This window comes from Streptomyces sp. Edi2, assembly GCF_040253635.1.
In the GTDB taxonomy this organism is placed as follows: domain Bacteria; phylum Actinomycetota; class Actinomycetes; order Streptomycetales; family Streptomycetaceae; genus Streptomyces.
Map to the genome: position 1 here is coordinate 9,049,094 of NZ_JBEJGX010000003.1, position 56,226 is coordinate 9,105,319.

The 56,226-nt window shown below is 69.0% G+C and carries 51 protein-coding genes and 2 pseudogenes (2 of these 53 only partly in view); 24 read left to right on the forward strand and 29 right to left on the reverse strand.

Going from position 1 to position 56,226, the window contains the following annotated elements; genetic code table 11:
* Positions 1–377: the final stretch of a glutamate racemase gene (locus ABR737_RS43165; protein ID WP_350257142.1), read on the forward strand. 445 nt of this gene lie to the left of the window's left edge; only the last 377 of its 822 coding nucleotides appear in the window; its start codon lies beyond the left edge, outside the window; its stop codon occupies positions 375–377.
* Positions 378–622: 245 nt separating this feature from the next.
* Here the strand turns inward: ABR737_RS43165 and ABR737_RS43170 are convergent, their stop codons facing one another.
* Positions 623–1,195 carry a TetR/AcrR family transcriptional regulator gene (locus ABR737_RS43170; protein WP_350256610.1) on the reverse strand — a complete coding sequence of 191 codons (573 nt, stop codon included), beginning with the start codon at positions 1,193–1,195 and terminating at the stop codon, positions 623–625.
* A gap of 135 nt (positions 1,196–1,330) precedes the next feature.
* On the opposite strand from ABR737_RS43170, the gene ABR737_RS43175 reads away from it, so the two are divergent.
* Together ABR737_RS43175 and ABR737_RS43180 are read left to right on the forward strand one after the other, a co-directional pair.
* Positions 1,331–1,615: an antibiotic biosynthesis monooxygenase gene (locus ABR737_RS43175; protein WP_350256611.1), complete on the forward strand. Its 285-nt coding sequence runs from the start codon at positions 1,331–1,333 to the stop codon at positions 1,613–1,615.
* A 252-nt stretch (positions 1,616–1,867) separates the two neighbouring features.
* The gene (locus tag ABR737_RS43180) at positions 1,868–2,986 is read left to right on the forward strand and encodes a M20 family metallopeptidase (protein ID WP_350256612.1); all 1,119 of its coding nucleotides are present in this window, start codon (positions 1,868–1,870) and stop codon (positions 2,984–2,986) included.
* A gap of 85 nt (positions 2,987–3,071) precedes the next feature.
* Here the strand turns inward: ABR737_RS43180 and ABR737_RS43185 are convergent, their stop codons facing one another.
* Positions 3,072–3,887, reverse strand: a complete 816-nt coding sequence (locus ABR737_RS43185; protein ID WP_350257143.1) for a maleylpyruvate isomerase family mycothiol-dependent enzyme — start codon at positions 3,885–3,887, stop codon at positions 3,072–3,074.
* A 450-nt stretch (positions 3,888–4,337) separates the two neighbouring features.
* Between ABR737_RS43185 and ABR737_RS43190 the strand changes: the two genes are divergently transcribed.
* Complete coding sequence (locus ABR737_RS43190) at positions 4,338–4,922, forward strand: short chain dehydrogenase (RefSeq protein ID WP_350257144.1); 585 nt, start codon at positions 4,338–4,340, stop codon at positions 4,920–4,922.
* Between the two features lie 116 nt (positions 4,923–5,038).
* Here ABR737_RS43190 and ABR737_RS43195 read toward each other — a convergent pair whose 3' ends face one another.
* Positions 5,039–6,106: an RICIN domain-containing protein gene (locus ABR737_RS43195; RefSeq protein ID WP_350256613.1), complete on the reverse strand. Its 1,068-nt coding sequence runs from the start codon at positions 6,104–6,106 to the stop codon at positions 5,039–5,041.
* A gap of 225 nt (positions 6,107–6,331) precedes the next feature.
* Between ABR737_RS43195 and ABR737_RS43200 the strand changes: the two genes are divergently transcribed.
* Together ABR737_RS43200 and ABR737_RS43205 are read left to right on the forward strand one after the other, a co-directional pair.
* Entirely contained in the window at positions 6,332–6,703 is a 372-nt protein-coding gene (locus tag ABR737_RS43200; protein ID WP_350256614.1) for a hypothetical protein, read from the forward strand.
* A 122-nt stretch (positions 6,704–6,825) separates the two neighbouring features.
* The gene (locus ABR737_RS43205) at positions 6,826–10,098 is read left to right on the forward strand and encodes an AfsR/SARP family transcriptional regulator (RefSeq protein ID WP_350256615.1); all 3,273 of its coding nucleotides are present in this window, start codon (positions 6,826–6,828) and stop codon (positions 10,096–10,098) included.
* On the opposite strand, the gene ABR737_RS43210 is transcribed toward ABR737_RS43205, so the two are convergent.
* The 3 genes from ABR737_RS43210 to def all read right to left on the reverse strand — a co-directional run bounded on the left by ABR737_RS43210 (position 10,019) and on the right by def (position 12,600).
* Positions 10,019–10,810 carry an ABC transporter permease gene (locus ABR737_RS43210; protein ID WP_350256616.1) on the reverse strand — a complete coding sequence of 264 codons (792 nt, stop codon included), beginning with the start codon at positions 10,808–10,810 and terminating at the stop codon, positions 10,019–10,021. The genes ABR737_RS43205 and ABR737_RS43210 overlap by 80 nt on opposite strands.
* Positions 10,807–11,778, reverse strand: a complete 972-nt coding sequence (locus ABR737_RS43215) for an ATP-binding cassette domain-containing protein (RefSeq protein ID WP_350256617.1) — start codon at positions 11,776–11,778, stop codon at positions 10,807–10,809. Before ABR737_RS43215 ends, ABR737_RS43210 begins: the two co-directional genes overlap by 4 nt.
* Before the next feature lie 159 nt (positions 11,779–11,937).
* Positions 11,938–12,600, reverse strand: coding sequence for a peptide deformylase (gene def / locus ABR737_RS43220; protein ID WP_350256618.1), 663 nt, complete (start codon positions 12,598–12,600; stop codon positions 11,938–11,940).
* A 110-nt stretch (positions 12,601–12,710) separates the two neighbouring features.
* Between def and ABR737_RS43225 the strand changes: the two genes are divergently transcribed.
* Positions 12,711–13,286 carry an ArsR/SmtB family transcription factor gene (locus ABR737_RS43225; protein WP_350256619.1) on the forward strand — a complete coding sequence of 192 codons (576 nt, stop codon included), beginning with the start codon at positions 12,711–12,713 and terminating at the stop codon, positions 13,284–13,286.
* Positions 13,287–13,377: 91 nt separating this feature from the next.
* Here the strand turns inward: ABR737_RS43225 and ABR737_RS43230 are convergent, their stop codons facing one another.
* The 3 genes from ABR737_RS43230 to dnaE all read right to left on the reverse strand — a co-directional run bounded on the left by ABR737_RS43230 (position 13,378) and on the right by dnaE (position 18,400).
* Complete coding sequence (locus tag ABR737_RS43230; RefSeq protein ID WP_350256620.1) at positions 13,378–13,989, reverse strand: GNAT family N-acetyltransferase; 612 nt, start codon at positions 13,987–13,989, stop codon at positions 13,378–13,380.
* A complete protein-coding gene (locus tag ABR737_RS43235; protein ID WP_350256621.1) occupies positions 13,990–14,388 on the reverse strand; it encodes a nuclear transport factor 2 family protein in 399 nt (132 codons plus the stop codon).
* 379 nt (positions 14,389–14,767) lie between these two features.
* Positions 14,768–18,400 (reverse strand): DNA polymerase III subunit alpha, encoded by a 3,633-nt coding sequence (gene dnaE, locus ABR737_RS43240; protein WP_350256622.1) that lies wholly within the window; start codon positions 18,398–18,400, stop codon positions 14,768–14,770.
* Positions 18,401–18,785: 385 nt separating this feature from the next.
* On the opposite strand from dnaE, the gene ABR737_RS43245 reads away from it, so the two are divergent.
* From ABR737_RS43245 to ABR737_RS43255, 3 genes are all read left to right on the forward strand, one after another.
* Positions 18,786–19,733 (forward strand): LysR family transcriptional regulator, encoded by a 948-nt coding sequence (locus ABR737_RS43245; RefSeq protein ID WP_350256623.1) that lies wholly within the window; start codon positions 18,786–18,788, stop codon positions 19,731–19,733.
* Positions 19,734–20,516: 783 nt separating this feature from the next.
* Positions 20,517–21,245, forward strand: coding sequence for a class I SAM-dependent methyltransferase (locus ABR737_RS43250; protein ID WP_350256624.1), 729 nt, complete (start codon positions 20,517–20,519; stop codon positions 21,243–21,245).
* Positions 21,242–21,772: a DedA family protein gene (locus ABR737_RS43255; protein WP_350256625.1), complete on the forward strand. Its 531-nt coding sequence runs from the start codon at positions 21,242–21,244 to the stop codon at positions 21,770–21,772. Before ABR737_RS43250 ends, ABR737_RS43255 begins: the two co-directional genes overlap by 4 nt.
* Before the next feature lie 135 nt (positions 21,773–21,907).
* Here the strand turns inward: ABR737_RS43255 and ABR737_RS43260 are convergent, their stop codons facing one another.
* Entirely contained in the window at positions 21,908–22,384 is a 477-nt protein-coding gene (locus ABR737_RS43260; RefSeq protein ID WP_350257145.1) for a hypothetical protein, read from the reverse strand.
* Positions 22,385–22,579: 195 nt separating this feature from the next.
* Positions 22,580–23,536 (reverse strand): phosphotransferase family protein, encoded by a 957-nt coding sequence (locus tag ABR737_RS43265; protein ID WP_350256626.1) that lies wholly within the window; start codon positions 23,534–23,536, stop codon positions 22,580–22,582.
* A gap of 141 nt (positions 23,537–23,677) precedes the next feature.
* Between ABR737_RS43265 and ABR737_RS43270 the strand changes: the two are divergent.
* Positions 23,678–23,858 (forward strand): annotated as a pseudogene (locus ABR737_RS43270) (IS21-like element helper ATPase IstB); the annotation flags it as partial.
* 35 nt (positions 23,859–23,893) lie between these two features.
* Here ABR737_RS43270 and ABR737_RS43275 read toward each other — a convergent pair.
* Positions 23,894–24,433 carry a 2'-5' RNA ligase family protein gene (locus ABR737_RS43275; RefSeq protein WP_350256627.1) on the reverse strand — a complete coding sequence of 180 codons (540 nt, stop codon included), beginning with the start codon at positions 24,431–24,433 and terminating at the stop codon, positions 23,894–23,896.
* A gap of 274 nt (positions 24,434–24,707) precedes the next feature.
* On the opposite strand from ABR737_RS43275, the gene ABR737_RS43280 reads away from it, so the two are divergent.
* Together ABR737_RS43280 and ABR737_RS43285 are read left to right on the forward strand one after the other, a co-directional pair.
* Positions 24,708–25,565 (forward strand): NmrA/HSCARG family protein, encoded by an 858-nt coding sequence (locus tag ABR737_RS43280; RefSeq protein ID WP_350256628.1) that lies wholly within the window; start codon positions 24,708–24,710, stop codon positions 25,563–25,565.
* 185 nt (positions 25,566–25,750) lie between these two features.
* Positions 25,751–26,041, forward strand: coding sequence for a hypothetical protein (locus ABR737_RS43285; RefSeq protein ID WP_350256629.1), 291 nt, complete (start codon positions 25,751–25,753; stop codon positions 26,039–26,041).
* A 944-nt stretch (positions 26,042–26,985) separates the two neighbouring features.
* On the opposite strand, the gene ABR737_RS43290 is transcribed toward ABR737_RS43285, so the two are convergent.
* Positions 26,986–29,163: a SpoIIE family protein phosphatase gene (locus tag ABR737_RS43290; protein ID WP_350256630.1), complete on the reverse strand. Its 2,178-nt coding sequence runs from the start codon at positions 29,161–29,163 to the stop codon at positions 26,986–26,988.
* A 461-nt stretch (positions 29,164–29,624) separates the two neighbouring features.
* Between ABR737_RS43290 and ABR737_RS43295 the strand changes: the two genes are divergently transcribed.
* On the forward strand, positions 29,625–30,161 hold the full coding sequence (locus ABR737_RS43295; protein WP_350257146.1) for a hypothetical protein: 537 nt from the start codon (positions 29,625–29,627) through the stop codon (positions 30,159–30,161).
* A 709-nt stretch (positions 30,162–30,870) separates the two neighbouring features.
* Here ABR737_RS43295 and ABR737_RS43300 read toward each other — a convergent pair.
* The 3 genes from ABR737_RS43300 to ABR737_RS43310 form a co-directional block, all read right to left on the reverse strand.
* On the reverse strand, positions 30,871–31,089 hold the full coding sequence (locus ABR737_RS43300; protein ID WP_350256631.1) for an EF-hand domain-containing protein: 219 nt from the start codon (positions 31,087–31,089) through the stop codon (positions 30,871–30,873).
* Positions 31,090–31,352: 263 nt separating this feature from the next.
* On the reverse strand, positions 31,353–32,222 hold the full coding sequence (locus ABR737_RS43305; protein ID WP_350256632.1) for an LLM class F420-dependent oxidoreductase: 870 nt from the start codon (positions 32,220–32,222) through the stop codon (positions 31,353–31,355).
* A 159-nt stretch (positions 32,223–32,381) separates the two neighbouring features.
* Positions 32,382–32,756, reverse strand: coding sequence for a hypothetical protein (locus ABR737_RS43310; protein ID WP_350256633.1), 375 nt, complete (start codon positions 32,754–32,756; stop codon positions 32,382–32,384).
* Positions 32,757–33,154: 398 nt separating this feature from the next.
* On the opposite strand from ABR737_RS43310, the gene ABR737_RS43315 reads away from it, so the two are divergent.
* On the forward strand, positions 33,155–33,694 hold the full coding sequence (locus tag ABR737_RS43315) for a GNAT family N-acetyltransferase (protein WP_350256634.1): 540 nt from the start codon (positions 33,155–33,157) through the stop codon (positions 33,692–33,694).
* A 68-nt stretch (positions 33,695–33,762) separates the two neighbouring features.
* Here ABR737_RS43315 and ABR737_RS43320 read toward each other — a convergent pair whose 3' ends face one another.
* Positions 33,763–34,995, reverse strand: a complete 1,233-nt coding sequence (locus ABR737_RS43320; RefSeq protein ID WP_350257147.1) for an ATP-binding protein — start codon at positions 34,993–34,995, stop codon at positions 33,763–33,765.
* Between the two features lie 120 nt (positions 34,996–35,115).
* On the opposite strand from ABR737_RS43320, the pseudogene ABR737_RS44050 reads away from it, so the two are divergent.
* A pseudogene (locus ABR737_RS44050) lies at positions 35,116–35,342 on the forward strand (IS5 family transposase); the annotation flags it as partial.
* Between the two features lie 24 nt (positions 35,343–35,366).
* On the opposite strand, the gene ABR737_RS43325 reads toward ABR737_RS44050, so the two are convergent.
* Positions 35,367–36,107 (reverse strand): nitroreductase, encoded by a 741-nt coding sequence (locus ABR737_RS43325; RefSeq protein ID WP_350256635.1) that lies wholly within the window; start codon positions 36,105–36,107, stop codon positions 35,367–35,369.
* A 103-nt stretch (positions 36,108–36,210) separates the two neighbouring features.
* On the opposite strand from ABR737_RS43325, the gene ABR737_RS43330 reads away from it, so the two are divergent.
* Positions 36,211–36,804, forward strand: a complete 594-nt coding sequence (locus ABR737_RS43330) for a TetR/AcrR family transcriptional regulator (RefSeq protein ID WP_350256636.1) — start codon at positions 36,211–36,213, stop codon at positions 36,802–36,804.
* 492 nt (positions 36,805–37,296) lie between these two features.
* Here the strand turns inward: ABR737_RS43330 and ABR737_RS43335 are convergent, their stop codons facing one another.
* On the reverse strand, positions 37,297–38,262 hold the full coding sequence (locus ABR737_RS43335; protein ID WP_350256637.1) for an Lrp/AsnC family transcriptional regulator: 966 nt from the start codon (positions 38,260–38,262) through the stop codon (positions 37,297–37,299).
* A gap of 115 nt (positions 38,263–38,377) precedes the next feature.
* Between ABR737_RS43335 and ABR737_RS43340 the strand changes: the two genes are divergently transcribed.
* Positions 38,378–39,814 (forward strand): FAD-dependent monooxygenase, encoded by a 1,437-nt coding sequence (locus tag ABR737_RS43340; RefSeq protein WP_350256638.1) that lies wholly within the window; start codon positions 38,378–38,380, stop codon positions 39,812–39,814.
* A gap of 317 nt (positions 39,815–40,131) precedes the next feature.
* On the opposite strand, the gene ABR737_RS43345 is transcribed toward ABR737_RS43340, so the two are convergent.
* Positions 40,132–40,485, reverse strand: coding sequence for an alpha/beta fold hydrolase (locus tag ABR737_RS43345; RefSeq protein ID WP_350256639.1), 354 nt, complete (start codon positions 40,483–40,485; stop codon positions 40,132–40,134).
* Positions 40,486–41,080: 595 nt separating this feature from the next.
* Here ABR737_RS43345 and ABR737_RS43350 point away from each other — a divergent pair.
* The 3 genes from ABR737_RS43350 (at position 41,081) to ABR737_RS43360 (ending at position 43,208) form a co-directional block, all read left to right on the forward strand.
* Positions 41,081–41,248 (forward strand): hypothetical protein, encoded by a 168-nt coding sequence (locus ABR737_RS43350; protein ID WP_350256640.1) that lies wholly within the window; start codon positions 41,081–41,083, stop codon positions 41,246–41,248.
* 677 nt (positions 41,249–41,925) lie between these two features.
* Entirely contained in the window at positions 41,926–42,288 is a 363-nt protein-coding gene (locus ABR737_RS43355; RefSeq protein WP_350256641.1) for a nuclear transport factor 2 family protein, read from the forward strand.
* Positions 42,285–43,208, forward strand: a complete 924-nt coding sequence (locus tag ABR737_RS43360) for a proline iminopeptidase-family hydrolase (RefSeq protein WP_350256642.1) — start codon at positions 42,285–42,287, stop codon at positions 43,206–43,208. The genes ABR737_RS43355 and ABR737_RS43360 overlap by 4 nt, the downstream gene beginning before the upstream one ends.
* Before the next feature lie 175 nt (positions 43,209–43,383).
* On the opposite strand, the gene ABR737_RS43365 is transcribed toward ABR737_RS43360, so the two are convergent.
* The 3 genes from ABR737_RS43365 to ABR737_RS43375 all read right to left on the reverse strand — a co-directional run bounded on the left by ABR737_RS43365 (position 43,384) and on the right by ABR737_RS43375 (position 46,038).
* The gene (locus ABR737_RS43365) at positions 43,384–44,478 is read right to left on the reverse strand and encodes a winged helix DNA-binding domain-containing protein (protein ID WP_350256643.1); all 1,095 of its coding nucleotides are present in this window, start codon (positions 44,476–44,478) and stop codon (positions 43,384–43,386) included.
* Positions 44,479–44,485: 7 nt separating this feature from the next.
* Positions 44,486–45,517 (reverse strand): aldo/keto reductase, encoded by a 1,032-nt coding sequence (locus tag ABR737_RS43370; protein WP_350256644.1) that lies wholly within the window; start codon positions 45,515–45,517, stop codon positions 44,486–44,488.
* A 98-nt stretch (positions 45,518–45,615) separates the two neighbouring features.
* Positions 45,616–46,038, reverse strand: a complete 423-nt coding sequence (locus ABR737_RS43375) for a VOC family protein (RefSeq protein WP_350256645.1) — start codon at positions 46,036–46,038, stop codon at positions 45,616–45,618.
* A gap of 153 nt (positions 46,039–46,191) precedes the next feature.
* On the opposite strand from ABR737_RS43375, the gene ABR737_RS43380 reads away from it, so the two are divergent.
* Positions 46,192–47,220 (forward strand): helix-turn-helix transcriptional regulator, encoded by a 1,029-nt coding sequence (locus ABR737_RS43380; protein WP_350256646.1) that lies wholly within the window; start codon positions 46,192–46,194, stop codon positions 47,218–47,220.
* 852 nt (positions 47,221–48,072) lie between these two features.
* On the opposite strand, the gene ABR737_RS43385 is transcribed toward ABR737_RS43380, so the two are convergent.
* The 3 genes from ABR737_RS43385 to ABR737_RS43395 all read right to left on the reverse strand — a co-directional run bounded on the left by ABR737_RS43385 (position 48,073) and on the right by ABR737_RS43395 (position 51,755).
* Positions 48,073–48,729 (reverse strand): TetR/AcrR family transcriptional regulator, encoded by a 657-nt coding sequence (locus ABR737_RS43385; RefSeq protein WP_350256647.1) that lies wholly within the window; start codon positions 48,727–48,729, stop codon positions 48,073–48,075.
* A 268-nt stretch (positions 48,730–48,997) separates the two neighbouring features.
* On the reverse strand, positions 48,998–50,020 hold the full coding sequence (locus ABR737_RS43390) for a thioesterase domain-containing protein (protein ID WP_350256648.1): 1,023 nt from the start codon (positions 50,018–50,020) through the stop codon (positions 48,998–49,000).
* Positions 49,989–51,755, reverse strand: coding sequence for an amino acid adenylation domain-containing protein (locus ABR737_RS43395; protein WP_350257148.1), 1,767 nt, complete (start codon positions 51,753–51,755; stop codon positions 49,989–49,991). The genes ABR737_RS43390 and ABR737_RS43395 overlap by 32 nt, the downstream gene beginning before the upstream one ends.
* Here ABR737_RS43395 and ABR737_RS43400 point away from each other — a divergent pair.
* On the forward strand, positions 51,660–52,439 hold the full coding sequence (locus ABR737_RS43400) for an MFS transporter (RefSeq protein WP_350257172.1): 780 nt from the start codon (positions 51,660–51,662) through the stop codon (positions 52,437–52,439). The two genes, ABR737_RS43395 and ABR737_RS43400, sit on opposite strands and share 96 nt — an antisense overlap.
* 126 nt (positions 52,440–52,565) lie before the next feature.
* The gene (locus tag ABR737_RS43405; protein WP_350256649.1) at positions 52,566–53,420 is read left to right on the forward strand and encodes a M20/M25/M40 family metallo-hydrolase; all 855 of its coding nucleotides are present in this window, start codon (positions 52,566–52,568) and stop codon (positions 53,418–53,420) included.
* 135 nt (positions 53,421–53,555) lie between these two features.
* On the opposite strand, the gene ABR737_RS43410 is transcribed toward ABR737_RS43405, so the two are convergent.
* The 3 genes from ABR737_RS43410 to ABR737_RS43420 form a co-directional block, all read right to left on the reverse strand.
* On the reverse strand, positions 53,556–54,059 hold the full coding sequence (locus tag ABR737_RS43410) for an MFS transporter (protein WP_350257149.1): 504 nt from the start codon (positions 54,057–54,059) through the stop codon (positions 53,556–53,558).
* 1,220 nt (positions 54,060–55,279) lie between these two features.
* On the reverse strand, positions 55,280–55,978 hold the full coding sequence (locus tag ABR737_RS44055; RefSeq protein ID WP_502964463.1) for an NsdA family TPR-like regulatory protein: 699 nt from the start codon (positions 55,976–55,978) through the stop codon (positions 55,280–55,282).
* Positions 55,893–56,226, reverse strand: partial view of a HEPN/Toprim-associated domain-containing protein gene (locus ABR737_RS43420; RefSeq protein ID WP_350256651.1) — the 3' portion only. The gene runs 998 nt beyond the window's last position; only the last 334 of its 1,332 coding nucleotides appear in the window; its start codon lies off the right edge, out of view; the stop codon is at positions 55,893–55,895. The genes ABR737_RS44055 and ABR737_RS43420 overlap by 86 nt, the downstream gene beginning before the upstream one ends.

The window sequence follows — 56,226 nt, forward strand, 5'->3', positions numbered from 1 at the left end:
GCGCGGACGAAGCGGCCATCGCACGTGCGGTCGCCGCCGCCGCGGAGCGCACGCCGGACGAGGCAAAGGCCATAGTCCTGGGCTGCACCCACTACGAGCTCATCGCCGAACGCATCCGCGCGGCCGTGCAGCGCCCCGGGCGGCCACCGCTCGCTCTGTACGGTACGGCCGACGCGGTCGCCGCCCAGGCGCTGCGCCGGATCGGCCAACAGCCCGCCACCGGGAATGCCGGAGAGGGCACCTTGACCGTGATTCTGAGCGGGCGGGAGGAGGAACTTCCGCCAGCGGCATGGGCGTACGGCGAAGGCCGGCTGCTGCAGGCCGGTCGCTGCGGTCGAGACCGGCGGCCGCTCTTGTCGGCCGGAGACCGTCTGTGAGCAGCGATGCCCGCAGTGATACTCGGCATTCCCGTACCGACGATCCGAGGCACTGCACCGCACTGCACTACACCGCGCTGCCCCGCACCGCAGCCGGGACGGGGTCCGGCCCGCTCGGCCGGCTCCCCAGTCTCTCGGCCGGCTCCTCGGTCTCATTGCCGTCGCCTTGCTGACTCCGCCGAGGAGGGAGGTTCCGCGCCCCCGAGCGGCGCGGCGGGCGCGCCAGCGGCGGGCGCGGACGTCCCTCAGGCCCGGCGATCGTGCGGGCGTTTGAGTACGAGGTCGGCGGCGTCAGAGAGGACGTCGGCGCGGGTCCGGTTGCCGTGGTGGGAGGCGAGGAAGTGGTTGCCGACCGCCAGGCAGAAGGCGAGGAGGCTGCGGGCCTCGGCCTCCTCCGGGTCCGAGCAGATGCCGGCGAACAGCTCACGCGCGTAGTCCATGCGCCGGTTGTCGACACGGCGCAGGCGCTCGGCGACCGCTTCGTCGCGCCGCGCCCAGTCGCGGATGGCGAGGTCGATCGGCAGCAGACGGTCGCTGGAGAAGGCGAGCCGTCCCGCGTGTTGGATTTTCGCCCGTGCATCACCGCCTTCGCGCTCGACGCGGTCGCGTACCTCGTCGACGCTCTCGCGTTCCCACGTGTCGAGCATTGCTTCCAACAGCGCATCGCGATGGGCGAAGTGCCCGTAGAACCCACCCTTGGTGACGCCGAGCGCCCGGGCAAGGCTCTCGATCCGGACGGCGTCCGGGCCGCCGGCGGCCAGCGCCGACAGGCCCTGTTCGATCCAGCTGTTGCGTGGTGTGCGGGTGACGGCAGGCATGTCCTCAGTATCGCGTGTGGTGTTGACAGCGTTTCGCGGTGGCCTACTCTTGAAGCATACGGCACCGTATATTTCGCGGTGCAGGGGGAAGTCACCGGGCGGGAACGCCCCGTGCCGACGAAAGGAGGTGGCGGGATGACAGTCGGTTTCGTCGGCATTCATTACCCGCACCCCACGCATTTCGACGACTTCATCGCGCGCGTGAACCAGGCCGTGGAAGTACTGCGGACGACACCGGGCTGCCTGTCCGCCGCATGCTGGGTCACGGATGATGACGACGCCGTGGTCTCCACGGCCCAGTTCGCATCCGACGAGGCCCTTATGGCGTCGTTCGCCGCTGCCGGCGCAGCAGGTGTGGACTTCGCCTACGACGAGCGTGAACGGCTGCCTCGTCAGGTCCTCACCCTCCGCCCGCGGTAGGCAGCGCGGGGCCGCGGTGGGCGCTGGTAGGGCGCGGTTGGGCTCGGTACGGCGTTGCGTCCAGGAGGCGTACGGGCGCCGCGGACCATGGCGCATATACCCGTGCCCGTCCCGGCGCCGCCGTCCCGGCGCCGCCGTGGCGCTCCCACCCCACCGAGCTTCCCCGTGGCGCTCCCACCCCACCGCCCCTCGGCCCGCCACCCCTCCACCGACAGCGCCAGTCCGCCACAGCATGCCGACTACCCTGGCGCTATGACGATGCACAAGGCCGTCCAAGTACGTGTCGACGCGATGCTCGAGGACCTGAGGACACTCGTCGAAACCGAGTCCCCTTCACGCGACCTCGACGCCTTGACGGCATCGGCCAAAGCTGTCGCCGCCATCCTGGAGAACCGCCTTGGCGGGCGGGCCGCCCTCGTCGAGAGCGAAGCCGGGCCGCATGTCCACTGGGCAGGGGGCGGCGATCCCGCCGTGCTGATCCTCGGTCACCACGACACGGTGTTTCCGCTCGGCACCCTTGAACGCCGTCCGTTCATGGTCGAGGACGGGCATGCCACCGGCCCCGGGGTCTTTGACATGCTTGGCGGACTGGTACAGGCCGTTCACGGCGTGGCGTCGCTCGACGACCGGTCGGGTGTCGAGATCCTGGTGACCGCCGACGAAGAGGTCGGCTCCGGTGCTTCTCGCGCTCTCCTCGAAGAACGAGCCCTTGCCTGCGGTGCTGTGCTGGTGTTGGAGGGGGCCGCTGAGGGCGGAGCCCTGAAGACCGGCCGCAAGGGCTGCGGCACGTTCCGGATCGCCATCGCGGGCCGCGCGTCGCACGCGGGCCTGGAGCCCGCGGCCGGGGTCAACGCCCTCATCGAAGCCGCCCACCAGGTACTGGATATCGCAGCGCTCGGACGCCCCGGGATCGGTACGACCGTGACCCCGACCGTCGCGTCCGCGGGAACCCTGGACAACGTCGTTCCCGCCGAGGCGACCGTCATCGTCGACGTCCGGGTCGAGACGGCCGACGAGAAGGAGCGCATCGAGTCCGCTTTCGCGGCGCTGACTCCGCATCTCGATGAGGCGCAGATCACGGTTCAGGGAGCCGTCAGCCGGCCACCGATGCCCGAGTCGGCGTCGGCCACGCTCTTCGCCGTGGCACAGCAGCTGCTTCCTGACCTCGAAAGCACGGCAGTCGGCGGCGGAAGCGACGGCAACTTCACGGCCGCCCTGGGGGTGCCCACACTTGACGGCCTTGGAGCAGTCGGGGGCGGTGCCCACGCCGACCACGAGTACCTGGTGGTCGACGCCATGACCGAGCGGGCCAACCTGGTTGCCGGACTGGTGAACGCGATCCAACACAAGGAGCCGAACGAGAAGAGTTAAGGGGGAGGTGAGGAGATGGGGAGATGGGGAGATAGCGCGTGCGCGCGCGGCCCGGTCGGTGTGCTGCGTGCGTTGTCCGCCGGGTTCAGGGTGCCTTGAAGAGCGCAGGGAAGCGCGGAGCGAGCCAGGGCTTGCGGCCTCGGACGAGGATACGGCCCCGGGCGAGGGCGCCCCACTGGCCGCGGCGGCCGAGTGCCATCAGGAGGAAGGTGACCGGCTCGATGAGGATCGTGCAGTCAGGGCGGGCCGGCGGCGGTGAGCCCACGGATACCGCACCGTTGGTCACCGTCACGCCGAAGCGGGCACCACCCCACAAGCGGATCTCGTAGCGGGCGGTGAGCCCAGCCGTGCGGGAGGTGTCGGTCACCCGCGGCATGGCCGTGATCAGGAACGGCAGGGTCAGCCCGACCCGGGTGCGGTCGATCATGTGCGGACGGCCCAGTGCACGGGCGAGGTCGTAACCGTGGCCCAGCATGTGTGTGAGCAGGTACGAACCCAGCTCGGCCGGGGCCATCGGGCCGAGCGGGGTGACGACCCTTTCTTCCGTGGGGCCCTCGTCCCACGCCTTCAGGTAGGCATCGGCCTTCGCCACGATCATCGCGGCCAGTGGCTCGGCCCTCCGCTCGTCGAACTCGGCGAGTGCCTGTTCATTGGCCTGGGCGAGGCTCTGCGGGGTGCCGTCCCCGTAACTGCGGGCGTGCCCGGCCGCAATGTCGGCCATCAGCTCATTGGCCTGCGCCAGATGCGCTGCCGCCTCTCCGACGTTCCACTCCGACCCGGGTACCGGAAGCCCCATGTCGGCACCCCGGTGCAGCAGCGCGGCGATGTCCGCGGCGGTCTCGCGTATGGCCGCAGCGAGCCCATCGGGCAATGGGCTCCGTATGTCCCGCCTGGCGGGCAGCGCGTCCTGTACGTCCTGCCTGTCGGGCAGCGCGCCCCGTACGCCCCGCCCAGCCACCGATTCCACGCCGTGCCGCTCCTCGATCTCGTGCCTGCTGCCTGCTGCTGCCTGCTGCTGCCGCTGCTGCCGCCGCTGCCGCTGCCGCGCCCGCGCCGGTGTCCGTGCCCCCTGCCCGTCTTCGGTCCCGTGACCGTTCCGGATGCCGGGGCCACCGGACGGCCGCAGGCGTCGCGGCGTCGCAGCGTTGCGGGCCACGGGGACGACTGAGGCCACCGGGACCACAGGGACTGCGCGAGTACAGGAGACCAGCCAACGGAGGCTGCGACAAGACCCTGGGCAGCGGGGCCGGGGACCGCGGACGGTGCGGCGAGTACGGTGCCCGTAGGCCAGGCCCCTTCCTCGTCGGATAATGCAGGCGCCCGTAATGTCACCGCTGACATGATCGACGGCATGAAGGTACTTGTGGTCGGGGCGACAGGGACGATCGGCAGCGCCGTCGTCAGCGCGTTGGAGGCTTCTCATCAGGTGGTGAAGGCGTCGCGCAGCGGGCCGGTGAAGGCGGATCTGGCGGATCCGTCCTCTTTGGATGCGCTGTTCGCGGGGGTGTCGGACTTGGACGCGGTGGTGTGCTGTGCCGCCGGTGGCCCGCTGGTGGACCTGGAGTCGGTGTCGGACGAGGAGATCGCCGCCGGAGTGCGCGGCAAACTGTTGGGACAGGTCGCGCTGGCCCGGCGAGCCGTGCGCCATCTCCCGGAGGGCGGCTCGATCACGTTGACCGGGGGCACGTTCTCCGCTCCCCTGGAGGGCGGATCGCTGGGGGCCCTCATCAACGCCGGGCTGGAGGGCTTCGTCCGCAATGCGGCCGATGAGCTGCCGCGACGCCTGCGTATCAATCTCGTCAGCCCTGGCTGGATCAAGGAAACCCTGGAAAGCATGGGTATGGACGGGGACGACGGCACTCCCGTCCGTGAGGTGGCCCGGGCGTATGTGGCGGCCGTGGAAGGCGCCGCGCAAGGGCAGACCATTCGTCTGTGACGTCCGGGCGTGCCGTCCGCCCTGCATCGCTGAGACAGGGTGGGCCCGCGCGGTCGCTCGGGCCCACCCGTTCTCCGGTATTCCGGTCCAGTCTCCCGGTTGCCGGATAACCCGGTTCAGTCGTTGCAGGTCGTGAAGTTCGGGCTGGTCTGGGCCAGATAGATGCTGGACCGGCCCTGGTCGTCACTCTTCAGCGGAACGGTGACGGTGTCCCTTGCCTTCCACGGGAACCCGCTCGCGTCAAAGGTCCACTCGCCGGTCACCTTGGTCGCCAGTTCCGACAGCGCCACCCACCCGTACTGGTGCGACGGAACGGTGATCGTCAGGCTGTTGCCGAGTTCTTCCCGCACGTCATAGGTGACCTGACCGGAAATGGTGAGGCTGACGCTGGTCTGCACAGGGCTCGCGGCACCCGTCCCGAGGCCCGAAGTGAAGGTCACACCGAGCTGGCTCGACCAGCCGGTGGAGGTGTTGAGAGAGAACGTCCACGGCACCGGCGCCTCGGTGCCGTTGTACCAGACGGGGGAGACGCACTTCTTCGGCAGCGGCGCGGCCGGTTCCTGGGAGCCCTTGGTCCACGCACACGTGGAGCCGTCTTTCTGGCAGCGCTTCGACGCGTAGTCGACAGCGGCCTTGAGCGCCGCGTCACCTGCGCTGCCCGGGATCTTCCACTGCTGGGCCTTGGTGCCGTTGCAGCCGTAGGTCTGCGTCCAGGCGTCGTCGTACTGTGCGGCGCGGACCACGTCCAGGCACTTGTTGTCCCCGGCGCTGCGGATCATGAAGGTGTCCGTGGCGCCGTTGACGGGCTGGAAGTACCAGCGCTGCGCGGAAGTGCCGGAGCAGGACTGCTGCTTGAGCGGAAGCCCGGCCTCGATGCACTTGCCGGTGTCGTCGTTGACGAGGGTGAAGGACGAGTCGGACCCCTGAGGGCGGGCGTCCCACTTCTGGTGGTAGCCGGGGGCGGAGTTGGTGACGATGAAGACGCCGTCTCCGGTGTTGCCGTTCTGTACATCCAGGTTCCGTCCGCCGTTGACCGACGTGAACGTCAGGCAGGACAGGCCCGAGCAGTTGTCTGCGGCCTGCGCGGTACCGGCCTGGGCGGCGGAGAGGCCCAGAGTGATACCGAGCGTGGCGATGAGCATGGTGAACGCGGTGGATAAGACCGCTGATCTGGGCGGCTTCATACCAGTGCAACTCCTCTGTCCGACAACGGTGTTGGTGGTGCATTCCACCTTGTTGACCGCACTATCGCGGCTACCGCCGATTTTGAGTAGTGCGCCGCCTTCGGGGGCGGAAGGCGGCCGGCAGCGTGAAGCCCGAGGGCACTGACGGGCCGGCCAGGGCGTTCCCGGCGAAACCCATATCGTGAAGCAGCCGAACGGCCCTGAAGCATCCTGGAAGGACACATGATGGGATCCAGCTTCTTCGTCAGCGCCGACCAGCCGAACGGTGCCTCCTGGCCGTTCTCCACCGATCAACTGGTCGACTCCATAACCCGGTTGTGGCCCAGCAGCGCCGTCGGAGGCGGGCACGGGGACGTCCTTGAAATGGACGTTCATGTCGATGGCCGGACACTGACCTTCGACTGGAACATCGCACACCAGGTACTCCGCTTCCCCGACCAGGATCCCCTCGCCGAACCCGCGCGCATCGTGCACCGGCTGCTACGCGAGGTTGCACCCGATGTCCCCGCCGTCTGGTGGACGGAGTGCGACGCGACGCCGGAACCGATCGACTTGTCGCCCGATCCTGAGATATTCGTTCGCGATTTCGTCGGCTGACACCCACCCAGGCCCGTGAGGACTGTAACGCGGGCCCGGCCCGCGAGGCGGCTGCCCGGCCGCAACAGGATCCCGGCTCGCAGCACGAGCCCGGTCCCCGGTGCCTTGGCTAATCTGCTCGGGTGACCATCGACCTGACCCTGCTGCCGCGTGTCGCCTATCGCGGACAGGAGGTCACCGCGCCCCGGCTCCGCGGCCTGCTCGCGCTGCTCGCGGGCGACTTGCGCACCGGCTGCAGCACCGAACGGCTGGTGGCAGGGCTGTGGCCGGACGCGTTGCCGGAGCGGCCGGCAAAGGCGGTGCAGGTCCTGGTGTCCAGGGCGCGGGCGCAGCTGGGCGCCGGCGTCCTCGTCAGCACGCCGAGCGGGTACCGGCTCGCCCTCGCCGAGGAGCAGGTCGACAGCTCCGCCCTGCTGCTGCACGCCGCCGCCGGCGCGGACCGGGCCAGGGCCGGCGACCACGCGGGATCGCTCGCTGCGGCCGAGGCCGGACTCGCGCTGTGGGAGGGCACTTCCGACGGGGACGTTGGCACCGGCGACCCCATAGCCGCGTTACGCGCCGAGCGTGTCCCCGTCCGCGGCACGCTCGTCCGCACGCAGGCGCTCGCGCTCGCCCGGCTGGGCCGGCACGCGGAGGCAGCCGGGCCGCTGGCCGGCGCCGCCTCGGAACATCCGCGCGACGAGGAAGTGCTCGCCGAGCTGCTGCGCGGTGAGGCGGCGACGGCAGGCCCGTCCGCCGCGCTGGCGCGGTACGAGGCCTACCGCCGTGCGTTGCGCGACGAACTCGGCACGGACCCGGGCGCCGGGCTCAAGGCGGTACAGCAGGAACTGCTGTGCGGCGAGGCACCTGTGGTCAGGCACGGCGTACCGCACGAGCCGAATCCACTCCTCGGCCGGGACGAGGACATCGCGGCGGTGGCGCGGCTGCTGCGCGCCTCCCGCGCGGTCACCGTCGTCGGCCCCGGAGGCCTCGGCAAGACCCGGCTCGCATACGCCGTCAGCCGCCGGGCCGAGCAGCGCGTGGTGTATGCCGTGCCGCTCGCCGGCGTCACCGCGGACGAGGACGTGGCCGCGGAGGTGGCCTCCGCACTCGGCGCGGGCGAGGGGCGGCACGGCGCCGTGAGCGGTCGCGCCTCGGCCGACCCGCTGACCGGCATCCTCGGCGCGCTCGGTTCCGGGCCCGCCCTGCTGGTGCTGGACAACTGCGAGCAGGTCATCCGGGGCGCCGCCGCCCTCGTGCGGGACCTGCTCGCGTCCTCGGAGGACCTGCGGGTGCTCGCCACCGGCAGGGCCCCGCTGGGCCTCACCGCGGAGGCGGTGTACGCGCTGCCGGAGCTCGGTCTCGACACCTCGGCCGAGCTGTTCGCGCAGCGGGCCCGGGCCGCCCGGCCCGGCGTGGAGCTGCCGCCGGACGCGGTGGCCGGGCTGTGCCGCCAGCTCGACGGGCTGCCGCTCGCCGTGGAGTTGGCCGCGGCGCGGGTGCGGGTGCTGTCGGTGCCGGAGATCGCCCGCCGGCTCGGTGACCGGTTCGCTTTGCTGCGTGGCGGGGCGCGGGATGTGCCGGAGCGGCACCGCACGCTGCACGCGGTCGTGGAGTGGAGCTGGAACCTGCTCGCCGAGGACGCCAGGGCGGCGCTGCGCACGCTGTCCGTCTTCCCCGGCGGCTTCTCGGGCGAGGCGGCGGAACAGGTGCTGGGCGAGGGCGCGCTGTTCCTGCTGGAGCAGGTGGCCGGTCAGTCGCTGCTCACCGTCGCCGACACCCCGGCCGGCGTGCGGTTCCGGATGCTGGAGACCGTACGGGAGTTCAGTGCGGCCCGGCGCGCGGAGGCGGGTGGGGAAGAGGAAGCCGTCGGCCAATTCCTCGCCTGGGCACGGAACTTCGGGGTCGCTTACCACGACGTGCTCCTCGGCTCGGGACCAGAACCTGCCCCGGGCTCTCGGCTCCATCCCCCGGCTTCCGGCTCCGCCCGGGCGGGGGAGACTTCCTTGCGCAGGGAAGACCCCCTTGCCGCCCGGGAGCGGATCAGGGCCGAGCAGGACAATCTCGTGGCGGCCCTGCGGTACGCCCTGGCCCGTACGGACGGACCCGCCACCGCCGCCGTCACCGCCGTCCTCGCCGTCTTGTGGTCGACCGACTCCAACTACCCCCGCCTCGTCGCCCTCGCGGCCGACACCGGCCCGCCGCTGTCGCATTACCACCCCGAGCCCACATACGTCGAAGTCGCCCGCGCCGCCGCGGTGTTGTGCACGGCGAGCCTGTTCATGAACTACAGCCCGCAGGGCATCCGCCAGCTCGTCACCCTCCGGCGGCTGCCCCCGGCCCCGCCGGACACGCTGCTGCGCGCCGCCGCTGTGGTGCTGAGCGCGGTCCCCGAGATGCTGCCTCCCGGTTACGAAGTGCTGCACAGGCTCTGCGACAGCGAGCAGCCGCTGGTCGCCGGTATCGCGGAGTGCGTCGCCACCTACCTCTGGGAGTACGAGCACGACCTCGACCGCGCGCTCGCCGCGGCCCGCCGGATGACCGCCGCACTGGCACCGGTCGACAGCCCGTCCCTGCAGGTCGTGGGCCACTCTCGGCTGAGCGAGCTGTGCTTGAAAGCGGAGCAGGGCGAGGCCGCTTACGTATCCCTCAAGGCGGCGCTCGAGGCGCTGCCGCGGTTCGGCGACGCGCATGACTACATCGGCATCCGCTGGGGCCTCGCTCTTGCGTGCCTGCAGTGTGGTGACCCGGACGAGGCCGGGTTCTGGCTGCGGCAGGCGGAGGGCGACGGCACTCCGCAGCAGGACATCTTCTACAGTCCCGACCTCGGCGTGCGCGCCGAGATCGCGCTCGCTCACGGGCTGCCGGAGGCCGGACTCGGCCTGTGGCGCAGCGCCGTGGAGCGGCTGCCCGGGGCCGGCTCGATGTACAGCCGCGACCCCTGGCGCGACCCGTGGGCGCTGCAGATCCAGTCGGCAGCGGTGACCGCGCATGCGTACGCCGGCCGTCTCGGGCCCGTCGCGGAGACGGTCGACCGGCTGCGGGAGCGGCTGCGGACTCTGCTCTCCGGCCCGTCCCACTCGCGCATGGAGCTCCCGGTCTTCGGGACGGTGCTGCACGCGCTCGGCATGGCGGGGCTCGCATCCGGTGACGCCCGTGCCGTACGGATGATCGCGCTGTCCGAACGGCTGCGGGTGCTGCGCGAGTTCCAGCCGACCATGTCGGCGGCCCGCGCCCGGCAGGCGGCCCAGGGTGCCGACCGGGCGGCGTACGCCGACGCGGTGTCGGAGTACGCCGCCCTGGGCCGGGACGAGCTGCGGGAGGCAGCCCGCGTGCTCACTTCGGGGCGCGGTGGAACAACGACTTCGACCAGCTGTACCCGAGCGCGGCCAGGCCCAGGCACCAGACGATCGTGATCCACCAGTTGTTGCCGATCTCGCTGCCGAGCAGCAGGCCGCGCAGCGTCTCGATGGCCGGCGTGAACGGCTGGTAGGCGGCGATCGGCTGGAACCAGCCCGGCATCGCGTCGACCGGGACGAAGGCGCTCGAGAGGAACGGGAGGAGGAGCAGCGGCAGGGCGTTGTTGCTGGCCGCCTCGGCGTTCGGGGCGGCCAGGCCCATCCCGACGGCGAGCCAGGTGAGCGCCGTGGCGACCAGCACGAGCAGCCCGAACGCCGCCAGCCACTCCAGTGCCGTGGCGTGCGTGGACCGGAAGCCGATGGCCACGGCGACGGCGCCGACGACGACCACACTGATGACTGCCTGCAGCACGCTGCCGACCACATGCCCGATGAGCACCGACCCGCGGTGGATCGCCATCGTACGGAAGCGGGCGATGATGCCCTCGGTCATGTCCATGGCGACGGACACCGCGGTCCCGGCCGGGGTGGCGCCGATGGTCATCATCAAGATGCCCGGGACGAGATAGGCGAGGTATGCGGAACGGTCGGCGCCGCCGCCACCCAGGCCCGCACTCATCACGTCGCCGAAGACGTAGACGAAGAGCAGCAGCAGGACGACCGGCGTCAGCAGGATGTTCAGGGTGAGCGACGGGTAGCGCCGTGCGTGCAGGAGGTTGCGGCGCAGCATCGTGGACGAGTCACGTACGGCGAGCGAGAGGGAGCTCATCGGGCAGTCTCCTTGGGCTGGTGGGGGACGCCGGTGCCGCTGGTCAGGGCGAAGAACACGTCGTCGAGGTCGGGGGTGTGCACGGTCAGCTCGTCCGCCTCTACACCGGCCGAGTCCAGCCGGTCGAGGAGGGCGCGCAGCTCGCGCTGACTGCTGTCGCAGGGGATCTGCAGCACCAGGGATTCGTCGTCGCGGGGTACCTCGCGCAGCGCGACGGCGGCGGACCGGTACGCGCCCGGGTCGGCGAAACGCAGCCGCACGTGCCCGCCCGGGACGAGCCGCTTCAGTTCGCCGGCGCTCCCTTCGGCGGCGATCCTGCCGTCGCTCAGCACCGCGATGCGGTCGGCGAGCTCGTCGGCCTCCGCCAGATACTGGGTGGTGAGGAAAACGGTGACGCCGCCGGAGACCAGCTCGCGGATGATCCCCCACATGGTGTGACGGCTGCGCGGGTCGAGGCCGGTGGTGGGCTCGTCGAGGAAGAGGATCCGGGGGCTGCCGACCAGCGTCATGGCGATGTCGAGACGGCGCCTCATACCGCCGGAGTAGGTGGCGGCGGGCTTCTTCGCGGCCTCCACCAGGTCGAAGCGCTCCAGCAGCTCGGCGGCGGTGCGGCGGCCCTCGCGGCGGGAGAGGTGGTGCAGGTCCGCTATGAGGAGCATGTTCTCCTCACCGGTGATCAGGCCGTCGACGGCGGAGAACTGCCCGGTGACACCGATCGCGGCCCGCACGGCCTGTGGGTCGGCGGCCAGGTCGTGGCCGCCGACGCGCAGATCGCCGGCTTCGGCGGTGACGAGAGTGGAGAGGATCTTGACGGCGGTGGTCTTGCCTGCACCGTTCGGGCCGAGCAGGGAGAAGATGGTGCCGGCCGGCACCGCCAGGTCGATGCCGTCCAGGACGGTCTTGTCCCCGTAGGCCTTGCGCAACCCCTTGGCCGCGATGGCGAGTGAGCGCGATGTCGTTGTCGTCATGCCGCAGAGATTGCGGCAGGGCGCATTCAGCGCGGTTTCAGGAGGGTTTCAGCGCTCAGGAACCCTGGGTTGCCTCGGACGTGCCCTTCAGCTCCTTCGGCCCCATCAGCCCTCCAGGCCCCCTTCTGGTGACGGCGACCGCGCCCGGCTGCCGTCAGTTCACCGGCCCAAGTCGGCGGCTTTGACCTCGCGTCGGGCAAGGACGTCCTCGCAGCGATCGTCCATCTGCCGAAGTGCCTCGCGGCGGTCCCGTCGGGAGAGCCGGTCGAGATAGGTGTGCCCGAGGAGGTGATCGGTCTCGTGCTGCAGACACCGGGCGAAATACCCCGTTCCCTCGATCACGAGGGGAGCGCCGTCCTTGTCGAAGCCACGCACGACGGCACGATCGGTCCGCGGGACCGCCATGGAGGCACCGGGCACGGACAGGCACCCTTCGAAGTCGTCGACGAGCCGACGGCGGCCGGCCTCGGGCTGGTCGAGAACGGGGTTGACGAGGTGGCCGACATGCCGAACCCCGTAGTCGTCCGGGCAGTCGTACACGAACAGCCGCAGGTCCACACCGACCTGATTGGCAGCCAGGCCGGCACCGTCGGCCACCCACATGCTCAGGAACATGTCGTCGATCAGCGCCGACAGCTCGGCGGTGCCGAACTCCGTCACCTCACGACATCGACGGTTGAGGATGTCCTCGCCCACCACCGTGATCCGGCGTACCGAACCCCGGCCGGTTTCCGGAGGCAGAGCCGGATAGGAGTCGACCGGCTCGCCCTGGACTCGGACCCGCTGGTCGTCGGCGCGAGGTCGATCGTGCGGAAGGGACATCGTGGTTCCTTCGTGTTCGTGTGGGGCCAAGGTGATGGTATAGACGGTCGGAAGTCTTCGCGGAGTACGGCCAGTTGCGAAGTTCTTTGCAAAGTAGCAGACTTTGCAAAGTGACTGAAGAAAACGTCGACTGCCCGACCGGCCGTCCCTCCACGGCCGGTGAGGGATTGCGCGAGCACGAGGTCCGCACGGCCCTGCTCGACCTGCTTGCCGAGGTCGGCGCCGTCACGGCGACCGAAGCGGCCGTCCGGCTGGGCTACAGTTCCGGGCTCTGCTCATTCCACCTCCGGCAGCTCGCCCGCCACGGCCACATCGAGGAAGCCCCTCACCGGGGAGGCCGCGCACGTCCTTGGCGTCTGCGCCGGCCCGCTGCCGAGTCCGACCCGTCCACCGAGGGTTTCGGTGACCTCGCCCGCGGTCTGGAGGACGAGAGCTGGCAGCACTGGCTCGACCAACGAGAGCAGGCGCCGGCCGAGTGGCGCCACGACGAAGCGTTCAGTGCCGTCGCCTATCTGACACCCGAGGAGATGAGCCGGATGGCAGCCGTGATCCGTGGAGCACTTGCCCCCTATCAGGACCGCGACCACCGACCCCTGGCCCGCCCCGAGGACGCCCGGCCGGTTGCCCTCATCACCCGGCTGTTCCCTCTGCTTCCCCACCCGGCGGACGACGCGCACGAGGGCTGAGAAGCCGAGGTCCGTCCGTGGTGCCGAGGTCCATCCGCTGCTCGGAGGCCCGTCGGACGGGTGGGCGCCAACGTGGGCGCCAACTCTGAAGTCAGAGCGGCTGATCCAGGTGCACGGTCGTGGGGCGGAAGCCCGCAGCTTCGTAGAACTCACGAGCACCCACATTGAACTGCCAGACGTCCGTGACGAGGCGTCGGCAGCCTGCCGCGCGCCCCACCTCACGTACGGCCTCGAGCAGAGCTGCGCCGACACCCCTACGAGCGGCATCGGCGACTACGGCGATCTGATCCAGCGACACGATGACGTCCGAGCGCGTCAGAGCGGTGCCGGGACGGTCTTTGACTCGGGCGACGGCGTACCCGAGGGCTTCGCCTTCCGTCCCCTCGGCGAGGAGCACGGTGACCGAGGGATCGGCGAGCTGAGCGCGGAAGAAGGCTTCGACGGCAGCCGCCTCCGGGGACTCGGCGAACAGGTCGGGACGCTGTCGTGTGTGCAGGTCATGAACGATGTGGTTGAGGCTTGCGAGCAGGACAACATCGCCCGGAACAGCGGTGCGAATCTGGATCACGTCGCCATCCTGGCCGGTTGGCGCCGTCGCTGCCACATATTTCGGGGCATGGGCACACGCAGACAACCCGGGCCGGTACCCAGACACCCGGACGCGCGCCGAGAAGCCCGCCAGGGCCGACTGCGTGCCGGACACTCAGGGACCTTGATCTCGAACCACGGTTCCCTGGTGGTAGACGACCGTCCAGCCGTCGGCTTCCTGCTGCCAGATGGTCGCCCGCCGTGTCCTGCGTCCGTTGAGGACCAAGGTGTACGTCAGCAGATAGACAGTCGCGGCAAGTTCCTGACAGCGGAAGTCGGACGCCTCCCACTCCTCGACCTGCGGGGCCTTGCACCGCTCCTCCAGGACATCGAGTACATACGCTCGGCTGTAGCGCTCTCCTGACGCGCCTGTCTCCCAGAAATCCGGCGCTGTCATGGCCTCGAAATCGGCCCGTGTCGTTCCGAACTCGGTTCGGTGGAAGAGCGGTTCCCTACGGACGAGATCGTCGAGAACACCGCGTAGTCGCTCGTGGGTCACGAGGTCGGCCTCCATCCTCACCCCCTGATCAGTGGTGGGCCCAGAGGAACATGACGGCCGCAGTCACGAGGGAGGCAAGAAAGACCCAGAGGCCGGAGGAGCCGCCCCCACTGCCACCGTCCCCATTGTCGGAAGCACCGTCACGGTGATGATGGCCGCCGCCCCCGCCAGCTCCGTCCACAGAACTCACCCCGTCCGGGTTATCCAACGTTCGATGCGCACTTGTTGACGTTACCGCCTCCCGGAAGGGGGGCCGAGCCCGTGCGCAACAACCCCGGTGTGTTCGGGACAGTCCACGCCCTAACGACCGTTGCTGGTGCAGCCCGTAGCCCGTCATGACCGGGTCACCGAACGCGTCACGATCGATGCAACGGAGCTCTCGCCTGCCCCGCCATCACGCCGGGCCCGCCCACGCCTCCGCTCCGAACATGCCCTTCACGTCGGAGGCGATGGTGGTGGCGTCCACCTTGGCCTGCAGGGCGTACACGGTCGTCTTGCGTGCGCCGCGGACGCTGAGGTGGACCGGGCTGTCGCCTGGGTGGTCCGCAAGGATGCGCTTGAGTTCCCTGACGGACTGTTCGGTGATCCGGTGGGCGGGGAGGGCGAGCCGTACGGGGGGTTTTCCGCCATGCTCGGCGGAGGACACATCCAGTACCGCGAGTTCTCTGCCGAAGACGTTCACAGTTCCGTCCCGGTCCTCCAATTTGCCCTTGACGGAGATGACGTTGTCCTCGGCCAGCGCGTGCCGCACGAGCTGATAGGCGGCCGGGAAGAAGAGTACTTCGATGCCGGCATCGCGGTCCGCGAGCTGCACGATGGCCCAGGCGTTGCCCTGTTTGGTCATCTTGAGCTGGATGCCGGTGATCAGCCCGGAGAGCCGCACCTCCCCGGCGGTGCGGCCGGAGGCGAGCAGTTCCGCGATGGCGCAGTCCCGGGCGCCGGAGAGGATGTGCTCGGCGCCGTCCAGGGGGTGGGCGGAGACGTAGAGGCCGAGCATCTCGCGTTCGGTTGCCAGGAGTTGCCTGCGGGGCCACTCCGTCTCGTCGAGGGGGAAATCGAGGCCGAAGGCCGGTCCGCCGTTTCCTCCGCCGCTCCCTTCACCGTTCCCTCCACCGCCTCCTTCGCGGCCCAGGCCGGCGAAGAGATCGTCCTGCCCGAAGCTCGCCGCTCTCTTCACGGGGATGACCGCGTCGATGGCGGCCTCGTGGACGGCGGTGAGGCCCTTGCGGGAATGCTCCAGGGAGTCGAAGGTGCCGGCCTTGATCAGGGACTCCACAGCTCGTTTGTTCAGGGCGGGCAGGTCGGCCTTGTCGAGGAAGTCGGAGAAGGAGGTGAATTTCCCCCTCCGGCGTCGGGCATCGACGATGGCCTCGATGACGTGGTCGCCGACGTTGCGCACGGACCGCAGCCCGAACCGCACGTCGTCACCGACGGCGGTGAACTCGGCGACGGACTCGTTCACGTCGGGCTGGAGAACCCGGACGCCGTTCTTGCGGGCATCGGCGAGGTAGATCGCGGCCTTGTCCTTGTCGTCGCCGACAGAGGTGAGCAGGGCGGCCATGTACTCGGCCGGGTAGTTGGCCTTGAGGTAGGCGGTCCAGTACGAGACAAGGCCATAGCCGGCGGTGTGGGACTTGTTGAACGCGTAGCCGGAGAACGGGAGCATGACGTCCCACAGGGCCTTGACGGCTTCCTCGCTGTACCCGTTGCCCCGCATGCCGTCGTGGAACTTGTCCCACTCCGCGGCCAGCACCTCCGGCTTCTTCTTGCCCATCGCACGACGCAGCAGGTCGGCGCCGCCGAGGGTGTACCCGGCCAGTTCCCGGGCGATGGCCATGATCTGCTCCTGGTAGACGAGCAGATGGAAGGTATTGCCGAGGATCGGCTCCAGTGCGTCGCGCAGCTCGGGGTGGATCGGGGTGATCGCCTGGCGGCCGGTCTTGCGGTGCGCGTAGTGGGTGTGCGCGTTGGCCGCCATGGGGCCGGGCCGGTAGAGGGCGTTGACCGCCGCGATGTCCTCGAACCGGGTGGGTTCCATCTGCTTCAGCAGTACGCGCATGCCGCCACCGTCGAGCTGGAAGACACCGAAAGTGTTGCCCTCGGCCAGCAGCCGGTACGTCTTGGCGTCGTCCAGCGGGATCACGACGGTGGACGGGTCGCCGTCCAGGGGATCCACGGTGGCCAGGCTGATGCCCCGGTTCTCGCGGATGTTCTCGATCGCCTGGTCGATGACACCCAGGTTCCGCAGCCCCAGGAAGTCCATCTTGATCAGACCCATGTCTTCGCAGGACGGATAGTCGAAGCCAGTGATCTTCACACCGTCCGAGGCCCGCATGTGCAGCGGGATGCGGTCGGTGAGCTTCGTCTTGGAGAGGATCACCGCCGCGGCGTGCACACCGGTGCCGCGGGTGAGGCCTTCCACCCCACGGGCGGTATCGATGACCCGCTGCACATCCTGCTCGTTGCCGTACATCTGCCGGATCTCGCCGGCCTCCCCGTACCGCTCGTGGGAGGAGTCGAAGACGGCGGCTAGCGGGGCGGACTTGCCGTTCTGGTCCGGCGGGAGCGCCTTGGTGATCCGCTCGCCATGGGCATAGGGGTAGCCGAGGATGCGCGAGGAGTCCTTGATCGCGTTCTTGGCCTTGATCTTGCCGAACGTGTTCACCATGGCCGTGTACTCCTCGCCGTACTTCTCGGTGACGTAGCGGACCATCCGGTCGCGCTGACGGTCGTCGAAGTCGAGGTCCACATCCGGCGGATTGATGCGCTCGGGGTTCAGGAACCGCTCGAACAACAGGCCGTGCTCCAGGGGGCACAGCTCGGTGATGCGGGTGGCGTAGGCGACCAGGGAGCCGGTGGCCGACCCCCGGCCCGGACCGAGCGGGATCTTGTTCTCCCGGGCGTGGCGGCAGATGTCCGCCACGACGAGGAAGTAGGAGCTGAAGCCCATGGGGCCGATGACCGACATCTCGGTCTCGAAGCGGTCCACGATGTGCCGGGGGACCGGGCTTCGGTAGCGCATCGCCAGCCCCTGGAGGACTTCCTTGCGCAGCCACGACTCCTGCGTCTCACCTTCGGGCACGTCCGGGAACTGCGGCATCTCGTCGATGTGGTCGAAGACCTCGTCATAGGACTCGATGCGCTCGGCGATCAACAGGGTGTTGTCACAGGCCTCCGGCAGCTCCGAGAACAGACCGCGCATCTCGGCGGCGCTCTTGAGGTAGTAGCCGGAGCCGTGGAAACGGAAGCGGCCCGGGTCGTCCTTGTTCTTGCCGACACCGATGCACAGCAGGCTGTCGTGAGCGTCGGCCTGGTCCTCGGTGACATAGTGCGCGTCATTGGTGGCCAGGAGGGGAATCTTCAGTTCCCCGGCCAGACGCAGCAGGCCCTCACGGACCTCACGTTCGATGTCCAGGCCGTGGTCCATCAGCTCCAGGAAGTAGTTCTCGCGGCCGAAGATCTCCTGGTAGGCCGCGGCAGCAGCCTTCGCCTCGTCATACTGGTTCAGCCGCAGGCGAGTCTGGACCTCGCCGGAGGGGCAGCCGGTGGTGGCGATGACTCCCTCCGGTCGCTGCGCGATCAACTCCCGGTCCATGCGCGGCTTTCCGGCGGGGAACTGACCCTCATAGCTGGCCTGAGTGCTGAGCCAGAACAGGTTCCGCAGGCCCTGGACGTTCCGCGCCCACATGGTCATGTGAGTGAAGCGGCCGCCACCGGAGACATCCTTCGACCCCTCACCGTCCGCGCCCGTGGCGCGTCGGCCTCCCGGCCCCCAGAACTCCTGCTTCCGTACGAAACGGGAGGAGGGCGCCACGTACGCCTCGATGCCGATGACCGGCCTGATCCCCTCGAATCCCTTCGCCACCTGCGCGAACTCGTAAGCCCCGAACATGTTGCCGTGGTCGCTCATGGCGATGGCGGGCATCTTCTGCCGGGCCACCTCGGCGAACATCGGCCGCAACTTCTGTGCGCCGTCCAGCATGGAGTATTCGGTGTGATTGTGCAGGTGGACGAAGGAATCCGGCATCGGGGTCACCTCCGGGGTGAGTAGGAAGCCCCATCCCGGCCCGAGACGCGATGGTGGCCTTGTCGGTGGCCGACCGTGCCGAGCCGCATCGCATCGCGCCGTATTGCATTGCATCGGCAGATGGGTGGACGGCCCGGCCCAGCCCGTCGCGGTGCGGCCGCGCCGACGGGACGGCCAAGGGCCGCATCACCCGCGCGCCATCAGTCCGAGCCCTCTCGAAGTCCAGGCCTGCAGTAACCCAGCTACGAGGCAGCACGGCTCCTGTCGCGCTCTTTGCGAAACCACACGTTGACCAGAGACATCAAAGCGAGCGCGGTGGACCGGAATCAAACAACCATTTCACCGACCGGACTCAACGATTGGTTGTCCGCCTAGGATGGCCGGCGTGGATCTCATCGCCGTACGCACCTTCGTCACCGCCGTGGACGCGGGACAATTCCAGGAAGCCGCCGCCCACCTGTCGATCACCCCACAGGCCGTCTCCAAGCGCATCGCCGCGCTGGAAAAGGACCTCGGTGTGCAGCTGTTCAGCCGTACGGCCCGCGGAGCCCGGCTGACCATTGACGGGCAGGCGTTCCTGCCTTACGCCCGGACTCTCCTCCAAGCCGAGGAACGGGCAGCCGCTTCCGTGCGGCCAGGGCGCCGGGCGCTGCGAGTCGACGTGATCGGCCGCCGGCTCTCGGTGGCGGGTCTGCTGCGTGAGTTCCACCGCGCGTATCCCGGGACCGAGCTTGATGTCGTGACCCTGTTCGACTCCGACACGGCCATCGCCGCCGTCCGGACCGGGATGATCGACGCGACCTTCCGCGCCGTGACCATGCCGGGCCGGCAGCTCCCCGACGGTATCGAGGCCATTCCGGTCTTTGACGAACCGCTCCACCTGTTCACCGGACCGGCCCACGAGTTCGCCGCCGCCCGCGCCATCGCACCCGCCCAGCTCGCCGGGCGCCGCATCTGGATGCCCGGCAACCTGCCTGGCACCGAGTGGGCCGCCTACTACGACGAACTCGCCGCCACATTCGGTCTCACCATCGACGCAATCGGTCCCAACTTCGGCATCGAGCACCTTCTCGACACGATCGCCGACTCCTCGACACTGGCCACCTTCGTCAGCGAGCAGACTCCGCTGGTCTGGCCTGCCGGCCATGACTTGCGGCGCATCCCCCTGCACGACCCGACCCCGGTCTACCCGCACTCCCTGATCTGGCGCACCGACAACCCGCACCCCGCCCTCACCGCACTCCGCCACCACCTCACCTCCGCATACCCCGGCCGTCCCAACGGCGGGACCTGGACACCGAAGTGGTCCCAGTGCGCCACACCGTCGAGCTAGGCAGCAGTTTCGTTTGGATCACCGAGCAACCGGAGGCAGTTGCTGCGATGAGGAGTCGGGCCGGGTAGCCACCCCTGGCCTTCTTGTGTCGGGGTTGGCGTGACCGTCCGAACCTCCAGGTGAGCGCGTCGATCACCTCCGTCGATCAGCTGCTCTGAACGAGGCCGTAGCCGCCGGGGCGTGCGGGCTGCCCGTAGCTCCCAGGTCGGGCGGCTGTCCGTCCAGAGAATGACGCGGGGGCCGGTAGTGGCACTTCAGGACAGTGCGCCTTTGGGGTCCTGTGGGGGAGGACGGCACTGACCTGTGCATTCGAGGATGGGGACATCGAAGCCTCCGCAACTGTTCCAGGAGCTATGAGTTCGCATGCCCCCCACGGCACCCCTCCCGGGTGCTCCGCGCTTCCCCGGTCCCCCCTCAACCCACCGCGAGATCCCCGCCGACGCCATGGCCAACCTCTACATCCTCGCGCCCTGGTTGCACTGACCACGGCACAGAACCACGGCACAAAACCAGGGCCGGTGCTGCGGGAACTGTGTAGTCGAGCGCTGCATACCCGCCGCCTGACAATTCCGCCTGAGAACACCCCAAGCCCGCCCCTGACGGCCAGGTAAAAACAAAGGATTGCCGCCGATCAAGAACACGAACGTGATCATGATCAAGGGTGCGAACACGATTACGATCACGAACACGAGCACCCCTTGTCGCCAAGAGGCGAACCCTTGCCATCAAACGACACTTTGACGGACACATCCGCTTGAATCCCCTCAGGTATTCCTTTCCCTAATGAATGAAAACACCACTCACAGTCATGTCCGGACTCAGCGCGCGACCGAAGGCTGGGCCTTCTTGGTTGAGTCGATACGGAATCACCGCACGGTCGGTTCCATCGCCCCCAGCAGTAAGTCGCTGGCAGGCCTGCTGGCCGACCCGTTGCGGGAACAAGCGTCGCGGACCACGAACGTCCTGGAAGTAGGCGCGGGTACCGGCTCGGTCACACGAGTCCTGCTTCCCCGGATTTCTCGGGGAAGCCGCCTGGACATTGTGGAAGCCAACCCTCATTTTGCCGCACACCTGCGTCGTCTGGTTCACGGCTACCCGAACCTGCCGGAAAAGCAGGAGCAAGTGCGCGTACATAACGTATATGTCGAACAGCTCGCCACCGACCGTCGCTATGACGTGATCGTCTCTGGCCTGCCATTCTCCAACTTCTCCCCCCGGCAGGTTGAAGAGATCATGGGGAACTACTTTCATCTGCTCCGCCCCGGCGGAACTCTCACCTACTTTTCTTACTGCGGCAGTCGCTGGGTCCGTACCTTTCTGACCTCTCGCCCTGAGGCCCGTCGTCAACGCCAGGTCAAGGATCTGCTGAACCGGTATCACCACCGCTACGCGACCGGCTGTTGGACCGTGTGGGGAAATCTGCCACCCGCGCAGGTGTGGCAACTGCGCCGCCCCCTCGATGCTGTCGATGCCTCCGGCGTCATGAACGCCCAGCCGGACATAGCGCGATGAAGGCCTTCCCCGGTCTGCTCAGCCAGATTCCGCCGGCCACCGCCTACATGGTGCTGGCCGCGGCAATCATTGCGGAGTCCATTTTGCTGGTAGGTGCCTTGATCCCCACTCTCGCGTTCATGCTCACAGCGGGAGCCTTGGCCCGGGCCGGCAGCATGAATCTGTTGTGGGTCATCGCAGTCGCCGCCGGCGCTGTCATGATCGGGGACGCACTCGGCCATCGGACCGGTCACCTGCTGGGTAATCGTCTCCGTACCGGGAAGCTCGGCCGCCGCATTCCTGCCTCAGCGTGGCAACGTGCCGAAACCCTCATGAACAAGCGTGCCGGCCAAACCCTCCTGATCTTCCGTTTTGTGCCCGTGCTGCGGACCCTCGCACCGCACATGGCCGGAATTGCCGGCCTGCCGTACCGTCATATCGCCCCGTACAGTGCTCTCGCTTCGGTCGCATGGGCGAGCGCGGAAAGCGGCGCGGGCTACACAGCAGCCTTCTCCCTCCAGCACATCTCCGTGATGGGAGGCTCATAGCCCGTGAGAGCGGCCTTGATGGCTTTGTTCATGAGGTGCGGAAGACCAAGCACACATTCCGTGCGGACGATACACGGCATTCGGCCTCGGTGATGCAACGTCACCCGAGACCGTTAGTCGACGCTCAGGACAGGGTTATCGGAGCGGCCCTCGTTCGTCGATGAACGCGGTGGGCGAGGACAGGAACACCTCGGTGCTGACCGGGCCGTAGGCGACGTTGAACGTGTCCAGCCAGTACGACCATCCCCGGATCCCCAGTGCACTGCTGAAGCGGTAGTTGAGCTGCCAGCGCACCCACTGACCGGGGGCGAGTCGCACCGCCGGGGGCCGCCGCGGCCGGGGCGGCACGGCAAACAAGGGCTGGACTCGAGGGAAGACCCGCAGTCGTCCGCCGGCTTCCATAAGCTGGACATCGACTTTGGCGGGGTCTTCCTGGGCGGCACAGGGCTTGAAGCCGTCACGCTCTTGCATGCGCATCACGTGGGCGGAGGTGGCGGTCCCGCCACGCGGGAGAGCGAAGCCGACCGGGGCCGAGTTCCTGCGCGAGGCAGCCTCTCCTCCCCGGGACTCCTTCGTCCAGGATGTCCGTATCCACTGGACGGTGATCTCCATGACGTACTCCCGCCGGGTCGTCGAGGCCATCACTTTATGTCTCTCTCAGTAATCACCGAACATGTCCGGTTGTGATTACTGGCTCTGCCGGCGGGCGGGCGGGTGTCGGTGAGGAGGATGTGCTGAGGAGGACGCTCTGGCGAAGGAGCGGGAGTTGGCCCGGCCGAACGGGGCGCTTGACCATCTCGACTCGGCTCAGCCCAGAGCGTCCATCAGGGCAGTGGCATAGACATCCAGCCGCGCCTCCACGGCTCGCGTCGTCAGCTCTGTCCTCCCTGCCTCCCGCCATGGCTGCGCCACCAACTGCACTTCTTCTGAGAACGCCAGCGCGTCGCGGACTTGCCAGTACAGCCGCTCGCTCGCGGCCGAGGCCAGCACCCCGCCGGCCTCCTCATAGGCCTCAGCGAACCGCAGGCCCCACGCCGGGCCGTGCAGCAGCGCGAGATTGGTGGAGCAGTGCGCGACATCGAGGTCCGCCGGGCCCCAGGAGGTCTGTGCCCAGTCGATGACGCCGGTGATCCGGGGACCTGCCGGGCTTGAGGGCGGTACGTCGAACAGCACGTTGCCGGGGTGGAAGTCCCGGTGCAGGAATCGCCCTTCATAGGGCGGCGCGGGCCTGCGGATCACGTCGATCGCCGCGGCCCATGCCGCCGTGTCGGCGCCCTTCGGAACCACGACGGTGCCGGCGGTCGTCCACGCCACATACTCCCGGGGCCGCACGGCGGGGCGCACCGCGTGGATCGCCACGAGTTGACGGGCCAGCAGAGGAAGGCGCGTCTCCAATCCCTCATCGTCCAGGACCGTCCGACCCACCAAATGCGTCATAAGAAGCGACGGATACTCGCAATGCGTGGCGGTCGGATCAACCGCGACCAGTCCAGGAGCCGGCACGCCGGTCCCCGTGAGCAGGGCCAGGGCGTCGGCCTCCCTGTTCAGCCAGTCCTCGGCATGCTCCACGTTGACGAAGCTCCGCAGCACCAGGTCACGGGTGCCTCCGTCCCGTGTGCCGATGGTCAGCCTCCGCATGTCGGCAGTGATTCCGCCTTGCAGTGCCTCGGTTCTGACGACCCGTTCGCCGACCTCCAGGTGCCAGTTCACCCAAGCCAGGGTCAACGGTCGGACAGCCGCCGCCTCATCGTGATTGCTCACCATGCCGCCCCATTATCCGGACGACGGCACGCGCAAAAGCCTTCCGTTGGAGGTGATGGCAACCTTGCTCTATTCCTCGTGCCCGCTCAATGGCACATCTCGCAGCTGCCGCAGACACTGGTTCGTCACGGGTCCGCCGAGATCGCCGACCGGGCGGCCAAGGACCAGATGACCTACCACGGCTTCCTCGCCGGGCTGCTGATGGCGGAGTGCGGACGACCGAGCCCGCCGCCGCTCGGAACGGCTGATCAAGGCCACCGACTTCCCGTGGGAGAAGTCTCCGCGGACCTTCGACTTCGACGCCAACCCCAACATCGACCCGGCCGACGACGCGGCGAGCCAGTCAAGCTCACGGCCCGTTCATTCAAGAAGTGCGAACGACGCCCGCTCTTGCCACTTCGCGCCGTCGTGCACCATGAGTTCAACTGACGAGACCCTGCACGCAAAGGGGAGTTTGCCGAGCAGATCAGCCTCAATCTCATCCAGAACGACATCGTCCTGACCAGCAGCGACGGTCAGGTGAGGCACGATCTCGGTGAACTGGCCTCCATAGGGAGGGGCCTCGGGCCACCGGTCAGCGATCACCTCAGTGAGACGCCGCAACTGCGCGTCTGGCTCAGGAGCGAGATACAGCACCCCGGGAAACCGCCCACAGTTCTCAAACCGCAGGTCAAAGGCATGATGCCTGCCGAGCACATCAGTGAGAGCCGAGCGGACATGCGCATCTATTCGGTTCTCGTCGAGGAACGGGAACAGCGCCGTGATGTGTGCCGGTACTCCTGCTCGGGCTGATGGATCAAACCGTTCACGCCATGCGCGGACGGCCGGCTCCGCATCCGGGAGCCTGACGATGAGTCCCGTTTGACCTGCCTGAAATCTGGTGGTGCTGTCGTCCGCCATGACACCGCATGTTGCCACCTCAGAAGCCGACTACAGAAGGCAGGCCGCACTCATCCCGCTTCTCGCTCCGACAGCCTCTGGACGGGAACGAAGAAAGAGATCCCACGACCTGTTCGGGCGGCTGGGGCGCCGTCGTGGCGTGACGGCATGGGTTTGCCGGTGAGTGGCTTGGTGGTACCGATGGGCCGTTGCCGCAGGTGGCGGCCTGGGCCGCGGTCGCGGGACGGGTGGTCACGCCGAGAGTGTCGTGAGATGGGCGTCGATGATGTCTGATGTGGATGAGCCGCGCGGCGTGGTGTTGGTAGTGGGAGCCACCGGCCAGCAGGGAGGGGCCGTGGCCCGGCATCTGCTCGCGGCGGGCCGGCCGGTGCGGGCGCTGACCCGCAATCCGGCCAAGCCGGCCGCGCGTACCCTCGCGGATCAAGGTGCGCAGGTGGTCGCCGGAGATCTGGGGGACGCGGAGTCGTTGCGCGGCGCTCTGGCGGGCGTGGACGCGGTGTTCTGCGTAACGCAGTTCTTCGAGGCCGGCTACGAGGGCGAGGTACGGCAGGGCAAGCTCATGGTGGACCTTGCGGCGCAGGCCGGCGTGGAGCACTTCGTGTTCAGCTCGGTGGGCAGCGCCGACAGGAACACCGGTATTCCGCACTTCGACAGCAAGTATGAGGTCGAGCGATACCTGGCGGAGAGTGCCGTTCCTTTCACTGTGTTGCGGCCGGTGTTCCTGATGGAGAACTGGGAGGCCATGCGGCGGGAGATCGCAGGGGGATCCCTGGTGACGCCGTTGTCGCCGGAGCGACCGGTGCAGCAGGTCAGCGTGGAAGACATCGGCGCATTTTGTCTGTTGGCCCTGAACAGGCCCGAAGAGTGGAAGGGGCGTGCGGTGGATCTGGCCGGCGACGAGTTGTCGATGGCGCAGACCGCCGAGGCCTTCGCCGGCGCCCTGCAGCGGAAGGTGGAGGTGCAGCGGATCCCCTGGGAGGACTTCCGCGCCCAGCAGGGCGAGGAGATGTACGCGATGAACCGCTGGTTCGAGACCACCGGCTATGAAGCCGACGTAAGTCGGCTGCGTGCGCTGCATCCCGGGATGCTGACGCTGGCTGAGTACTTGCGCAGGAATGGGTGGCAGGCGTGATCGTGAAGCCCGGAGCCCGGAGCCCGGAGCCCGGAGCCCGGAGCCCGGAGCCCGGAGCCCGGAGCCCGGAGCCCGGAGCCCGTCGCGCCGACGAGCGCAGAGTGCATGGTGCGACCGCCCGTAGTAGGGGCCCCGCCGCTCGTCGCCCCGCCTGACGTCACATCAGGGGACGCTGCAGGCGCCTCGTGCAGCAGCGCGACGACGGTAAGGAGCGCTTCGGGGCGGTCGAGGATGCGCAGGGCGATGTCGTGGTCCTGACTGCTCAGGCTTGCGGTGGTGCGCTCTTCGAGTTCGGCCCGATGCTTTCGACGGCGGCGCGCAGGGCACAGTCGGCGGGCGTGCCCCGTCATTTCTGCTCGACATTCGCAGGCCCGTTGATCACCAACTTCCTCCGGAACCCTCGAAAAGCGTTGCCTCTAGCGATGAAAGAAGCCATCAGGCTGATGGTCCAGGAATTCGACCAGCCGGGATTCTGAACGCGCAAGCCGTTCCCGCTGCTCACGGGGAAGCGAAGCGAGGGAGTCGACGAGGACTTGCTTCCGGGGGACGTGCACCATGTGGCCGGAGTGCATCCGGCAGCCAGAACACCAGGCGAGTCCCACACACCGCTCGAACATGGCGGACTCACGCGGATGGACGCGGTACTGGTATGAGCGGACGGGCGTTCCGCAGGCGCCGCAGATCCGTCGATCTCCGTCGGAGACCGTGTCCCAGGTCGCGACCTTGAGCCAGTGCTGCCGACCAGCCGGAGTTCTTCGAGTCTTCATGTCCTGCATTCTCTATGGGGAGGGGAACGGCTGTCGGCCTTCATGTCTGTACAGCAGCTCGGAGCCATCCCTGTGCGTGCGGGGAGCAATGAACTGCCCTCGTTGGCACCGTGCCTGGAGGCCGGTTGCCGACCAGACGCCGGGGTGCCCTGGACCTTAGGCGTATGTGGGGTCACCACATCACGGAGACTGCGGTGCCGTGCCAGGGGCCGTGCAATCCATCTGGCGGCGGATTTCCCTGAGGTCGACGTCGAGGATTGCACGGTTCCGTCTGGCTTTGACCGCTGGGTTCGCCCCGGAGCTTTCACCGTGGTCCCGCGGGCCTGGTCATTAGCGGCTGCCGGTTCACGACAGTTTGCGGCGAGGCGGCGAGGCGGCGAGGCGGCGAGGCGGCGAGGCGGCGAGGCGGCGAGGCGGCGAGATGGCGAGCGGGTCATGAGGTCGATGTCGGCCGGCCGGACCGCGACTGCTGAGTGGGGTTTGTCAACGCAGGCCCCGTGGCGGTGCTGGAAGAGCGGCCCGGGCCCGAAGAGGGAACTGGACATGGATCCGCGGGCAGCTCCCTCGGGCCCCCTCGCCGCCCGCGACGGTGCCAGGTGACCGGCGTTCGGTAGGAGTAGGAGTAGGAGGAGGTGACCGGCGTTCGGCAGGAGTCAGGTCGCCCGATGCCGAGCGCCGTCAGCCGGAAGGTGTTCCTCTGCCCAGACGATCTTGCCGTCGGTCGTGTATCGGGTGCCCCAGCGGCGGGCCAGTTGCGCTACGAGGAACAGGCCGCGACCGTCTTCGTCGGTGGTCCGTGCGTGGCGCATGCGTGGTGAGCTGCTGCTGGCGTCGGAGACTTCGCAGATGAGGGCATCCTGCCGGATCAGGCGCAGCCGGATGTGTCCGTTGCCGTAGCGGATGGCGTTGGTGACGAGCTCGCTGACGATGAGCTCGAAGGTGAAGATCAGGCTGTCCAGTCCCCAGGCGGTGAGGCGGTCGGCGGTCAGGGAGCGGGCGTCCGCGACGACCGACGGGTGGGAGGTCAGCTCCCAGGTGGCCACTTGGTCCTCGTAGAGGGCGTGGGTGCGGGCCAGGAGCAGCGCGACGTCGTCGTCGGGACCGCCGGTGAGTACGTCGTTCAGGACGGTTCCGCAGAGTTCGTCGAGCTGCGCCCCGGGGGAGGCCAGCGCGGTACGCAGCCGGGAAAGGCCCAGGCCCATGTCCTGGTCGCGCGTTTCTATCAGGCCGTCGGTGTACAGGACGAGGACGCTGCCGTCGACGATGTCGAATTCGGCGGATTCGAAGGGCAGGGCGCCCAGGCCGAGCGGAGGCCCGGCGGGCAGTTCGGGGAAGGTCACCGAGCCGTCCGGGGTGACGACTGCGGCAGGGGGGTGGCCTGCGCGGGACATGGTGCAGATGCGCGTGGCCGGGTCGTATACGACGTACAGGCAGGTGGCGCCGAGCGCGGCGGGGCTCAGTGACGGGTCGGCTGTCTGCTCCTCGTCGATCAGGCGCAGCACCAGGTCGTCGAGGTGGGCCAGCAATTCGTCCGGAGGGAGGTCCATGTCGGCCAGGGTGCGAACGGTGGTGCGGAGCCGTCCCATGGTGGCCGCGGCGTCGATCCCGTGGCCCACGACGTCTCCGACGACCATGGCCACCCGGGCCCCGGACAGGGGGATCACGTCGAACCAGTCGCCGCCGGCGCCATCGGAGGCATGGGCGGGCAAGTAGCGCCAGGCGAGATCGAGAGTGCTGCCGCCGGTGAGACTGCGCGGGAGCAGGCTGCGCTGCAGAGCGAGCGCGGTGCTGTGCTGCCGGGTGTAGCGGCGCGCGTTGTCGATGCTCACCGCCGCGCGGGCCACGACCTCTTCCGCGAGGAGCAGGTCGTCCTGCTCGAAGGGGTCGCGCAGCTGCCAGCGGATGAACCTGACGACGCCCAGGACATCGCTGGGGGCGCGGATCGGGACGAGTATGAGGGAGCAGAAACCGAACTCCTGGATTTTCGCGGTCCGGGCCGGGTCTGTCGCGAACCAGCTGCTGGTCGACGCACCCGGCATGGCTTCCAGCCGGGAGCGCCCGTCCTGCATGCACTGCATTTCGGGTGAGTGGGGGTGGAAGCCGACGGCCTGCCCGGTCGCCGCGACCGACTCGGGACAGCCCGCGTGGATCGACTGCTGGCCCGCACGGCGCAACTGCGGCGGCGGGTTGAGGGGAGCCCGGGGACGCGGTGTGTCGCCGCGTATCACCGATTCCAGGAGGTCGACGGCGACGAAGTCGGCCAGTCGCGGCACGCTGATGTCGGCCAGGGTCTGCGCGGTGTGCATGACGTCCAAGGTGCTGCTGGTCTGAGCTCCGACCTCGTTCAGCAAGGCGAGCCGCTCCCGGGCCCGCCAGCGGTCGGTGACGTCGAGGACGATGAAGGACACGCCCAGCACCCGGTCCGCGGCGTCGTGGAGCCGGAAAATGGACAGCGAATAGGCGTGCGGCCGATGGGGGTGTGCCCTTGAGCCGCCTCGCAGCAGGTGATCGACCAGGGGCCGTCCGGTATCGAGCACGCCTCGTGTACGGGACTCGATCCCCTCGGCATCCAGCCTGAGGTCCAAGCGCGGCAGCACGTCCCGCAGGCGCTTCCCCAACCGCTGGTCACGCGGGAGGCCCCCGAGGCGCTCCAAGGCCTCGTTGACCCAGACAAAGCGCAGATCCCGGTCCAGCACGGCCATACCCGCCGGGGAAAGAGCGAGGATCCGCTCCAGCATCGGAGGGTTCGCATGCCACCACTCGTCCGTCGGCCCCGGGCTGCGGCCGGCTGCACCTGCGCTGTCGGAGGTATCGCTGTCGGAGGTATCCATGTGCACTACACCGTCGTCTGTGAGAGGCAGCACCTGACTTGTCCGGCGCGCTGGGGCTTCCCGATCGCGTCAGAGGCTCCTGACTCAAGGGTCTCACCGGCCTGCGAAGTCGTCGCACTGTCCAGGCCGGCGTCGGGGAGCGCGGGGCAGCCTGACGCGCGCTCCCTGTGCTGCACGTGCTCTCGCTGCTCGGCCTTGGCGAGGCAGGTTGTCCGTCGGTCCGCGCCACGTACGCGTCCCCGCGTCCCCGCGTCCCCGCGTCCCCGCGTCCCCGCGTCCCCGCGTCCCCGCGTCCCCGCGTCCACGGGGCAGAGGGGAGCAGAGGGAGGAGGTCGTTCGCGGGTTCGGTTTGAGGGGTGTCCGAGGGTTCTCGCTCGGGAATTGCCTGCCCCGCTTGTGATCGGCGGTCTACCGTACGGATATGCCACGCTACGTAACGTGGTCACATGAGGAGGAATTCTGTGTCATCGTCCTGCGACCCCCAGCACGCTCCCGCCGGCGATGTGGGGGCAGCGCTCATGGTGATCGACTCCCGGCTCAAAGCCGTCTACGACGGTATGACGGAGACCGGCCCCGAACAGCAGGAGTTAATCGACCAGTTCACTGCATCCCTGGGTCCCAAGGGAGCCAGTGACGTGTTGGACGGCGCTTGCACGCTCATCTACATGTTCATGAACTGGCTGCGGATGGCGTACGAGGACCACGAGAAGGACGTCATCGAGTGCGTGGTGCCGAACCTCGTTGCCACGATGCGCATGATGCCCAAGAGCGTCCGCCCCGAGGCCATCCCCACCATGGCGGGCCTGGTCATCGCGGCAGGCACGGGCCTGAGTCCCAGCCTGTGGCGTAAGCAGTACGGAGGCTGGACTGCAGCGGAGATGAATCCCCTGGAAGCCACCGCCTTCCTGCTCGCCGAGCACATCAACCGGCTCACCGACGACCGCGCCTTCGCCACCCGCATGATTGCCGAGGCTCTGTCCAGCGCGTTGCAGGACTGACCTGCGGCCACGGGCGCTCGACCACCCACATGTCCCGCTGGATCCCGTACTCAGGCAGGGAGTATCGCCGGTCCGGCGTTCCGGCCCTCCGTCAGCGTACACAGCAACTTTGACCACCTGGGAAGAGGGAAAGACCTGCAAGGTCATGGGCGCTGGTGCACGCACTTAGCAAGGTGAGCCCGCTTCTGCCCTCTGGCTCTCTTCGCCGCGGTGGGTTACCCCGCGGGGCCTCCCCGCCAAACCGGACCCCGGGCCTTTGGCGGGCCCGGGGCCAGGCGGGGTTGGAGGCGATCAGCCGTCGTCCGCAGGGCAGACGGGGACGGCCTGGGCGGTGGCCGGCGCTGGTGCCGGGCCCGCCCCCGAACGCCGAGTTCCCGTAGTCCGGCGCGTTGTTCGAGGTCGGCCAGTCGTAGCGCCGCCTGATGCTGGAGATCCATCCGCACGGTTCACGACCGCCGGCTCCCGTATCGCCCTCGATGGTGCTCTGCTTGCCGTGGCCGTGGGGTACGGGCCGGTCGGGGCCTTCCCGTTCCACCCACTCCGTGAGGGCCGCCAAGCCGCGCTGGAACGCCTGCCTGCTCTGCTTCGCCCGGGGGCGAGCTTGTCGCGTAAATTCGCTTTGAGCCCACCACCGGTCATGCGCGTACGGGTATGAGCCGCGCCGCCTGCGACACGGTCACGTGCCGGTCCGGACCAGTTGGTCGGGTGATCAGCCCTTCATGGCTGCCCAGAACTCTTCGAAGGACATCTGGCGATCGCCGTTGGTGTCGAGCGAGTCGATCAGCTCCTGGGCCTGCGACTCGGTGATCTGCGAGCCTTCCAACTCCGCCACGACCTTGCGGTATTCATCCGCGGTGACCTGGCCGTCCCCGTCGATGTCGTAGCGCTCGAAGACCTTCCGCGCTGCCGTCTCCATGATGTCTGCCATGTCTCCGCCCTTCTGTGATCGTCGCTGACCGGCCCAGATTATCCGGCCGCGGAAAGCCTGCCGGACCCGGTCCCCGTCGCCTGCTCCTGCATCCTCCGGGGCCATATGCGTGCTCGGCGGCCTCGCAGGAGGCGCCAGGCCCAGGGTGGGGGAGCGGTCAGCCGACGTCCGCAGGCCCGGCCGCCGGGGTCCGTCCCGTCTCGTATCCCGGGGGCGCCTTGCGGGCGTGAAGCATGGGGCTGGTGCTCCGGCCGGCCGCCTGGCTATTCCTCCGGGCGGATCCACGTCCGGGCGAGTTCCGCGACCCAGGTGGTTGCCGCGTCGGGAGCGGGCGGGGGCGCGCCGACGACCACGAGTTCGGTGACGCCCGCCTCACCGAGTGCGGGCAGGTGCTCGGGGAGGCCGTCGCTCAGCGCGACGGCGACCGTGAGCTCGTCGAAAGCGCGACCGTGGCGGGCGCACTCCTCAGCGAGAACCGCGAGGTGCGCCGGGACGTCGGCCGCCGGGACGTTGAAGCCGTACCAGCCGTCGGCGAGCGTGGCCGCACGGCGCAAGGCGGCGTTGCTGTTGCCGCCGGCCACGACCGGGAGATGGCCGCCGCGCAGCGGCTTGGGGTTGACCCGGATCGACTCGAAGCGGGTGAACTCCCCTGCGAAGGAGGCCGGGTCCTCGGCCCACAGGACGCGCATCGCGGCCAGGTACTCCTCGGCGCGCCGCCCGCGCTGGGCGAAGGGGACGCCGAGCGCTGCGAATTCCTCGGCCGACCAGCCGACCCCGACCCCGAGGCTGAACCGTCCGGCGCTGAGCACGTCGAGTGTGGCGGCTTGTTTGGCGACCAGAACCGGGTGGTGCTCAGGCAGCAGGAGTACGCCGGTGGCGAGCTCGATCCGGCTGGTGACCGCTGCCGCGAAGGTCAGGGCAAGCAGCGGGTCCAGCCAGTCCGCGTCCGCGGGCACGGCGATCCGGCCGTTCGGGGAGTAGGGGTAACGGGAGGCGGGCGCGTCCACGAGCACCACGTGCTCGCCGCACCAGAGCCGCGCGAAGCCGTGCGCCTCCGCGGCAGTGGCCACCGCACGGATCACCTCGGGACGGGCACCGTCACCGATACCGAGCGCGTGCAACCCGACTCGCATGCTCCACCTCCGGACATCACCTTAAGCGCGCAGTGCAGATGCGCCCGGGCGACATGGCGCGCTACCCGAAGGGACGGAGAGCGAGGACGACGGCCTGCCGACGGGAGTCGGTCTGTCAGCGCGAGTCGGCCTGCTTGTTGGTGCCGGCTCGAGGATTGCTCAGCAGGCCGGAACACCGGTCCGGTTCCGCCCTCCCCCCAACCGCCACCCCTGCGCCGCGAGTATCCCGGCAACCAGGCCTTTCCACACCGCGCCCGGTGTCTGATGTGTCTGGCCCGATTGTGTGGCGCTGAGGAGTTCGCCGGGCGCCGCGGCCTGACGGTGCCGGTCGGCGAGGGGAGCAGGACGGTGCCCCGCATGGCAGATGGCACATGGCAGATGGGTCGGACACGTGATGTGGGTTCCCAGGTTCTCGGCGGAGCTGATCGTGTTGTCCCAGCAGTCCCCGTGCAGAACCAACATGGCCTCCGTGAAGATCCTGTTCCTGTGCCTGTACTTGGCGGCCTGGTAGACCTTGGCCTTCTTGCCGGCCATGAGCGCCCCGAGGGCGGCGGTGTGGTGGGCCGCTACTGCGTGGGACTGCCCGGCGGACGGCTATGCGTCGTTGGCGGAGGCCGGCGGTGCGACACCGAGCATGAGTGCGGCAGCGGCGGTGCCCGTGGCGGCCATGTGGCGAGTACGCCGGAGAATCCAATCCATCCGCACTTTGGGCTCTCCAGGCTCTCCGGCTTACGGGCCCGTACGGCGCTGATGGGAACCTTTGAAAACGGCCGGGGGTGCTCCTCGCCCCATTTGCTTGGTCTGTGAACTGTCTGGGGAAGATGGGGAGTGGTGAGCGGCCCTTGGTCACCGCAACGGGTCTGCGTGGCCCCGTTGGCTTGATCGGTCCGCGAGCCTTGATCATTGCCGAGCCTGCTGATTGGTTGGTCGGCATGACTGAACTCGGACCCGTCGCCTGGCCGCCTGCCCCGATCAAGACTGAGCGGCTCGTGCTCCGAGAGCCTGAGGCTCGGGACCGTGCAGCGTTTATCGAGCTGCTGGCGTCGCCAGAGGTGCACGCCTATCTCGGCGGCCCCCGGTCGCGGGACGAGCTTGAGCGTGAGATGCCTGGGGTGCCCGAGCGATGGCCGGGGAGTTTCGTCGTTGATCTCGACGGGGCGATGATCGGCCAGATCCTGCTCAGGAGGGCAACGGAGCATCTTCGCCCGGCTGCTGTGGGGAAGGTCGATCTCGGCTATCTGTTCCTGCCGCAGGCGTGGGGGTTCGGGTATGCCGCCGAGGCGTGCGCGGCGGCACTCGATTGGCTCGGTGGTGTCCTTCCCGGCGAGCCGGTGGTGCTCGCCACCCAGACCGCCAACGTCGGTTCGATGCGTCTCGCGGCAAGGCTGGGGTTCACCGAGGTAGAGCGGTTCCAAGCCTGGGGTGCCGAGCAGTGGCTCGGCTTGCGGTCCCCGGTCGCGCCGTCTGCTTGAACTCGTGGACGGAGCCGCGTTGTGGGCCCGCCGACCGTCAGGTTGGCGGGCCCGGTGATCGGTGACGGTCAGCTGGAGCTCACTGGAGGCGTCTGAGCGGGGCGATGTCGGTGACGCGGCTGGTGATCGTGGGGCGGGCGGCTTCTGGGGTGGCGAGCAGGGCGACGATCGTGACGGGCTGGTCGCAGTGGGGACAGTTCCGGACGGCTGTCGGTGCCAGTGGGTCGATGGGTCCGGGGGCTGTCGGCTGCGAGGCGGGCGGTAGTGTTCGGGGGTGTTCGCCGAGGCGGCGTGCTCGCTCTTCGTCGCGGGTCCGGTTGCGTTGCCTTTCCGACTCGCGACGGCATTGGGGCGAGCAGTAGACCTGGCGGAGTCGGGGGTTGGCGGTGAAGACGCCGTCGCAGGCCGGGCAGGTGTGTGCGGCCAGGCCGGCGGGAGCGCGTCGGTGGGCGGCGCTCTTGCAGCGGGGAGAGCAGTAGATCTGTCTCGGGCTCGGCGTGAACTCGCAGTCGCAGCCTGGGTGGGCAGTTGACTGGTCTGGGATGAGCTGTTCGTTGGGGCCAGGAGACACGTGCGTTGACTCCCTTGCGCATGGCGTCGGCCTGGTTCTGGTGGCCGCGAAGTCGGTAGGAGGGTCCGTCGATTCCTGCGACGGCAGCCCGGTGCAGGAGCCGGTCGAGCATGGCGGCGCGACGGTGGCGTCGCCGAAGGCTCCGGCCCAGTCGGCGATCCCGACGCAGGGCCGAGGCGCCGTCCTCGGGCAACGGCAGGTAGCCGAGCTCGTCGATGATCAAAAGCTTCGGACCTGCGAAGAAGCGCATGCAGGTCTTCCAGCGGCCTTCGAGGGCGGCCTTGTGGCACTTGGCGGCGAGTTCCGCGGCGGTGGTGAAGTAGACGCGGTGGCCGGCATCGACGGCTGCTCGTCCGAGCGCGACGGACAGCATAGTCTTGCCCACTCCGGGCGGGCCGACGAACAGCACGTTGGAGGCGTCGTCGAGGAAGCGGAGGGTGGCCAGGTCGCGGATCAGCTTCTCGTCGACGCCGGGCTGGGCGGCGAAGTCGAAGTCGGCCAGGGTCCAGGGCTCGGGCAGGCAGGCGAACCGTTCCCGGGCGGCGAGTTTGCGGGCTTCGGTGGCCTCGACCTCGATCTCCAGGAGCCGCTCCAGGGCTGCGGTCAGTGACATCCGCTCGGTGCGGGCCTGGTCCAGGACCCTGTTCAATGCCTCAGCTGCGTCGTTGAGTTTGAGGTAGGAGAGGTGGCCTCTGAGCTGCTGGAATCGGCGGGCTTCGCTCACCTGCATCGGTGACGTACTCACTCCGGACTCTCCTCCTGCTTCGGCGAGGGGACACTCCGCAGCCGGTCGGCCACGGCGGCATAGTGGGTCAGGTCGATCACGACCCGTTCGACTGAACTGCTGGCGGCCGACCCGGCACGCAACCGCCAGAAGCTCGGCTTCCGCGGCGGCCGGCCGGCCGCGGAAGCCGCGGCCGGCCGCCGCGCTTTGGTCCGGCCGACTACCGCGAGCGCCCTGCGGTGGAATGCGGCATCAATCGCCTCAAGCGCCACCGTGCTGTCGCCACGAGATACGACAAACTCGCCGTCCGATACGAGGCGACCGTACTGGTCGCAGTCCTCAATGAGCGGCTGCGACCAGCAATTTCGCGACGGACTCTAGCTGTGGAAGGTGGTGGTCGCCTCCAAGGCCGCCCGGTCGGTCGCGACCCGGTTTACCGGCGCGTTCTCGTCTGCGTAGCCGAAGGAGATCCCCACGAGCAGCTTCCCTTCGTCTACGCGGAGTTCGTCGCGGACGGTGTCGGCGTAGAAGCTGAGCAGGCCCTGCGGGCAACTGGCCACGCCATACGCGGTCATGGCCAGCAGCAACGTCTGCAGGTAGGCGCCGGCGTCGGCGGCCAGTCGCGGCCCGCCGTCGCCGGTGACGAACAGAAACGCGGCGTGGGGCGCTCCGTAGAAGCCCATGCTCTCCGCGTCGTAGGCCGCGCGGGCCGGGTGGTCGTCGGGGCCGATGCCCAGCGCTCCGTACAGACCGGCGCCGAAGGCGGCCCGCCGTTCCTGGTGGACGGGGGCGTACATGTCCTCGGAGTACGGGTAGTCGGCCGTGACGCGTCGCTCGGCGTGGGCCGCCCGCAGGGCGTCGGCCAGACGGTCTCGCCGTGCGCCGCAGACAATCTCGACCCGCCACGGCTGCGCGTTGGAGTTGGACGGCGCGGCGCCGGCGAGGGAGAAGACCGCGCGCAACACGTCCTCGGGCACCGGGTCGGGCCGGAACGCGCGGGTCGCGCGGCGCCCGCGGATCAGCTGCTCGGCGTACTCCCACGTTGGTGTCCCGCCCGTCTGCGTCCCGCCGGTAGGTGTCTCGCTCGTGCGTATCTGGGTGAAGACCGGCCCGCTCATGGAACTCTCCTCAGGATCGCTTAAGTAAACAAAATCGTTTACCTGGAAACGCACTATAACCAGCCGCCCCCCTCTGAAGTAAACGAGAACGTATACTTACGTCATGGCCACACTGACGACGGCATCTCGACGGCAGGGGCGCGGAGGGCGGGAGCGCATCCTGGCCGCCGCGGCCGGACTGTTCGCGGTCCAGGGGATCAACGCGACCGGCATGGAGCAGATCGCGGAGCGGGCGCCGGTGTCCAAGCGCACCCTCTACGCACACTTCCGAACCAAGGAGGAGCTTGTCCTCGCCCACCTGAAGGACCTCGCCTCGACGGGGCGCACCCTGGAGGGCGCGCTGGTACGCGAGGACGTCCCGGCCAAGGAGAGAATCCTCGCGCTGTTCGATCCGCCCCCGGCGGGCACGGATCCACTGCGCGGATGCCCGTTCATCGACGCTGCCGTGGAGTTCCCCGACCCGCAGAACGCGGTCCACTCCTACGCCCGCGAACGGAAACTGCTGATGGTGCGACTGGTGGCCAACCTGGTAGCGGAACTGGGCTGCCGCCAGCCCACCGTCCTCGCCGAGCAGCTCGTGACCCTCGCGGACGGCGCCGCCAGCCGCGCCATGGTGCTGGGCGAGGCGGACTACGGCCGGCACGCGCGGACGGCGGCGGAGATCCTCCTGGACAACGCGCTGCCGGCCACGGACTGACGGGCCCCGCCGAGTTGCCGGTATGCCTAGGCCTGTTGTCAAGGCCCCGTCGTTCGACCGAGAGGCAGGCGGGACTTTCGTAACACGACCGAGCAGCAGCTGCAGAACGTTGCCGCCGAGGGCCTGCAGGAGGCAGGCGATCTGCTCCAAGGACCGCAGCCGCCGCGCCGACGGCCTCCTGGTCGAGTTCACGGACATCGACTGTGTCGAACTCGACTTGTGACGGACCGGCATGCGCCGGGGCCGGAACCGCGGAGTTGAGCCGAAGCACGATAGGTGTCACCAAGGCAGAGTGTTGTCACAAAGGCTGTCGGACGGAGCATGCCGGACTGGCCTGTCGGGGGCCGCTGTACAGCCGGCCAGCCGGCCGGTACGGCGCCGGAGTCGGTGACATCCACCATGTTCCGCGCGCTGCTGGTGAGAGGTAGCGCGCCGACCCGGTGACCAGCAGTGTGTTTTTTGTGATCGAAACAGCAGAAAGCTGGTCGGTTGCTACGTCTGGTTCCCTGCCTGCTTGACGGTCTTGATCACTGGTGCCGTTTCGAGGTGTGTGATGGCTGGGAGTGCGGCGATCCGGGTGGTCAGGTACCGGTACAGCTCCCGTTGGTTCGTGCACACCACGCTCGCGTACAGATTGGTCGGGCCGGTCGTGGCGGCGGCGAACGCGATCTCCGGATGCCCGGCCAGCGCCTGACCTGCCTCCTCCAGGTGCGCGGGGGCGACCGAGAGCCAGAGCAAGGTTCGGGCGTGCACGCCGAACATGCGCCAGTCGACGTCGATGTCGAGATAGAGCAAGCCGTGTTCGCGCAGCTCTGTCATCCGGCGCCGCACTGTCGTCGGCGACCAGCCGGTTGCCGCGGCCAACTGCTCGAACCCGGCCCGGCCGTCGGTGGCCAGCAGGGCGAGGAGCTTGCGGTCACCGTCGTCGAGCCGCAACGGTCCCCGTCGACGCGGCACCGGAGGCGGGCTCAGTCGCTCGATCGCCTCCTCGTCCAGCGCCCCGAGTTTACCGACCAGGTTGTCCGGGCCGCCGTAGAAGGCGTGCAGCACGGAGTGCGCGGTCACGCCCTCCACGCGCGGAGTGCGGGGGAGTCTGGCCAGCAGCAGTGCCTCGCTGTCCGCCTCGCTCTCGGTACGGACCACGCAGGTGATCTCGGTTCCGCCGGAGTTGAGACTCACCCAGGAGGTGTCGGGGCGCCTGGCCAGCGCCTCAGCGACCGGGAGCGACGCGGCGGGCGCACATCGCACCCGCAGGAACCACAGGATGGCGCCCAGCACGGTGGGGTCGACCCCGCCGAGCACCCGAACCGCCCCGGCCGACCGCAATCGGGCGTACCGGCGGGCGATGGTGCGATCCGACACGCCGAGAACCTCGGCGATGGTGCTGAACGGAGCACGGCCGTCTATCTGCAGGGCATGCACGAGCCGACGATCCAGCTCGTCGTAGTCGGATTCCACCGAACTGAGGTTAGGCGGTGTCAGATATCTGCGCAATCGAACTGACTTCTGGCTCGGGCGACTCAGCCGACGGAGCGTTGCTGTTGTCCTGATCGACACATCCAGAGGAGAGTTCATGGACACCGATGTGCTCATCGTCGGCGCCGGCCCGACCGGAATGACGTTGGCCAACGAGCTGCTGATGGCGGGGGTGTCGACCGTGCTGGTCGACAAGCTGTCGCAGCGCAGCGACCTGTCCAAGGCAGGCGGCGTGCAGTCCCGCACACTGGAGGCGCTCGACCAACGAGGGCTGCTGGAGCCCTTGCTGGCCACCGGCGACCACCCCGTCACCACTGGCCACTTCGCCGGTATCCCACTCCCGGTCCACTCCAACCGGCACCGTCTGCCATGGCGGTCCGTACCGCAGGTGGTCATCGAGGGATTCTTCGAGCAACATCTCGCCGCGCAGGGCCTCCACGCCCGGCGGGACCACGAACTGGTCGGTCTCGTCCAGGACCACAACGGTGTCACCGCGACCTTCGCCAACGGCGCTACCCTCCGCTCCCGTTACCTCGTCGCGGCCGATGGCGCTCACAGCTCCGTGCGGTCGCTGCTGCGGGCCGGGTTCCCCGGTCAGCCCGGTACGTTGACGATCACCGCCGCCGACGTCCGGCTGGGCGGCGTCGATCCGTCCACGTCGCACACCTGGAACGAGGACGGGCACTGGGCGGCGCTGTTCCCCCTAGGCACCGATCCGCAGGGCAGGCAGCTGCGCCGACTGGTCCTCGGCGGGCCGGGCCGGTCACTGCCGAGGGAGATCCCGGTCACCGAGGACGAAATCCGCCAGGGCCTGAGCACCGTGTTCGGAACGCGGGTGCACCTGCTCGAACTGCGCTACGCCCGCCGTATCACCAACGCGTCACGGCAGGTCGAGCAGTACCGGCACGGTCGGGTGTTCCTGGCGGGCGATGCCGCCCACGTCCACCTTCCGCTCGGCGCGCAGGGCATGAACACCGGGATGCAGGACGCGCTCAACCTCGGTTGGAAACTCGGCGCCGCCGTGCACGGCTGGGCACCCAAGGACCTGCTCGACACGTATCACGCGGAACGGCATCCGGCCGGGGCCGCCGTATTGCGCAACGTCCGGGCACAGAGCCTGCTGATGGACTGGGCCGGCACCCGCGATCCGGACGTGCTGGCCGCCCGGGAGACCTTCACGGCCATGGCCCAACTGCCGGACGCCCAGCGCTATCTCGCCGACCTGATGTCCGGTATGGCCATCCGCTATCCGATGCCGGGCACCGAAACCCATCCGCTCGTCGGCCGGCCCGCACCGGACCTGGACCTCGGCCCGGTCCGGGTGCACGAACTGCTGCGTTCCGGGCACGGCATCCTGCTGGACCCGGCCGACACGTTCGCCAGGGCCGTCGGCCCCTGGTCGGACCGGGTGGAGCGGGTGGGCCAGGGTGCCCACACCGAACCGATGCTGATCCGGCCGGACGGCTACGTGTGCTGGGCCGGCGCGGACGACCCGGAACCGGCGCTCGACCGCTGGTTCGGCGAACCCCGCTGAGCCGACGTTCAGGACGCCGGCCGTCGTGGAGAAGCTGGTGGTCATCAGTGGGTGCTGATGGTGACACATATCGTGCTTCTGCACAGGAGTGACTGAGCGCTTGAGCTGGCGGCAGGGTCCGCAACGTCCGGCGCCGGCCGGGCAGGTCGGGTGCGTCCATGAGGGACAGCCCGTGGGCAGGGGGGCGGACGGAGTCCGCTCGCCCGGTGACGCAGTACCTGGCCACCCTTCCGTTCGGGGAAGGGTGGGCCGGCGCCGATGGGCATCTTTCTTTCGGACGCGGGCGTTCTCGTTCTCGGTGGGCTCGTCCGGGCGGGCTATGCGGTGGCGCGGGCGGCCGACGTCATCCGGGCGAGCGCGGCGCGCGGTGCGGCGTTGAAGCGGTCGGGGCGCTCCTGGTGTGGCGTGTGGCCGGCGCCGGCGATCACGCTGACCGCGGCGCTGGGCGTAAGGGCGGTGCAGGTCTGGGCCGCCTCCAGAGGGACCGAGGTGTCCAGCTCACCGTGGAGGTAGTGGATCGGCACCTGCAGCACCTGCAGCTCGGACAGCGTCGCGCGCAGGTGGTAGTCGTCGGCGGTGGCCTGGTGCTCGTCGATGTAGACGCCGGAGTCCAGGATCTGGCGGACCGCCCAGTCGACGGGCGCGGGCGCGGGGGTGCCCGGCGCGTACACCCCGGCACCCAGCCGGCGGCCGCGCCGACCCGGCGGCGGCGCAGACCGGCTACGAGCTCCGCCTGAGCCTGCGTCGACGGCCAGTACCCCGGGCGTTCAGTTGCACCGTGGATTCGATGCTGCCTCGATTGATGAACGCGTATCCCAGACTCCACTGCTCAACGACCGCGGCACGGCAGTCGTCCACCACGTGTCCGGTAACCCACCGGGCACACTCGACAGCCGTTCAAATCGATGGGTGACTCTGGAACCGCTGGCGCCAATAGCGGTCGGCGCACACCAAGAAGGGGTCCGTGTCGAAGTCGGCGGAGTGGATCTCGAACACGGGCGGGTCCCGGCGTTCACCAGTGCGGCGGACACCTCGTCGCAGACACGGCCGAAGTCCCTTGTGTCCAAGTCACGTGCCCCGGCCAGTTGCGCCGAAACCGCTGCGGCATCCATGCGTCCCCCTTGCCCAGAGCAATCCCACATGCCGCGTTCCCCATCGGAGCCGCACGGTTCGATCCGTCCCCTCGAACATACAGGTGGGGACACATCCCACCGGTTGAGGGCCAGGTTTCTTCCTCACCCTCAGGACATTGTCACAGCAGGCGCGTTGAAGACGGGTTTCGCCGAGATCGACGGTCGTCCCGCGTTCGAGTCGCCGACCATGGCTTCTGATCCGGATGGGTTCCACGGCCAGGGCCTGCCGTACCGGATGACGAACCCCGGGATGGCGCACAACGCTCGGCGCGTGATCCGAGCGGTGCTGGACGAAGGCTGAGGCACACCACTGCGTGTTGGGGACATTTTTGCCGGGGACTCGAACCCAGCCGTCTAACCAGCGGCCGGCCTCGGACTCAGGGGTAAGCGCTGCCCACGCACACCGCATCGGGCGCTGAGGTGACCTGATGTCAGGTCGTGCCCCAACGCACCGGGATCTCGGTGGCGTCTGGCTGGCCTGGCCCCGAGCAGCGCCGGCTCACCGTGCAGAATGCTCTACCTCAAGGACCGGGGGACGGGATGCGACCGCCACGCTCCACGCACGGCTGGCAAGACCGGGCGGGAAAGCTCGCGTGCACAGTCTGCGAGTTGGCACGACACGAACGCAGCCCCGCCGTCCTCGCGGCGCCCACGCCGCACGCGTCCTTGAGGCCAGGGGGCCTGTCGCTGACAAGAGTGGCGGACGGGCATACGAGAGGTGCGGTGCGCTCCAACCTGCTCAGCGGGTCGTCAACCGGCTGCCGCGGAGGCGCCCTTCCGCAGCGCTTCCTGCGGGATCAACTATCGATTCTCCCTCAGGCGATGTCCTCTCGGGCGTGCTGCCACCCCTCTGACTTGCGGTTTTTTCGTGCTTGTTGTCGAACTGCCTGAAGTGCGGAACCAAGTCAAGACTTATCTCTGCGGGCTTTCTTTCCTATGTTTGGGGTCACCGAACCAGTCCCCTCAGAGGAATGTGACATGAGGAAGAACATCGGCGAGATGGCGACCCGGTGCCTGCGGCACCTGGAATCCTATGACTTCGAGGAAGTGCGGGCCATGTGCACGGAGACGGCCACCGTATGGCACAACGACGGTAAGGGAGACCAGACGATCGACGAAAAACTGGAGCAGCTCAAGCCCCTCGCCGACACGGTCGGTTCGCTGCGGTTCGACATAGCACGCCAATTCCACAGCGCGAACGAGGTACTTCAGCAGCACGTTCTTCGTCTGACCATGCCGGACGGGTCGCGGAGTGAGGTCCACGCGGCGATGTACTTCCGGTTCGATGGATATCTCATCGACCGCATGAAGGAGTATTCCTATGAGGTGGGGGCGGCATGACGGAAGGCAGGATTTCCGTACCGGGGGGCAAGGTGTGGTACCGCAGAACGGGCAGTGGTGGTGCGCCGTTGCTGCTCGTCCACGGCGGGCCGGGTTACCCGAGTGACCTGCTGTTCGACGCTTTCGCGCCACTCGCCCAGGAGCGCGAGGTCGTCTGGTACGACCAGCTCGGTGTAGGGCGTTCGGATCCGGTCGACGATATCTCGCTGCTGATGGTGGACCGCTTTCTCGACGAACTGGGCGCGGTTATCGAGGGGCTCGGCCTGGAACGCCCGCACGTCTACGGACACTCCTGGGGAGCGATGCTCGGCCTTCAGTACGCCGCAGAGCGGGCGCCGGAATGGACCAGCCTGGTCTGCGCCAATGGCCTGGCGAGCGTGCCCCGGTTCGAGCAGGAGGTCCGGGACCTGATGGCGAAACTGCCGGGCAACGTACTCGACCGCACCTATGGCCGGGAACTGAGAGGCGAGACAGACGACCCCGATTACTGGGTTGCCCAAGAGGAGTACATGCGCGCGTGCGTGCTGCGCACCTCTTCCGTGAGCCTGGACCCGGAGCTCATGAGTTTGACGACGTTCCGGACAATGACCGGGCATGCGGACTACCACGTGACCGGCACTCTCAAGGACTGGGACATTTTCGACGCACTTGAGCGGATCCAGGTTCCCACACTCGTTCTCGGTGGCGAGTTCGACGAATGTGTTCCCGCGCATCTCGCCGATATCGCCGAAAGAATTCCGGATTCCGAGCATGTAACGCAGCCCGGCGCAGCCCATATGGGATATCTGGAGGAGGAGCCCCTTCGGGAGGCGTACGTCTCCCTCATTCAGGACTACATGGCGCGCGTCGAAGCACGCGTGTCCGAACGAAACCGCCGAGCGGGCGGCACCGTCGGCCGTTGCCGGTGCTGTGCAGCGTGACGGCCGGCCCGGCGCGCGCCGTTCGGCGCCCGAAGCTGAAGGAACCTTCGGCACGGACAGGCGCCCTGACGACTCCCGATGACGCAAGGTCGCCGGGTTTCGTCCCTATCCGCGGGCTGCGCCCCCGCTCGTGGTCGGTGGACCGTTCCGTCAGGTGGAGAGCGGGGCACGATCGTCAGTTCTCGGTGTCGAGGTGGATGTGCTTGATGTCTTCGTCCAGGAAGGTGGCCAGGTCCTGGGCTTCGACGTGGACGGTTTCTTGTTCCAGGGGGGTGAGGGGGCGAAGTGGGGTGATGTCGAGGTGTTCGTTGTGCACGGTCCAGGTGGCGGCGACGTGTCCGTCGACGAGGACGGCGCGTTGGCCTGCGACGGAGAGGCCGAGGTGGGCGTCGTCGATGATGCGGCTGCGGTCGTGGTAGCCGAGGATCGCGTTGTCGAATGCCGGTAGGAACCGCACGGGTGCGGGGGTGTCCGGGTGTGGGCGCGGTGCATCGGGCAGGTCGAGAAGCTCACGGCCGCGTGCGTCGCGGAAGGTGACGAGTTCTTCGCGGAGGGCTTTGACGGCGGCGGGCAGTCCGGCGAGGCCGCACCAGGAGCGGATGTCGGTGGTGGTGGCGGGCCCGTAGGCGGCGAGGTAGCGCCGTACAAGCTGCTGCCCGGTCGGGTCGGTCTCGTCAGGGAAGAGTGGGTCGATGTCGCGCCCGAGCCAGGTGCCCAAGGGGAGGTTGCGTACGCCCGCGGCCTGGTGCCACAGGCCACGGGGCGGAAGTTGGGCCATGGGGATGAGCGCTGCGACCAGCAGCTCGCCCAGAACCCGGCGTGGTGGGCCGGGCCAGCGGCCTTCGAGGGCTTGCACGAGCTCACTCATGGTGCGGGGCTGCTGGTCGGCCATGACTGCTTGGCCTGCGGCGGCGACCTCGTCGACGTCGATGCCGGCCAGTTCACGCCGGTAGGTGCCCAGGACCCGCCCGCGCAGCATGGTGTCGTGGCGGGCTCGCCAGGCGAGCGCGTCGTCGGCGGTGACGAGGTGGATGGTGCGGCGCATCAGGTGCGTGCGCACCACGGTGCGGCCGGTCAGGGCATCGTCCAGGTCCGTGTGCCGGAAGCCGGCCAGGCGGGCGAAGAGGCCGGTGAACGGTTCCTGGGGCTCTTGCGCCTGGAGGCCGCACAGGTGGGCCACCGCCTGGGGCACGGTGGTGTCGCTGCGGGTGAGCAGGTGCTGGCGGGCGAGGGTGGCGCGGTTGAGGGCCCGGGTGTCGAGGACGGTCATGGTGTTCTCAGGCTGCGGCTCGCTCGTGGGGCGGGAGTCGGCGTAGGTCGGTGCGGGTGAGGGCGGCGGGTGTGTAGGAGACGTCCAGAGGGCTGAGATCGGTGCCGGGCGGCACGATGGTGTCGATCGTGTCGAGGAGGCTGTCGCTGAGGGTGAGGCCGGCGCCGGCGAGCAAGTCGTCGAGCTGGTCCATGGTGCGTGGACCGATGATGGCGGAGGTGACGTCGGGGTGGCTGGTGGCGAAGGCCATGGCCAGGTGGGTGAGGGGGTGGCCGGCTTCGTCGGCGAGGGTGAGCAGCTGCTCGACCGCGTCGAGCTTGCGTTCATCGGTGAGGTGTTGGGGGACCCATCGCATGCGCTCGTTGTCGGGCCGCGGGCTGTTCTTGCGGTAGCGGCCGGTGAGCAGGCCCATGGCCAGCGGGCTCCACACCAGCACGCCCATGCCGTGGCGGCGGCAGGTGGGCAGGACCTCGCGTTCGATGCCGCGGTTGAGGATGGAGTAGGTGGGCTGCTCGGTTCGCAGGCGGTGCAGGCCGCGCTGCTGGGACACCCACTGGGCTTCGACGATGTCCGAGGCCGGCAGGTTGGAGGAGCCGATCGCACGGACCTTGCCGGCTCGTAGGAGGTCGGTGAGCGCGGAAAGGGTCTCCTCGATGTCGGTGTGCGGGTCGGGGTGGTGGATCTGGTAGAGGTCGATGTAGTCGGTCTGCAGCCGCTTCAGCGATCCCTCGACCGCCTGGCTGAGCCAGCGCCGGGAACTGCCGCTGCGGTTGGGGCCCTCGCCCATCGGTCCGTTGAACTTGGTTGCCAGCACGACCTCGTCGCGGCGTCCTTTGAGGGCCTTGCCGACGATCTCCTCGGTTTCGCTGTGGCCGTAGACGTCGGCGGTGTCGACGAAGTTGATGCCCGCATCGAGCGCCCGGTGGATCATGCGCGCGCAGTCGTCGTGATCAGGGTTGCCTGCCGGGCCGAACATCATGGTGCCCAGGCAGTAGGCGCTGACTTCGATGCCGGTCCGTCCCAAGTGCCGCATCCGCATGCGGGTGCTTCCTTCCGCTTCTCTAGAGGTTCGGTGACGGGGTGTCCGGGCCGCGCACGGTGGCGGCCCGGACACGTTGTCGAGCCTGACCGGTGGGGTCAGCCGTGGTACGGGGCGGTGACGTCCAGGACCCAGGTGACGCCGAACCGATCGGTGAGCATGCCGTACAGCGGTGCCCACTGCGCGGGCTCCAGCGGGCGCACGACGGTCGAGCCCTCGGCGAGCTTGGCCCACAGGGCGCTGATCTCCTGGGTGTCGTCACCGCGCACGGAGACGAAGAACCGGTTCTCGCCCTGGCTCCAGGGCAGCTGCGAGGGCACGTCGTAGGCCATGACATGGAAGCCGTTGTCGCCGACCACCTCGCCCCACATCACCCAGTCGGCCTCGTTCTCGCTGTGTACGTTGCCGGCGTCCTTGTAGGTGACGGCAACGGTGCGTCCGCCGAAGACGGACCGGTAGAAGTCCAGCGCCTCACGTGCGGCGCCCCGGAAGTTCAGGTGAGTGGTGGTTGCGATGGACATGGCTGTTCCTTGCCTCGATGTGCCGGATACGCGCCGCCGGCGATCCGAGCCGGGCGGCGGTGGCCGTGAGAGGTGCCTCCCGAACGGCTCGTATGCCACGATCACAGCGGTAGAGGACAGGTTGTGTCCGGTACTGCGCGCAGAATGGAGGACATGCAGAAGACGTCCTCCCGGCTGCTCGCGCTGCTCTCGCTGCTCCAGGCCCGCCGTGACTGGCCCGGCGAGGACCTTGCCGAGCGTCTGGGCATCACCACGCGCACCGTGCGCCGTGACATCGACCGCCTGCGCGAACTCGGCTATCCGGTCAAGACCGTCAAAGGACCCGCCGGCGGATACCGCCTGCAGGCCGGCACGCACCTGCCACCCCTGCTGTTCGACGACGACCAAGCCGTCGCCCTGGCCGTCGCGCTGCAGACCGCAGCCACCGGCACCACCCTCGCCGAAGACGCCGCCCGCGCACTGGCCACCCTCCGCCAGGTCATGCCGCCTCGCCTGCGCCACCGCATGGACCTGCTGCGCATCACCACCGTCCAGCCGCCCACGGCCCGCAACACTCCCCAGGCCGGCGCCGAGGTCCTGATGGACCTGAGCCGCGCCATCCATGCCCGCGAGGAACTGCGCTTCGACTACGCCCCAAACGGCTACGCCCCAAGCGACTACGCCCCAGGCACGAGCACCTCGGCCGATGGCCCTCGCCGGGTGCAACCCCACCACCTGATCACCTGGCATCAGCGCTGGTACCTCGTGGCCTGGGACCTCCATCGCGAGGACTGGCGTACCTTCCGCGTCGACCGCATCCGGCCCCGCACACCCACCGGCCCCCGCTTCACCCCTCGTGAACTTCCCGGCGGCGACGTCTCCGCCTTCATCACCAGCCGGTTCCGCGGCAAAGACGGCACCACCACCGACTGGCCCTGCCAAGGCGAAGTCATCCTCCGCCTCCCGGCCGCCGACGTCGCGCCCTTCGCCCAGGACGGAGTCGTCGAGGAACTCGGCTCCCACCACTGCCGACTCACCCTCGGCTCCTGGTCATGGACCGGACTCGCCGCCGCCATCGGACGCTTCGACACCGATATCGAAGTCATCGGCCCACCCCAACTGGCCACCGCATTCCGGGACCTCGCCGCCCGCTACGCCCACGCCGCAGGCACCACAAGACCGGAGACCGGCCCGGCGCGGTGAGAACGGAACTCACCGCGACGCTCAAGTCTCCCGAACCTCCGAGGCCGGCCGGACTGACCCGCCCCCGGCCCTCATTGGATGTTGTTGCCTCGCGACGGCCTGACCTCGGAGATGCGAAGCCGGGTGAGACGCCGAAGCCCGGTCGTCTCACGTGATGTTGTCGGTCAGCCGCGTTTTCGAAGCCGGTGACTGCCTACGGCAATGCCCTGCCCCGGACTGTCTCACCTGCCTTGTTCCTGACGTGCGAGCCGGGTCTCTGAAGTGCGCACCGGGCAAGGTCAGGTGAGACGGAGGCAAGGTCTCGTGAGACGGGACAGAAGGGCTCGACGCGACGGCCGGCAAGGGCAAGCACGGCGGGCGGCGGCCCGCCATCACCGAGGACATGCTGCACACCGTGCTCCGGCGCCGCGCGAACCGCGAGCCGGTCGAGCCGATCCAGCGCTGTTCCACACGAGGACGGCGCCCACCTCTCCCCGTTCGTGCGGCATCACATCACCGTGCACGGCCACGGCCGGTAGTCCTTCCAGCTCCCTGACCTGCCTGGTTGCCTGCGGCCCTGGTGGGATCCGGACGCCGACGACGATCAGTAAGCCGGTCGGCGCCGGCGCGTTGGTGCAGAGGGTCAAGGCACGAGCGGGCTGGTCCGCGGCCGGCGGCACGAGCAGGCTCGTCGGTCCCGGCACTCATGCTGATCGCAAGGCCGGGCGCCGCACCTATCCCCTAGACCGGTGTTCCGGCGAACGCCATGCCGGCCGGTGGACGGCCCGAGTGCCAAGACGGCGTAGGTTGCCCTTGCACCGGCCGTCACCTCTCGTGCTGTTGGCGTCGTCGGGACGGCGGCAGACGCCCTGGTCACGATCCCGGTCGGCCGGCTGGGCAGAGAGTCTGGTCGATCGCGTCCCGTGTCCTCTCGCGCGATTCCGGCGCGGTGGTGAGCAGAGCATGCATGATCATTCCCTCGAGCAGGGCGTCCAGGCGGGCGGCGCTGTCCGGGCTGGTGAAGCGGGCCAGAACGGTGCGGCTGCCCTCTGTCCATTCCTGCGTCAGGGCTCGCAGTCCGGGGTTGCGGAGCGCCGCCAGGTGCAACTCGAAGCCGAGGACCGCACTGCGGTGCCTGGCAGGGCCTCCGTGGACGAGATCGACCAGGGTGTCAACGAATTGCTCGTGCGTTTCGACATCGTCGAAACGGTTCTCGAACACCGCGGACTGCAGCTCGACATGCCGGGTGAATGCCTGCATCCGGAGATCGGTCAAGCTGGCGAAGTGATAGGTGACCGACCCGAGCGGCACGCCCGCCCGGGCGGCGATGTGCCGATGCGTCGTCCCGGCCACCCCGAGATCAGCAATGACGTCGAGGGTGGCGTCCAGGATGTGCGTCTTGCGGCCGGGGTCATTGCGACGGGCCCGCCGTCCGCCGCCTGATCCAGCGGATGCCTGACGCTCACCGTCGCCTGTTTCCTTGGCTGTTGCAGCTGCAGGAGGTTCCGACGGCGGTTCGATGTGCGGCATGCGTGAAACGTACAAGCCTTAAGAACAGATGTACAAGTCTCACGTCCACATCGGTGGCCGCCACACGATCCGGGGTCCGGCAGCGGCCGCGCCCCGGATCGGCGCCTGGCACACGGCGTGAGCAGGCCGGTGGATGCCGGGCACCGTGGAGCGTCCGCCCCGCGAGCGATCGCGGGGCGGACGGTGACGTCCTCAGGTTCGGGGCCGGATACCTCCCGCTCGCTCGCCGTCCGGGGCCAGGCACCGGACGGGCGCTCCGTACCCGTGGTCAGGCACCCGTCGGTCCCTCCGCGTCCCTGGGCAGACACCCGTCGATCGTCCTCGCCAGCCGGGCGAGGGCGGGGTGGCGCAGCATGCTGTGGTGGGTGCCTTCCACCGGGTGGACGGTGGGCTCTGCGGTGGTGAACGGACGCCATCCGGACAGGCGTTGGCGCGCCTCGGTGGCGTCGCCGGCGACCAGCAGGGTCAGCGGGCCGTCGTAGCGGGACGGCCCCCAGACGGCGGCCCCGGAGACCATGGCGCAGAAGACCGCCATGCGTGCGGCGACCTGCTCCATGACCTCGTCGGGCACCAGGCCGGCTTCCCGGATCGCCGCGAGCACTGCCTCCGTGCGGGCCTGTGGGGCCAGCGGCTCCAACTGCCCGGCATCGAGTGGCGGCATCGGCCGGCCGGCCATGCCTGCCAGGTCGCGGAGGAACAGCCACAGCAGCAGCGCGTGCTGCGGCGGTTCGTCCAGCCTCGGGGGCACCGCCGGATCGAGCAGCACGAGGGCATCGACCTGCTCGCCCCGTGCCCGCAGTTGAGCCGCCATTTCGAAGGCGACGGCACCGCCCGTCGACCAGCCGCCGAGCAGATGGGGACGGTGCGGTTGCCGTGTCCGTACCTGGGCCAGGTAGTGGGCCGCCAGGGCGGGTACCGAGGCCAGCTCCGGGCCGTCGGGCCGCAGGCCCTCCGCGTCCAAGCCGAAGAACGGCCGGCGGTGGGGGAGCGCGGCGGCCAGTGCCGCATACGGGGCGGCCGAGCCGTCGCTGGCGTGCACACAGAAGAACGGTGTGCCGCCGCCCTCCTGACTCAGTGCCACCAGCGCCGCTGGTGCGGCCATGGAGGTGCCGGCCGGTGCGGCAACGGGCCGGGACGGATCCGCCTCGGCCAGGGCCCGCGCCAGGGCCCGGATGGTGCGGTGCGCATAGATCAGCCGGGGGGTCAGCGCCATCGCGTCCCGCCGGGCCCTGGCCACCAGCTGCAGCGCGACGATGGAGTCACCACCGAGGTCGAAGAAGTCGTCCTCCACGCCGAGGTCCGGGGGTGTCGAGCACTTCGGACCACAGCGCCCTCAGCAGGTGTTCGGGCTCCGTTTCCGCGGCGACCGGAGCGGGGCGAGGACGGCTGGGGAGTTCTCCCGCGCGCAGGGCCAGCAGGTCGGTCTTTCCGCTGGCGGTGCGGGGCAGTGCGGGGTGGACCACCGCTTGGGCCGGGCGCAGGGCGTCGGGCAGACCGTCCAGGCTCGCGAGCGTCTCCTGCGCCGTGACCGGCACACCGGGCTTCGCCACGATGTGGGCCACCAGACGGAGACCACCACGGTCGGCCCGGTGGGCGACGACCGCCGCCTCCGCGACCAGCCCGCCGGCGTACAGCGCGGCCTCGATCTCGCCGAGTTCCACCCGGACGCCGTTGACCTGCACCTGGTGGTCGGCACGGCCGAGGAATTCCCATGAACCGTCGGCCAGCAGCCGGGCCAGGTCCCCGGTCCGGTACATACGGGTGCCGGGGACCGCTGCACAGGGGTTGGGCAAAAACGCCTCGGCGGTGCGGCGCGGGCTGCCGTGGTAGCCGCGGGCGGGCGCTTCGCCACCGATGAACAGCTCACCGATACAGCCGGGCGGCACCGGCAGGAGGTTCTCACCGAGCAAGTGGACCGAGACATTGTCGATCGGGCGGCCGATCGGCACGGTGGCCGTCACCCCGGCGGCCGGAGCCTTTCCAGCTGTCCCGGCGCGATGGAAGGTGGCGTCGATCGCCGCCTCCGCGGGGCCGTACTGGTGGATCACCTCACACCCCAGAACCCGCCGGAACTCCTCCAGGAGCGCGGTGGGAAACGCCTCACCCCCGACCAGGAGGAGCCTGAGACGGTCGCAGCCGGCCAGCGCGGGGTCGCCGACCAGCCCGCTGAGCAAGGACGGCACCAGGTGGGCCACCGTCGTACCGGTGCTCCGCAGCAGCTCGCCGAGGCCGGTACTGCTCTCCGTCAGCTCCGGCGCCGACACCAGGCAGGCTCCGGCCAGCAGCGGCGCGAAGAGCTCCCAGATCGCGAAGTCGAACACCGGCGCCGCCAGCGCCAGCACACGGCCCTCCTCGTGCAGCGGATAGGCCCGCTGCGACCAGCCGAGGCGGTTGGCCAGCGCCCGGTGCGACACCGCGACCGGCTTGGGACGACCGGTGCTGCCCGAGGTGAACACCAGGTAGGCGAGGTGTTCGGGGTGCGGCTCGGCGTCCGGCTGCGGCGCGGCCGAGGTGCGCAGCCACTCCGGGGTGCGGCACGGCACGCCGGGTGGCAGCGCGGCCGTGATCCGGTCGGGTGCGGCGGCGATGACCAGGCCTGCCCGTGCGTCGAGGAGCATGCCCCGTAGCCGTGCCGGTTCCTGACCCGGATCGCAGACCACGAAGGGCACACCGGACAGCAGACAGCCGACGGCGGCCGTGACCAGGTCGATGCCGCGTGGCAGCAGCAGTGTCACGGTCGGCTCGGCTCCGGCGTCCGCGGCTGCGAGATGTGCTCGGGCCGCCGCTCCGCAGGCCCGTGCCACGGCGGCGAGTTCGCGATAACCGACGGACCGCCCTGCCGCCTCGACCGCCGTCCGCTCGCCGCTCCGTGCCAGTACGGCGGCGAGCTGCGGTACCAGGGTGGCCGTCGGCCGCCGTACCGAGGGGCCGTGCTCGCCGGCGGCGAGCCGGTCGCCGGAAACGTGCTGTCCTACCTGCTGGCCGCCGCCACCCTGGTCCGGCTCCCGGCCGTGCAGCCCCGGCAGCGGCCCGCCGGAGCCTCCAAGGCGCCTGCCCTCAAAGACGTTCCGTTCGTCGTGCTGACCGTGCTCAACGGCTTGCTCGCCGTCAACGGGATCGTGCTCACCGTGGCACTGCCCTTGATGATCATGTCGGGGCACGGCATCCCCAAGGCACTGGCCGGTCTGTTCGTCACGGCCAACACCGCTCTGGTCGTGATCTTCCAGGTACGCCTGAGCCGCGGCGCCGACACGGTGGCGGGCGGAGCCCGCGCCCAACGCCGGGCCGGGATCCTGCTCGCGCTGTCGTGCGTCGGCATCGCGGCTGCTGCGGCGGCCGGCTCACCGGCTCTCGCCATCACCTTCCTGATCCTGGCCGTCCTGTTGCTGACTGCCGGTGAGCTGCTGCACATGGCAGGAAGCTGGGGAATCTCCTACGGCCTGGCCCCTGACCACGCACGGGGCGAATACCTCGGCGTCTATGCGCTCGGCATGGCCTTCGCCGAGACGGTCGGCCCGGTCTCCACCGCGTCCCTCGGCGTCGGCGAAGGTGCCCCGGGCTGGCTCGCCATCGCGGCCGTGTTCCTGGTCTCCGGGCTGGCAGTGGTGCCGGTGGCGAACCGCGCCCTCGCGAAACGGGCGGCGGCGCAGGCCGAGGACGCGGCACGCGGCTCCCAAAACGCCGTCGCGGCCGCGGGCGGTGCCGAGTGACCTGGCGCGCGCTGCGACGGTTGCTCCCTCGCTGGTCGGAGCTCCGCTGCGCAATCATCGACACCGTCAGCGAACTCACCGTGCACCCCCCCGTACTCCCCACAGCTCGCCGACGCGCTGGCCACCGTGGCGCCCGCCACGCTGGGGAGACACATAGCCGCACTGGCCGACGCCGGGCCACGTTGGCGCGAGGACCGGGAGAACATCGCCGCCACCCTGCGGCACCTGCGCGACGAACTCTCCGGTTCCGGGTACGAGGTCGTCGAGGAGCGATACGGCGAAGCGCCGCACCAGATCAATCTGTTCGCCTCACTGACGGGCCGGGACCCCGCGGCGCCCCTGGTGGAGGTCGGTGCACACTGGGACACCGTGCAAGGCAGCCCCGGAGCCGACGACAACGCGAGCGGAGTCGCCGGTGTGCTCGAAATCGCCCGCGCACTGCACGGGCTCGGCCCGCGGCAACGGGGGATCCGCTTCTGTCTCTTCGGCGAGGAGGAGGAGTGGATGACCGGCAGCGGAGCCCATGTCGAGCAGTTCACCGCCGCGGGCGAGGCCGTGGAAGGCCTCATCGCACTGGAGATGATCGGCTTCCGGGACTCCCGCACGGGAACGCAACGCGCCCCGCTCCGGATCCCCGGAGTCTTCTCCCCGCCGCGGACCGGCGACTTCATCGCCGATCTGCGCTCGCTGCCCTTTGCCAACGCGGTGCAGCGCAGCGCCCGCCGGTATGTCCCGGGCCTGAAGACCTACCTCCTGAAGAGGACCGGAGGCCTGCTCCGCGACGCCGCCCGCAGCGACCACCTTCCCTACTGGCGGACGGCCCGCCGCGGCCTCCTCGTCACCGACACGGCAAACCTGCGCAACCCCCACTACCACAAGGCCACCGACACCCTGTCGACCCTCGACCTCGACTTTGCGGCAGACGTCACCCGGGCCGTGGCCGGGGCACTGATCGACCTCGCAGACCGTCAGCAGGGCTGAACCCCACGCTGCCCGCCTGCCGCCGTTCGCTCTTTTTGACCGGTGCCTGGGGTGTGGAGCCGGGCTGATCAGTTGGCTGGTCGGGGCCGGCGGTTGGCTGTGTGCGGGTGGGGCGGCCGGCGTTGATCGTGCGCTTCAGGGAAGCAGGAACACCAGCGCGGGGGTGAATACCACCGTGATCCCGAAGCTATGGGTGTAGGCCGCCGCCGCACCTGTTTCTGCCGATCCGAGAGACCCGTAGAAAATGACGCCGATGACCGCGACCCCCAACGCGCCGCCAACTTGCTGAGCAGTCGACAGCACCCCCGATGCCAGCCCGGCATTGTCCTCGTCCACGGGTGTGAGGATCACACCGATCAGAGGGGATTGCAGCAGTCCGTGGCCGGCCCCCTGCAGGGACAGGCAGACGACGAGCACTCTGATGGACAGCCGAGGTCCGCCCAGCAGCGCCGCGGCCACCGTGGCCCCGGAACTGACGGTAGCGATGCCCCCTCCTAACTCAAGAACCCGGCGGCCGAAGCGCGGCGTCAACCGGCTGGAGGCCAGGCTTGCCACGAACATGGCGACGGCCAGCGGCATGTACACCAGTCCAGCCTGGTAGGCCGGCAGCCCTGGTACTGCAACGGTGTTTGTGCTGATGGGGCAGCTCTATGGGCTGTGTCCGCGTCGTGTGTAGTGGCTGATGCGGGCCTGGTGTTGTCGTTTTCGGCGCCGGTGTGACCAGTGCAGGATGTGGTCGAGGGTGTGGGCTGGACCGGCCGTCACCTGGGGGCGGCGGGAGCCGGCGCCCGCCCCTACCGGCTGCTGCGCGACGCGAGGGCCGACAGTGGGCTGGTGGGCGTGGCTCGGATAACGCTGCGTGGCTGGGAGGGGCTGGCAGCGAGGGCCGGCTCGGCCACGGTAAAGGCTGGCCATGCCGAGCCGGTCGCCGCCGGTCAGCCGCCGCCGGTACCATCACCCTGTCGAAAATGGGTCTCCGGCATCCGGTTGTCGTGATTCAGCGGTTCCTTCGTCCCCAGGCGGGCCCAGACCAAGAACGTCCCCAGGCCCACAGCCAGCAGACCGACCGGAATGAGTGTTGCGAGAGCCCACTCGGGCATGCCGCCTCCCCCTTAGCGTCTCCTGACCCGTCCAGCGCCGTGCCACCACAGTAGAGCCCACCACTGACAACGAAGCCCAGTAAGGGCGAACGGCCCCTCATGCGAGGGGCCGCTTTGGGGAACGATGCAGGTCTGGAATGTATTTAACAGTCGGTAACTGGTGCTCTAAATGGCAGATTCGGCCCGAGGTCGTCGGCCTCACCGACCCCGACGGCTACGCCGTCCGCGGCCTGCACCCCCGCTGGCACACCGCCCTCACCCTGTGCTCCCGGCCCTCACCCTGTGCTCCCGGCCCGTTCGAGTTCTCACGCCGACGCCTGGGAAGGCCGAGCGGCCTTGCCGGGAACAGCAGGTCCTGCCGGAACTGTTGCACGGACCGGGGGACCGGTGTCGCACGGGTGGGAACAAGGTCATCCGCCCGACCGGATATCCGCGCCCCGAGTGCGCGGCACGCCGCCGCGTACTTGGACCAAGAATGGCTCGATGCCCCCACCGACTCCACCGACCCGACCCCCGACCGAGGGACGGGTGGGGCATCCTCCTGGCGGTGCAGTAGCGGCGACGTGCCAGAAAAGGCTGGTGGCGTGATGGGCCACGGCGCAACCAGGATCCGCGTCGACCGCTTCGGCACCCCCCAGAGGGGAGTCTCGCACTCTGCGCTGTGTCAGCGCCGGGCTCGCAGGTCTGAACCGGGGCTCTGTGCGCCGCTCGTCCATCGCCAGCGAGCTGACAAAGCAGTTGGCTGGGAGGCCGCACGCATCATTCAGTGGCTTTGTGCAGGAGTTCGGGTACGCCCTGGGCTGTTGCGTAGTTCTCAAAATCGGGGACGAGATCACGTACGAGTCGCACGCACCGTGGCGCGCCGATGCGCTGGGCGAGGTGAAGGGACTCCCGAGCTGCTGCGGCGGCGCGCTCCGGCTCTCGCAGATCAAGGTGGCTCTTCGCCTGGTAAGCGAGAAAGATTCGCTTGGTCTTGGACCGGCTCGGTGGCAGGAGCTTCTGTCCGTCCCTGATGAGTTGGTGAGCGCTGCGGATGTCGCCCAGCGACAGGAGGCTCTGCACGGAATCCACCGCCAGGTCCGCCTCGGACAACCATGCGGCCCAGGTCGGCACTGGTTCTCCGGATGCGGCGTTGAGCAGGTGTTCGGCAGCGGCGAGGGCGCGAAGGGTGCCGCGTCGCTCGCCTTGTGCGGCCAAGGCCCGGGCAAGCCGGAGCTGGAGCAGAGACCGGGCGGCCGGATGCCGTGTGCGGGAGAGTGCTCGTTCCAGGATGCCGGAGGCAGTACGGGGGTCGTTCCGCCAGGATGCCTGGTAGGCGAGGTTGTGGCCGGTGTTGAGGATTGACCACTGACCGGCGAGAAGGCTGCAGACCCTACTCGGGCTTGGGCTCTGCCAGGCTGATGAGCGTCTCGGCCAGGCGACGCATCGGATTCCACTCGCTCCCCAGGGCCGTCTCACCCCTTTCTGCTTCTCGGAGCATCTCCTTGATGCGCCCTTGGACATGGGGCTTGTTGACAAGCTCACCTTGGTAGTCGTTCATCGGGTCGATGTGGGTCTTCCAACGCACTGGGACCGGCTTGCCGTCCGGCCCGACCAGGCAGTCTTGGCCGAAGTAGAACTCCACGGAGCAGGCTCGACCCGTGACGTCATCGGTCGAAGCGCCAGAGGGACCGAGGGTCGGGTAGGACTGTGCGTAATCCAGATCG

Coding starts and splice junctions, on each gene's coding strand:
- ABR737_RS43170 (WP_350256610.1), bottom strand. CDS start 1,195: ATGCCTGCCGTCACCCGCACACCACGCAACAGCTGGATCGAACAGGGC.
- ABR737_RS43175 (WP_350256611.1), top strand. CDS start 1,331: ATGACAGTCGGTTTCGTCGGCATTCATTACCCGCACCCCACGCATTTC.
- ABR737_RS43180 (WP_350256612.1), top strand. CDS start 1,868: ATGACGATGCACAAGGCCGTCCAAGTACGTGTCGACGCGATGCTCGAG.
- ABR737_RS43190 (WP_350257144.1), top strand. CDS start 4,338: ATGAAGGTACTTGTGGTCGGGGCGACAGGGACGATCGGCAGCGCCGTC.
- ABR737_RS43195 (WP_350256613.1), bottom strand. CDS start 6,106: ATGAAGCCGCCCAGATCAGCGGTCTTATCCACCGCGTTCACCATGCTC.
- ABR737_RS43200 (WP_350256614.1), top strand. CDS start 6,332: ATGGGATCCAGCTTCTTCGTCAGCGCCGACCAGCCGAACGGTGCCTCC.
- ABR737_RS43210 (WP_350256616.1), bottom strand. CDS start 10,810: ATGAGCTCCCTCTCGCTCGCCGTACGTGACTCGTCCACGATGCTGCGC.
- ABR737_RS43215 (WP_350256617.1), bottom strand. CDS start 11,778: ATGACGACAACGACATCGCGCTCACTCGCCATCGCGGCCAAGGGGTTG.
- def (WP_350256618.1), bottom strand. CDS start 12,600: ATGTCCCTTCCGCACGATCGACCTCGCGCCGACGACCAGCGGGTCCGA.
- ABR737_RS43235 (WP_350256621.1), bottom strand. CDS start 14,388: ATGGAGGCCGACCTCGTGACCCACGAGCGACTACGCGGTGTTCTCGAC.
- dnaE (WP_350256622.1), bottom strand. CDS start 18,400: ATGCCGGATTCCTTCGTCCACCTGCACAATCACACCGAATACTCCATG.
- ABR737_RS43250 (WP_350256624.1), top strand. CDS start 20,517: ATGAATGAAAACACCACTCACAGTCATGTCCGGACTCAGCGCGCGACC.
- ABR737_RS43255 (WP_350256625.1), top strand. CDS start 21,242: ATGAAGGCCTTCCCCGGTCTGCTCAGCCAGATTCCGCCGGCCACCGCC.
- ABR737_RS43260 (WP_350257145.1), bottom strand. CDS start 22,384: ATGGAGATCACCGTCCAGTGGATACGGACATCCTGGACGAAGGAGTCC.
- ABR737_RS43265 (WP_350256626.1), bottom strand. CDS start 23,536: ATGGTGAGCAATCACGATGAGGCGGCGGCTGTCCGACCGTTGACCCTG.
- ABR737_RS43275 (WP_350256627.1), bottom strand. CDS start 24,433: ATGGCGGACGACAGCACCACCAGATTTCAGGCAGGTCAAACGGGACTC.
- ABR737_RS43290 (WP_350256630.1), bottom strand. CDS start 29,163: ATGGATACCTCCGACAGCGATACCTCCGACAGCGCAGGTGCAGCCGGC.
- ABR737_RS43300 (WP_350256631.1), bottom strand. CDS start 31,089: ATGGCAGACATCATGGAGACGGCAGCGCGGAAGGTCTTCGAGCGCTAC.
- ABR737_RS43305 (WP_350256632.1), bottom strand. CDS start 32,222: ATGCGAGTCGGGTTGCACGCGCTCGGTATCGGTGACGGTGCCCGTCCC.
- ABR737_RS43310 (WP_350256633.1), bottom strand. CDS start 32,756: ATGGCCGGCAAGAAGGCCAAGGTCTACCAGGCCGCCAAGTACAGGCAC.
- ABR737_RS43315 (WP_350256634.1), top strand. CDS start 33,155: ATGACTGAACTCGGACCCGTCGCCTGGCCGCCTGCCCCGATCAAGACT.
- ABR737_RS43320 (WP_350257147.1), bottom strand. CDS start 34,995: ATGCAGGTGAGCGAAGCCCGCCGATTCCAGCAGCTCAGAGGCCACCTC.
- ABR737_RS43325 (WP_350256635.1), bottom strand. CDS start 36,107: ATGAGCGGGCCGGTCTTCACCCAGATACGCACGAGCGAGACACCTACC.
- ABR737_RS43330 (WP_350256636.1), top strand. CDS start 36,211: ATGGCCACACTGACGACGGCATCTCGACGGCAGGGGCGCGGAGGGCGG.
- ABR737_RS43340 (WP_350256638.1), top strand. CDS start 38,378: ATGGACACCGATGTGCTCATCGTCGGCGCCGGCCCGACCGGAATGACG.
- ABR737_RS43355 (WP_350256641.1), top strand. CDS start 41,926: ATGAGGAAGAACATCGGCGAGATGGCGACCCGGTGCCTGCGGCACCTG.
- ABR737_RS43360 (WP_350256642.1), top strand. CDS start 42,285: ATGACGGAAGGCAGGATTTCCGTACCGGGGGGCAAGGTGTGGTACCGC.
- ABR737_RS43365 (WP_350256643.1), bottom strand. CDS start 44,478: ATGACCGTCCTCGACACCCGGGCCCTCAACCGCGCCACCCTCGCCCGC.
- ABR737_RS43370 (WP_350256644.1), bottom strand. CDS start 45,517: ATGCGGATGCGGCACTTGGGACGGACCGGCATCGAAGTCAGCGCCTAC.
- ABR737_RS43375 (WP_350256645.1), bottom strand. CDS start 46,038: ATGTCCATCGCAACCACCACTCACCTGAACTTCCGGGGCGCCGCACGT.
- ABR737_RS43380 (WP_350256646.1), top strand. CDS start 46,192: ATGCAGAAGACGTCCTCCCGGCTGCTCGCGCTGCTCTCGCTGCTCCAG.
- ABR737_RS43385 (WP_350256647.1), bottom strand. CDS start 48,729: ATGCCGCACATCGAACCGCCGTCGGAACCTCCTGCAGCTGCAACAGCC.